Origin of the sequence: Flavobacterium luteum, from assembly GCF_008806775.1 — a bacterium.
Classification (GTDB): domain Bacteria; phylum Bacteroidota; class Bacteroidia; order Flavobacteriales; family Flavobacteriaceae; genus Flavobacterium; species Flavobacterium luteum.
The window spans coordinates 57,672-102,979 of record NZ_WAEM01000008.1 but is presented as its reverse complement, the minus strand read 5'-3'; the positions used below and the strand labels follow the sequence as shown (position 1 = coordinate 102,979).

The following is a 45,308-nucleotide window of genomic DNA, read 5'->3' as shown; positions in this document are numbered from 1 at the left end:
GACTTTGTCAGGACACACAGGAACAATTAGCAAATGGCAATCAGCAGTAAGTCCGTTTTCAACATGGACTGATATAGCCAATACCGCTACTACCTATACCTCTGGAGCTTTAACAGCAACCACCCAATTTAGAGCAGTAGTTCAAAGTGGAAGTTGTGCAGCAGCAAATAGTGCAACGGTAACAATGACAGTAAATCCAAATTTACCGGGAAGTGTAAGTGTTGGAGCAAGTGCAACGACCATCTGTTCAGGATCAAGTGTAACGTTTACCGCTACACCGACCAATGGTGGAACTTTACCAACCTACCAATGGAAAGTGAATGGAACGAATGTTTCCGGACAAACGGCATCCACATTTACATCCACAACATTAGCCAATGGAAATACAGTTACCGTTGTAATGACTTCAAATGCTACTCCTTGTTTGACAAGCTCACCAGCAACATCAAATACGGTAACAATGACAGTAAATCCAAATTTACCAGCGAGTGTAAGTATTGTCTCTAACGATGCTGATAATATAATCTGTCCAGGAACAAATGTAACGTTTACCGCCACACCAACTAATGGTGGAGCAGCACCTTCTTATCAGTGGAAATTGAATGGAACGAATGTTGGAACCAACAGTGCTACTTATACATCTACAACATTAGGCAATGGTGATTCAGTTACAGTTACAATGACTTCAAACGCTAGTCCTTGTTTGACCAATTCACCAGTTGGTTCGAATACGATAACCATCTTGCATGGAGGAAGTACCACTTGGAACGGAACCTCTTGGAGTAATGGAACCCCAACAAGTGTAAATGCAGCGATTATCTCAGGTAATTACAGCGTAGCAGCTAATATTAATGCTTGTTCGTTAACGGTAAACAACAATGCTATTGTGATCATTCCATCAGGTTATAATGTTAATTTGAATAATGCATTGACTGTAGCCAATGGCAGTAGTTTTACATTACAGAACAATGCTAATTTACTTCAGCAAGGAACAACTAATACTAACACTGGAGCTATCGTTGTGAATCGAAATAGTTCGTTTTTGATGCGTTTGGATTATACGCTATGGTCATCACCAGTGGCAAATCAAAATGTGTTGTCTTTTTCTCCAAATACACTTACTAATCGATTTTATCAGTATGTTTCTTCAACGGATTTTTATGAACCAATCGTGCCGTCTACTAGTGAGTTTAGTGCAGCCAAAGGATTGTTGATACGAGTTCCTAACACGCATCCTATAACTCCAACAATTTGGACAGGAAAGTTTACTGGCGTGCCTAATAATGGAGACTATAATTATACGATGTTCTATAATCAGGTACCAAATGCAGACCCTACCTTAACAAAAACGTATGGTTTTAATTTAGTAGGAAATCCTTATCCATCTCCAATTAGTATGACAGAATTTGTCAATGATAATCGTGATGTCATTAATGGAGCACTCTATTTTTGGAGAGAAACTAATGGCGATTTGGTAAACAATTCCTATTGTGTTTGGGCTGGAGGAACATTCATTTCTAATGTGGAAGCAAATGTTTCAACACCAAAACCAGATCCTAATGGTATTATTCAAACAGGTCAAGGTTTTATAGTGGAGTCTAAATCTGCATCGGTTCTTAAGTTTAAAAATTCTCAAAGAATTGCTAACAATGCAAATCAATTTTTCAGAACTTCTCAAGGCGACGAACGAAATACAATTTGGCTAAATGTTACAAGTAGTAAGGGAGCTTTTTCTCAAACAGCTATTAGTTATGTTAATGGAGCAACGCAGGGCGTTGATGTTTATGATGCAAAAGTATTTGGTACTGGTGTAGTAGAATTAAGTTCAATTGTAGAGCAAGCAAACTTTGCTATTCAAGGACGTGCATTGCCGTTTGATGATAATGATACCGTTCCTCTTGGATTCAAAGCAAAAACAGCTGGAGAATATTCGATTGCAATCGATCATACAATAGGTCTATTTGCGGATGCTCAAGACATATTCCTAAAAGATAATTTGACGAATAGTGTTCATAACTTGAAACTTTCACCATATACTTTTACTACAGAAATTGGAAGCTTCAATAGTCGTTTTACTTTAGTTTATAAAAATGAAAATACGCCATCTTTATCAGTAAATAATTTTGATTTAGACAAGACTATCTCTATAACGTTTACGAATATTGACAATATGATAAGTATTAAAAACAGTTCGTTACATACAATAGTTGAATCCGTTACGTTATATAACTTATTAGGTCAGTCAATTAGTACTTGGAACGTTACAAATGAAAATCAAAGTGCTCTCATAAAAGTCTTGGTAAGAGATTTAGGTACGGGAACCTATGTAGTAAGAGTAAAAACATCTGAAGGAGTTCTAAGTAAGAAGATTATCATTAAAAATGTGAAAGTAACGTCAAAGACCAAAGACAAGAAAGATATTTATATTGAGAAAAGTATGCTTGCTGATGAAGACTAATAATCAATTCACTTTTCGATAATTACTAAAAAAATAGTATTGTAATATTAAAGCCTGGCGATAGACTGAATCCAAAATTTTGAAAAAATTATAATTAATTTTGATAATGATGAGCTCGATATTTTGTCGGGCTCATTTTGTTTAATTTTAACTTATTTCTCTCATTTTTACAGCATTTAATATATTTCCTCTATTTCGATTTTTGATTGATTCATTGATGTGTATTTTTTTAGTTAAAAACAATTCTGCTTTTAATATCCCGACGAAATTTTCAATAATTGTATTATCAAGACAATTCCCTTTTCGAGATATACTTTGTATAATCTCTTTTTTTTCAACTGGTTTTGATCTCTTTTCATTTGACATTGCCAGCCTTAATCAGAATGTAGAATTCGATTAGTGTTATTTAGTATTTTCTTGTAAGTTTTATTTAAGATCATTACGACTTGATTAAAAATGGGTAGCTCGTTGAATGGGTAACTTATGATTTATGGATTAAATAAGTCTATTATTGGACTTAAATACAATTTATGAGCAGAGACAATTAATTCAGTTATCTCTGTTGCTTTTTTGTTTTAATGCGGTTGGTTTAAATTTTATTTCTAATAGGTTAGTCCAATTTTAGCCTAATCTTCTTTGTGTGATTTGAATTTTTAGATTCTAATGAGACTCTTTAACCCTAATAATTTTATCAATTTTATAATGGTTTTATGATTGATAACTATGTCTTTTTTTGAGTTGATTTGTTATTCTTTAGTATTCATAACGAATTTATGTTGGTAATAAATGAATTTTATTAATTGCTTTTAAAACTTTCCATTTAAACGTACACCAAATAACTTTGGTTTGTCCTTGTTTATAAAGCAACAATGTCAAACTGCCTGTAAAAATCCAATCCATTTTACGAATATTAGATTCATTTGACCTCTTTTGATTTGGAACATAATCACATGAATGAAGTTTTTCTAATACTAATTTATACACTCAAGTCTAAGTACAAAATCCTACTTGACTTTTCTTTCCAAAAAAACACCCCATCATACAGTATCTAACTTTTTGAGGGCAGTCTACGATTACGAAAGGGTTTTTTATGGAAAAAGTAAAGAATTGAGCTGTTTTTCATCGAGAAAGTTGTTAAATATGGTCGTTGAAAGGCATTTTTTTTAGCCATACGGATTCAAATTTGTCTTTTTTGTAGCTTAAACGAGTTTTACAGTACTTCAACGAAAATAATTGTTGTGGGTATGTGGCTGCTCTATCTTTGACATGTATTAGAAACACAACCTCTAACACCTCATAAAGATGAAAGCAACTACTCAAAATACAAACACTCAAAATACTTTTTCAAGAACAGGATTAGTTGTGGTATTTGTTTTGTTTTTATTATCAAGTGTTGGAATGTTTGGTCAAAATATTCAACCAACTGCTACTTCAACTATTACAATAGAAGTTTCAATAGCTTCTTCAGGCGAAACAGTTGCTAGCACACATGCTACAACAACTACTAATACTACAATGAATTTTGTTTCTTGGTTTATGGGAACAAAACAATCTCCTTCTACCAACCAATCAAATGATTTTTCAACTGGTACTAAAAAACAAATGATTAATTCAGGAATTGCTCCAAATCGTTTGTTAATCAAAACTCTATTGAAAAAAGCAACTAATTACAACAGTACAATCGCTTAATTATTATATTATTAGTTTAGGTTAAAATCAAAAAGCCGTCCAGTGGGACGGCTTTTTGATTTTATAGCTTCTTTGTACTTTTTAATCGTTTTCTAGAATATATTATGTAAGATATTATTTATATAAAAATGCATAAATAGCACTTCGTCGATATAAATATGCATTTTGTCGTATTTTTTTTGATTTATTTCAAAATAAAATTTTATGTTTGTCGTATTAAATAAAATAGAAGATACTCATCGACTATTTTTTTTAAAACAGATTACTAATTAAATCATACAATATGAAAAATTTATTGCATAATTCAAAAAAAGAGTTTATAACATTTTTATTCCTCATTTTTCTAAATATATTGTTTGGACAAACTAAAACATTTGTCGGATCAAGCTCAGGGGATTGGAATACCTCATCAAATTGGAGTCCAAGCGGCATCCCAACAGCTATAAATAATGTTGTAATACCTTCAAGCAGAACGGTTACTATTTCTTCAAATTCATTTGTAAAAAGCATAAGTATCTCTGGAACTCTAAATATCAATAACGGGATACAGTTAACTGATTATAATGATTTCACCGTTAATTCCGAGGGAAGCTTTATCATGCCGGGAGGGTCTTCGCTTGCAACATTAGTTGTTTATGGCAATTATACTAATAATGGTTTTACTGATTTTTGGAAAAGTAATGTTGTAATTGCAGGAAATTTATTAAGCCCTGCCACATCTACGTTACAAAAACAAGGTAATGTTGTGGTAGGAGGAGATATTATTGGTGATTTTGATACAACTGGAGGTAATGGGACTGGACAAATATTTGCCGTAAATCCGAATGCAACGGTTGCAATTACCCCTACTTCTATTGATGCTAATGTTGTTCCGGGAGTACAAGTAACTAATCCGGAAAGTCAAGTTTTAATTGATTTAGTGAATTCTGTTATTTATGGTTCATCCTGTTCTTTTTCAAGTAGTGCCAATAATGTCTCTGCATGTTCTGGAACTAATTCTATATTTTCAGTCACTACGACTGCAAGTTCACCATCCTATCAATGGCAAGTCAATATGAATGATGGAACGGGATGGAATAATTTAACCAATAATGCAACTTATTCGGGAGTAACACTTATAAATCTTACTATAGCTACTGTAAGTGTTGCTATGAATAATTATAAATATAGAGCTAGGGTAACATCAGGAGGTTGTTCTGAGTTTGGTAATTATGGGGTATTAACTGTATCAGCAACAACAACTTCGGTGATTGGTTCAGTAACAGGAGGTTCTACAATTTGTTCGGGGTCTACTAGTGCTTTATTGACATTATCTGGTTCTACGGGAACAATAGTGCGTTGGGAAAGTTCAGTAAGTCCTTTTAGTTCATGGACAACAATTGCCAATACTTCGGCTACTTACACCTCAGCAGCTTTGAATCAAACCACACAATTTAGAGCGGTTTTTCAAAATGGAACCTGCTCCACGGCTACTTCAGCAGCTACTACAGTTACTATTGCAGCTTCAAATACTGTAGGAGTAGCATCAACGACTCCATCATTGTGTGTGAACACCTTATTAACGGCTATTACCCATTCCACATCTGGTGCAACAGGCATTGGAACAGCATCAGGTTTACCAACTGGTATTACAGCATCTTTGGCTACTAATGTTCTTACTATAAGCGGAACGACAACAACATCTGGAACCTTCAACTATAGCATTCCATTAACAGGAGGTTGTGGAACTGTTACAGCTATTGGAACGATGACAGTAAATCCAAATTTACCAGCGAGTGTAAGTATTGGAGCAAGTGCAACGACAATCTGTTCTGGAGCGAGTGTAACGTTTACCGCTACGCCAACCAACGGCGGAGCAACACCAACCTACCAATGGAAAGTGAATGGAACGAATGTTTCCGGACAAACGGCATCCACATTTACATCAACAACATTAGCCAATGGAAATGCAGTTACCGTTGTAATGACTTCAAATGCTACTCCTTGTTTAACAAGCTCACCAGCAACATCAAATACGGTAACGATGACAGTAAATCCAAATTTACCAGCGAGTGTAAGTATTGGAGCAAGTGCAACGACAATCTGTTCCGGAGCGAGTGTAACTTTTACTGCTACGCCAACCAACGGCGGAGCAACACCAACCTACCAATGGAAAGTGAATGGAACGAATGTTTCCGGACAAACGGCATCCACATTTACATCAACAACTTTAGCCAATGGAAATGCAGTTACCGTTGTAATGACTTCAAATGCTACCCCTTGCTTGACAAGCTCACCAGCAACATCAAATACGGTAACGATGACAGTAAATCCAAATTTACCAGCGAGTGTAAGTATTGGAGCAAGTGCAACGACAATCTGTTCTGGATCGAGTGTAACGTTTACTGCTACGCCAACCAACGGCGGAGCAACACCAACCTACCAATGGAAAGTGAATGGAACGAATGTTTCCGGACAAACGGCATCCACATTTACATCAACAACTTTAGCCAATGGAAATGCAGTTACCGTTGTAATGACTTCAAATGCTACCCCTTGCTTGACAAGCTCACCAGCAACATCAAATACGGTAACGATGACAGTAAATCCAAATTTACCAGCGAGTGTAAGTATTGGAGCAAGTGCAACGACAATCTGTTCTGGATCGAGTGTAACGTTTACTGCTACGCCAACCAACGGCGGAGCAACACCAACCTACCAATGGAAAGTGAATGGAACGAATGTTTCCGGACAAACGGCACCCGAATTTATATCGACAACATTAGCCAATAACGATGTGGTTACCGTTGTAATGACTTCAAATACTACCTCATGCTTGACAAGCTCACCATCAACATCAAATACGGTAACGATGACAGTAAATCCAAATTTACCAGCGAGTGTAAGTATTGGAGCAAGTGCAACGACAATCTGTTCTGGATCGAGTGTAACGTTTACTGCTACGCCAACCAACGGCGGAGCAACACCAACCTACCAATGGAAAGTGAATGGAACGAATGTTTCCGGACAAACGGCACCCGAATTTATATCGACAACATTAGCCAATAATGATGCGGTTACCGTTGTAATGACTTCAAATACTACCTCATGCTTGACAAACTCACCCGCTACTTCGAATACTGTAACCATCACAATGGGAGGAAGTACCACATGGAACGGTACGTCATGGAGTAATGGAGCTCCAACAAGTGTAAGCGCAGCGATTATCTCAGGTAATTACAGCATGGCAGCCAATATTAATGCTTGTTCATTAACGGTAAACAACAATGCAATTGTGATCATTCCATCAGGTTATAATGTTAATTTGAATAACGCATTAACTGTAGCCAATGGCAGTAGTTTTACATTAGCGAACAATGCTAATTTACTTCAGCAAGGAACAACTAATACTAACTCTGGAGCTATCGTTGTGAATCGAAACAGTTCGTTGTTGAAGCGTTTGGACTATACGCTATGGTCATCACCAGTGGCAAATCAAAATGTGTTGTCTTTTTCACCAAATACAGTCGCTAATAGATTCTATACTTATGATTCTTCAACTAATTTATATAACTCTTTAGTACCTTCAGCTAATACATTTTCTCCTGCTAAAGGATTATTGATAAGAGTTGCTAACACGCATCCTACAACGCCAACAATTTGGACAGGAAAGTTTACTGGCGTGCCTAATAATGGAGACTATAATTATAGTTTGTTCTACAATCAGGTGCCAAATGTAGACCCTACCTTAACAAAAGTTTATAATTTTAATTTAGTAGGAAACCCTTATCCATCTCCAATTAGTATGACAGAATTTGTCAATGATAATCGTGACGTCATTAATGGAGCACTCTATTTTTGGAGAGAAACTAATGGCGATGTTGCAAACAATTCCTATTGTGTTTGGGCTGGAGGAACATTCATTTCTAATGTAGAGGCAAATATTTCAACACCAAAACCAGATCCTAATGGTATTATTCAAACAGGTCAAGGTTTTATAGTTGAGTCTAAATCTGCATCGGTACTTAAGTTTAAAAATTCTCAAAGAATTGCCAACAATGCGAATCAATTTTTCAGAATGTCTCAAGGAGAAGAACGAAATACAATTTGGTTAAATGCTACAAGTAGTAAAGGAGCTTTTTCTCAAACAGCAATTAGTTATGTTGCTGGAGCAACTCAGGGCGTTGATGTTTTTGATGCAAAAGTATTTGGAAATGGGGGAATAGAATTAAGTTCTATTGTAGAGCAAGCGAACTATGTTATTCAAGGACGTGCATTGCCGTTTGATGAAAATGATACAGTTCTTCTTGGATTTAAAGCAAAAACAGCTGGAGAATATTCGATTGCAATTGATCGTTTAATAGGTATATTTTCAGATGTTCAAGACATATTCCTAAAAGATAATTTGACGAATAGTGTTCATAACTTGAAACTTTCACCATATACTTTTACAGCAGAAATCGGAAGTTTCAACAGTCGTTTTGCTTTAGTTTATAAAAATGAAACTGCGCCATCTTTATCAGTAAATAATTTTGATTTGGAACGGACTATAGCAATAACTTTTACGAATAATGACAATATGATACGTGTTAAAAACAGTTCGTTACATACAGTAGTTGAATCTGTAACGTTATATAATTTATTAGGTCAGTCTATAAGTACTTGGGATGTTTCAAATGAAAATCAAAGTGTTCTTATTCAAGTCCTAGTAAGGGATTTAAATACAGGAACCTATGTAGTAAGAATAAAAACTTCTGAAGGAGTTCTAAGTAAGAAGATTATCGTTAAAAATGTGAAGTTAACTTCAAAGACCAAAGAAAAGAGAGATATTTATATTGAGAAAAGTATGCTTGCCGATGAAGACTAATAATCAATTCACTTTTCGATAATTACTAAAAAAAATAGTATTGTAATAGAAAAAGCCTAGCCATAGCCAGGCTTTTTATTATATATCAAAGTTTACCAAGTAATACCATTTATACTTGTAAAATAATCCAATCTTTACTGCCTCTCCTTTTTAGAGGGCTGGGGCGAATATAAACAAATAACCATATTGTATTTCTAAATGGTATTAATTGGTATAACATGCTATATTGATTTAAAATTTAGGATTAAAATTTAATCAAAAAAAAGAGGGAATTTAGCAATTAATTATGCTAAATTCCCTCTAAATTGTTTAAAATGAATTGACTATCCTAAAATTCCAATAATTTGAGATGCTAGTTCAGTACCAATCCTATCTTGTGCTTCATCAGTTGCAGCACCTATGTGAGGTGTTAACGAAATTTTTGGATGCATCAAAATTCTCATTTCTGGTTTAGGTTCGCTTTCAAAAACGTCTAAACCTGCAAAGGCTACTTTCCCGCTATCTAAAGCATCAATCAGAGCAATTTCGTCAATAACACCGCCACGAGCACAGTTTACAATGCCAACACCGTTTTTCATGGTTACTAATTCATCTGCACCAATAATATAACCGTCTTGAGCAGGAACGTGTAAAGTAATGAAATCAGCTTCTTGAAATAATGATTCTAATGGTTGTGATACAATAGTTGTTGTAATAGATTGACCATCAAAAAATTCCACTGTTACATCAACTTGCGGAATAAACATATCGGCAGCAATCACTTTCATTCCTAAACCAAGAGCCATTTTTGCCGTAGCTTGACCAATACGCCCAATTCCTACGATACCAAGTGTCTTTCCTCTTAATTCTGTTCCATTAGCATATGCTTTTTTCAAACCATCAAAATTAGAATCTCCTTCTAAAGGCATGTTTCTATTGGAATCGTGTAAGAAACGCACACCAGAAAATAAGTGAGCAAATACCAATTCAGCAACACTTTCTGATGACGATGCTGGAGTATTTATAACATGAATTCCTTTACTTTTAGCGTAATCAACATCAATATTGTCCATTCCAACGCCACCACGGCCAATAATTTTTAGTCCAGGACAGGCGTCAATAATATCTTTACGTACTTTTGTGGCACTACGAACCAAAATGACACTTACATTATTTTGGTTTACGTAATTGGCTACTTGTTCTTGCGCTACTTTAGTAGTAATTACTTCATATCCACCTTTTTCTAAAGCAAGAATTCCGCTTTTAGAAATTCCATCATTTGCTAATACTTTCATTTTTTTTTATTTAAAAATTGAATTATTTAAAAACTTAAAGATTCAATTTGGATTATTTTAACGCAAATATTGAGTGATGAAATTGATTTTTTTCAAATCTTTCAATCATACAATTTTTGAATATTTAAATTGATTTCTCTAATTCTTTCATTACATCTACTAATACTTGCACACTTTCTAGCGGAAGCGCGTTGTACATAGATGCTCTATATCCACCTACAGAACGGTGTCCTGGCAAACCAGAAATTCCAGCCGCTTTCCACATGGCATCAAATGTTTGAGCATGTGCTTCGTCATTCAATAAGAATGTTGCATTCATTGTAGAACGGTCTTCAACAACTGCAGCACCTTTAAATAATGGATTTCTATCAATTTCAGCATAAATCAAAGCGGCTTTAGCGTTGTTTATTTTTTCAATTGCAGCAATTCCTCCAAGATTTTTCAGCCATTGCAAAGTTAATAATGAAGCATATACAGGAAAAACAGGAGGAGTATTGTACATACTTTCTGCTTTAATATGTTTTGAATAATCTAAAAAGCTAGGAATTGTTCTTCCGTTCTTTCCTAAAATTTCTTCTTTTATTACTACAAGTGTAGTACCGGCAGGACCCATGTTTTTTTGAGCTCCAGCATAAATCAAGTCAAATTTCGAAAAATCAATGACTCTAGAAAAAATATCAGAACTCATATCACAAACAATTGGCATATTCAAATTTGGAAATTCCTTCATTTGCGTTCCAAAAATAGTATTGTTGCTGGTACAGTGAAAATAGTCTGCATCAGTTGGTACAGAATATCCTTTTGGAACGTGATTGTAATTTTGTTCTTTAGAGGAAGCAACAATTACCGTTTCGCCAAAAAACTTAGCTTCTTTTATAGCCGCACTTGCCCAAGTCCCCGAGTCTAAATAAGCAGCTTTCCCGTTTTCTTTCATTAAGTTGTAAGGAGCCATTAAAAATTCTAAACTAGCGCCTCCAGCTAAAAATAGTGCTTGATAGCCTTTACCAGTTAATCCCAAAAGTTCTAAAGCTAATGCTCTAGCTTCATCCATAACGGCAACAAAATCTTTACTTCTATGTGAGATTTCCAGTATTGATAATCCAGAGTTGTTAAAATTGAGTATGGCTTCTGCCGATTTTTCGAAAACTTCTTGTGGCAAAACACATGGTCCAGCGCTATAATTATGTTTTTTCATGTTGTGAATTTAATGCGAAAATTTAAGGTGCAAATTTCGGAAATAGAACTTAAAATAGGTCTGTTTTAACTTTTTATTATTTGGATGTTATTAACAATAACGTTGTAGTAAATAATCAGATATTCAAATAATCATTATAGTGTTAATAAAAATTCAATAGTGTCTACATTATCTGCGTAATCCCAAAGTTGTGGCTTTTGAGTGGTTCCAAATGGGATGCTTTTTTCTATTAAGTTATTAGACACAATACATTGAATTTGTTCACTTTCAGTTACTATGCGATTTTTAAGGACATTTAAATCATCATAATATTCATAAAAAACACTCGCAATAGGTGAGGCATAGCTTGCATCTTCCTTAATAGTTAAAAATTCATTATCCAATAATTTAAAATTACTCATCAGGAAAACGGCTTTATTGTAATCGTAATTATTAGCATATTTTTCGTATTTTATAATGTCTTGATACGGAAATATTCCATTAAAAAAAAGATCAAAGTTGTATCTTTTTGGTACGAATAATTTAGAGACATTTCTACAACCTAAACCAAAATAGCGAAAAATATCTTCACCTAAAGCAATCATTTGTTCTTTAGATTCTGTCCCGTCTAAAACAGCTACAGAATTCCTGGATTTTCTGATAATACTAGGTTTTTCTTTAAAATAATAATCAAAATAGCGAGATGTATTAGTACTTCCAGTGGCAATTACAGCATCAAAATTTTCGAGTTTACCTTCTACGAAAGTAATTTGGTTTTTTAGTTCAGGTTCAATTGAAATGATGTATTTGGCTAAAAAAGGCAACAAATGTTGGTCGCTTGAGGATGTTTTTACCAAAGCTTTGTGTCCTGAAAGTATGACACAAACAAAATCGTGAAAGCCGACTAAGGGTATATTACCTGCAAGAATTAACCCAATTGTTTTGGGTTGTATGTTACTAAAATTATAGGCTGAAATCCAACAGTTTAAGTTTTCTTCAGTCAAAGCTTCGGCCCAAGAGTGTATAGCAAATAAAACATTTTCTTTAGTGTACCAACCATTATGAGATTGCGATAGTTCAATTAAATCCATAAAATCTTTAAAAAATAATTCATTGTTTAGTACTGAAATTTTTTTAAGACTTTTGACAGTTGAAAATTGACTTAAAAATTTTCCTAATTCAATAAAAATATTTTTTTTTTGCTCTAAAGTCAGAATGATTTGCATTTGAAATGTTTTGATTGTAATTTTGCACAAAAGTAATCATAATTACATCGATAGTCAAATGTCATAAAGTCAAAAGTATTTGACACTCGACACTCGACATTTAATTTTTAAGACTAATAAAAATGGCAATTATAATAACAGACGAGTGTATCAATTGTGGTGCTTGTGAGCCCGAATGTCCAAACACTGCAATATATGAAGGTGCTGACGATTGGAGATACAAAGATGGAACAAAAATAAGAGGAAAAGTAATTTTGCCATCTGGTGAAGAAGTTGATGCCGATGAAGCACAAACTCCAATTTCTGATGAAGTTTACTATATAGTACCTGGAAAATGTACGGAGTGTAAAGGATTTCATGACGAGCCACAATGCGCAGCAGTTTGTCCGGTAGATTGTTGTATTCCTGATGACAATCATGTAGAAAGTGAGGAAACCTTGCTAAATAGACAAGCTTTTCTTCATAACGAGTAGCAATAACCTGAGTGAAAGCTCAGGTTTTTTTATCTTTTTAATGTACTAAGTCATTAAATTGTAGGTTGCTTTTATGAATTGTTTAATTTTGAAGCAACTTTTTATTAGATTTGTTTCAAGTTAAATTGTTTATGTTGAGAAATATACTTCTTTTATTTTCTTTTCTATTATCATTCACACTTTCATCACAAAATGTCGAAAAAACAATTTTGTTGAAGGACAAAGAAACCAATCTCCCAATAGAAGACGCTACAATTTTAATTTTAAAGACAAAACAAAATTTGTTAAGTAATTCTGAAGGCAAAGTTAGTTTTGTATTAAAAGGCACTTCAAATATCGAAATAACTCATACTTCGTATACTGCAATTACTATTAGATCAACCTCTTTAAAAGAAAATGAAACCATTTTATATTTGAATAATAATGTAAATGGTCTTGATGAAATAATTATAACCAAGCGGCATCCACAAAAAATTCTTTCTTCATTAATTGCAAATTCAAAAAAGAAACTTACGGTACCAGCACGATTAAAAGTGTATTCTCGAGAATTTTTTAAACTCAACGGAGAATATTCTTATTATAATGATGGACTAATTAATTTTCAGATTTATGATAAGGTTCGGAAAGTAAATTCTAATATATTAGTAGAACAAAATCGATCTATTGGGTTACTAGACAATGTAAATACATCAGATTTATTGGGGTATAACCTAAATGACATCATGGAAAATTATTATAATTTTAAGTATTTAAATCCACTTTTAGAGTCTGTTGCCAAAAAGGAGTTTGACTTTTTAATTAAAGTTTATTCTAAAAATAAAGAATATAATATTATTACCGCATTTCCTAACGAAAATTCAAAAGGATTGGCAGATGATTTTTCAATAATTTATGATCCTAAAGAAAAATTAATAATTGAAGTTAGTTCTGTTATTTCACCAAATATATTTGCTAATATTAAAGAGAAAAAGGCAATTGGCAGCAAGAATATTTATAAATCATTATTTAAAACAATTTATAAACTTGATAACGCAAATTATTATTTTGTAAGCTCTAAAGAAGAAATTGGTTTTGAAAAAATAGAAAAAAGCGGAACTAAGAATATTGAAGTTCGCAATTATTTTTTAACAACAAACTTTAGTACTAAAAACTACAGTTTTAAAGATAGTGAAGTTTTCAAAGACAAAACACTCTACAATAAAAAAAATGTCATTTTATCTGATTATTGGAATGTCTCTGGTTTAACCGCTACCGAAGAAGAACAACAAATTATTAATTTTATAGATAGTAGAGATTAAAGATTATTAAAGTGAACAACACCTTTTCTTATGCTTTTGAAACTTACATTTATTACTCTATATTTGCACACTCTTAAAATAGAACCCTAATGAAAGCAGGAATTGTAGGATTACCCAATGTCGGAAAATCAACTTTATTTAATTGTTTGTCTAATGCCAAAGCCCAAAGCGCCAATTTTCCGTTTTGTACCATTGAACCTAATATTGGTGTTGTAAATGTTCCTGACCCAAGAATTAATAAATTAGAGGAATTGGTTAAGCCTGAGCGCGTTCAAATGGCAACTGTAGATATTGTTGACATTGCAGGATTGGTAAAAGGAGCCAGTAAAGGAGAAGGTTTAGGCAATCAATTTTTAGGAAATATTAGAGAATGTAACGCTATAATTCATGTTTTACGTTGTTTTGATAACGATAATATTATTCACGTAGATGGTAATGTAAACCCAATACGGGATAAAGAAACTATTGATATCGAATTGCAATTAAAAGATTTAGAAACGGTTGAAAAACGGTTGGAAAAAGTAAAACGTGCGGCGAAAACAGGAAATAAAGAAGCGCAAGTTGAAGAAGGATTGCTTAACCGAATTAGAGAATCTTTGCTACAAGCCAAATCAGCAAGAACTCTTACACCAAAAGGATATGAAGAGGAAGAATTGTTTGAAAGTTTTCAATTGATAACCTCAAAACCAGTATTATATGTTTGTAATGTCGATGAAGATTCTGCAGCGACTGGTAATACATATGTAGACCAAGTGAGGGAATTGGTAAAAGATGAAAATGCCGAAGTTATAGTATTAGCAGTAGGAACCGAAGCCGATATAACCGAATTAGAAACCTATGAAGAGCGTAAAATGTTTCTAGAAGATATGGGTTTACAAGAGCCAGGCGCTTCTGTTTTAATTCGTGCAGCCTATAAATTACTAAAACAACAAACCTATTTTACCGCTGGCGTTAAAGAAGTTCGTGCCTGGACAATAAATATAGGTGCAACTGCACCTCAAGCAGCAGGGGTAATCCATACTGATTTCGAAAAAGGATTTATTAGAGCCGAAGTAATTTCTTACGAAGATTATATACATTACGGAACAGAAGCAAAAGCAAAAGAAGCTGGAAAATTTAAAGTAGAAGGCAAGGAATATATTGTAAAAGATGGTGATGTCATGCATTTTAGATTTAATGTTTAACAGTTGTTTCGAAATAATATTTAAGAATTTTAAAATATAGAAAACCTGTAAAATTTATTTTCAGGTTTTTTTGTTTTTGTAAATTCATTTTAGTTCCTTTATAAATCTTTAAAAATCTAAATTAAACATGAAACTACAGCAAATCATAATTGATGCGAAAAAGGAAGAAAAATTATTATTCTCAACGGACCAGTTTAATTCCCAAAAAGCCAATTTAGTTCTTGCTTTTGGTGAAAGAACATTTTTAGAGAAAGCAAAACCTTTCCAGAAATTAAAGATGTTATATCCTAACGCTAATATTGTAATTTGTTCTACGTCTGGACAAATTTCTAATACCAATTTAGTAGAAAACAATTTAGTTGCCACTGCAATAGCTTTAGAAAAAACGACAATTAAAGTTTCAGAGATAGATATCCTTTTAAATTCAGATATTCAGGTTTTAGGAAACAAAATTAAAGAAGATTTACTTACTGATGATTTAAAATCAATTTTGATTATTTCCGAAGGAAGCTTTATTAATGGCACGGAACTCATTAATGAATTAATTCTACAAACAAAAGAATTGATACCAATATTCGGAGGATTAGCAGGTGATGAATATAATTTTGAAAAAACTATTGTTGGATTAAATAGTGATGCTTCACCTGGAAAAATTGTTGCCATTGGTTTCTATGGTGATGCCATACATTTTGGTTTTGGATCTGAAGGTGGTTGGAGCGATTTTGGACCAGAACGTGAAGTTACTCATTCCGAAAAAAATGTTTTGTATAAAATTGGTGATCGATTTGCCTTGGATTTGTATAAGGAATATCTCGGAAAATATGCTGATGAGTTACCAGGTTCGTCACTGTATTTCCCTCTTTCAATGAAAGAAAATGAAAATTCTGAACCAGTTGTTAGAACCATTTTAGCTATAGATGAAGAAAATAAATCGATGACTTTTGCAGGAAACATTCCAATTGGATCTTTGGTTCGGTTAATGAAAGGCAATTTTGATAAACTTATAGATGCTTCCTACAATGCAGCTGCTCTTATTCATAAAAAACAAGAAAGCGAACCTGAATTGGCACTATTAGTAAGTTGTGTCGGTAGAAAAATAGTTCTTGGTAATAGAATAGAAGAAGAAATTGAAGTGGTTAAGGAGGTTTTTGGAGATAAAATGTTGGTTTGCGGATTCTACTCTTATGGCGAAATTTCTCCAACACTAAATAAAGTTGCCTGCGAGTTGCACAATCAAACCATGACAATAACAACGATGTACGAATCGTAATAAATAATGGATAACAAAAATATTCATAGACAACTTAAACGACAAATAAGCAAATTTTTGTCAGATGATTTCATTGCTAATAATGAAGCCGTTTCAAAGTTTATTGAAGTTGTGAATTTGTCCTATTTGAGTTATGAGCGTGATGCTGAATTGTTTGAGCAATCTTCTCGTTTAAATGATGTAGAATATTTTCAAATAAATTTAAAATTAAAAGAACAATTAGGAAATAAAGATGCTGTTCAGGACAAATTAATTTATGCAATAAAACAATTAAATGATAATGAACTAAAGATAGGAAATGAAGACAATGTAATTGATTTGTTGAATATTTTAAACAAGGAAATTGATTTTAAAAAAGAGTTCCAAGAACAATTGTTTACGGCTAAACTGAATGCTGAAAAAGCAAATGAAGCCAAGTCTGATTTTCTTTCTATAATGAGCCATGAAATCCGAACGCCTTTAAACGCTATTATAGGATTGATATACATCATGGAAAAAGAGAATTCTTTAAATAGTTTTCAGGAAAACATTGAAGTTTTAAAGCATTCTGCTCAGAATTTATATTTACTCATAAATGACATTCTCGATTTCAATAAGATAGAGGCTGGAAAAATTGACATTGAAAATATTCCATTCGATTTAAAGGAGTTAATTACTCAAATAGGAAAATCATTAGAAGTAAAAGCTAAAGAAAATTCTAATACAATAGAGATTATATTTGACCCTAATTTTACACCAAATATTATTAGTGATCCACTACGTATTGGTCAGATTATAACAAATTTAGTTTCTAATGCTATTAAGTTTACTAAAAACGGTAAAATCACAATAAAAGTTGATCAAATAGAAACCAATCAAAACAAATCTAAATTTAAAGTTCAAGTTATTGATACAGGAATTGGAATTGAATTAGATAACTTTAAACAAATTTTTCAAAAGTTCGAACAAGCGGAGAAAGCGACAACAAGAGAATTTGGAGGTACAGGATTAGGATTAGTAATATCTAAAAAACTACTTCAATTGTTAGATTCTGATATAGAATTGCAAAGTGAGTTAGGCAAAGGCTCTAACTTTAATTTTATTTTAAATATGCCTTTTTTTAAAGAAAGCTCTGATTTAAAAAGCGATGTTTTATATCATGATTACAAAGAAGAAAATCTTGAAGGTTTAAGAGTGCTACTTGTAGAAGATAATGTAATAAATGTAAAAGTTGCCGAAAAAATCCTTTCACAGTGGAATATACATGTAGATGTGGCGCTAAATGGGTTGATTGCCACTCAAATGTATGAAAAAGGAAAATACGATATTATTTTAATGGATTTGTCGATGCCTGTAATGGATGGTTATGAAGCCACAATTAACATTAGGTTTAGAGATCCCATAATTCCAATAATTGCCTTAACTGCATCAGCATCTTACGGTTATCTTGAAAAAGCAATGCTTTTAGGAATTAATGAATATATAATTAAGCCCTTTAATCCAAAGGAATTAAATCTAAAATTAAGGAAGCATTACAAGAATACTTAAAATTAATTTTTTCAGTCTGCAATCTTAAATCAAAGGTTAATATCATATTAATAACTTTTGATGTTTTCCTCTTTTAAACTTTATCAAATTACACTACATTAGCACATTCGACGTTGGCTTTCTAAGCAAAGACTGAGCACAACGTAGATAAATTCGAAAAAACAAAAATGTCAGAACAAAATCAATATACCGAAGATAATATTCGTTCCTTAGATTGGAAAGAGCACATCCGTATGCGTCCCGGAATGTACATCGGGAAACTCGGTGATGGTTCTTCGCCAGACGATGGTATATACATTCTTCTTAAAGAAGTAATGGACAACTGTATTGATGAGTTTGTGATGGGCGCAGGAAAAAATATCGAAGTGACCATCAAAGATAAAACGGTTACGGTTCGTGATTATGGTCGTGGAATTCCTTTAGGAAAAGTGATTGACGTGGTTTCCAAAATGAATACTGGTGGAAAATACGATTCTTTAGCTTTTAAAAAATCCGTTGGATTAAATGGTGTTGGAACAAAAGCTGTAAACGCGTTATCCAATTATTTCCGTGTAGAATCCGTTCGAGATGACAAACAAAAAGCCGCAGAATTTTCAGCTGGAAATTTAGTCCTTGATGAAGAGGTTATTGAAACCACTAAACGCAAAGGAACCAAAGTTACGTTTACTCCAGATGAAGCCATTTTCAAAAATTACAAATTCCGTTTCGAGTATGTCATCAAAATGCTCAAAAACTATTGTTACCTCAATAACGGTCTGACGATTTTATTCAATGGTGAAAAATACTTTTCTGAAAATGGTCTAAAAGATTTACTAGAAGAAACTATCAATGCTGATGATCTAGAATATCCAATCATCCATTTGAAAGGCGATGATATAGAAATTGCATTAACACACAGTAAAACACAATATTCCGAAGAATACCACTCGTTTGTAAACGGACAAAACACAACACAAGGAGGAACACATTTGGCAGCTTATCGAGAAGCCATTGTAAAAACCATTCGTGAATATTACAACAAACCTTTTGAAGCTTCCGATATTCGAAAATCAGTAGTAACTGCGATTAGCATCAAAGTTATGGAGCCTGTTTTTGAATCGCAAACCAAAACTAAATTGGGTTCTACCGATATGGGTTCAGAACCTGGAATGCCTTCCGTTAGAACATTTGTAAACGATTTTGTAAAAAATAAATTAGATAATTATCTTCATAAAAACCCGCAAACTGCCGATGCCTTATTGCGTAAAATTTTGCAGGCCGAACGCGAACGAAAAGAATTATCTGGCATTCGAAAATTAGCTACCGATAGGGCTAAAAAAGCCAATTTGCACAATAAAAAATTAAGAGATTGTCGTGCGCATTTACCTGACACTAAAAATCCAAGAAATTTAGAAAGCACTCTTTTTATTACCGAAGGAGATTCTGCTTCAGGATCGATTACCAAATCCCGAGATGTCAACACACAAGCCGTATTTAGTTTGCGTGGTAAGCCTTTGAATTCTTATGGAATGAGCAAAAAAATTGTATATGAAAATGAAGAATTCAATTTATTACAAGCCGCTCTTGATATTGAAGATGGATTAGAGAAGTTGCGTTACAATAATATCGTTATTGCTACCGATGCCGATGTTGACGGAATGCACATTCGGTTATTATTGATTACCTTTTTCTTGCAGTTTTTTCCAGAGTTAATTAAAGAAGGTCATTTGTATATTTTGCAAACACCACTTTTTAGAGTTCGAAATAAGAAAGAAACCATCTATTGCTATTCCGATGAGGAACGTAAAGTCGCTATCGAAAAATTAAAGCCAAAACCTGAGATAACTCGATTTAAAGGATTGGGAGAAATATCGCCTGACGAATTCAAAAATTTTATTGGAGAAACCATTCGATTAGATCCAATAATGATGGATAAAAATACCTCAGTAGAACAATTATTATCGTTCTATATGGGTAAAAACACACCGGATAGACAAGTATTTATCATCAATAATTTGAAAGTCGAATTGGATGCGATTGAAGTTAGTTAGTACAAAATTTAAGATTCTTATAATTAAATGAACGAAGACGAAGATAACATTCCAGAAGACGAAACAAACGACGACTTAAACGATTCAACTACAGAAGAAGGTTTTGATGACATTGTTTCTTCAGGTGGAAATCATTTCTACGAGAATGATGAAAATGCCGAAGATACCATTACCAAAGTTACAGGAATGTACAAAGATTGGTTTTTGGATTATGCCTCGTATGTAATTCTAGAACGCGCCGTTCCTGCTATTGAAGACGGTTTCAAACCCGTACAACGACGAATTATGCACTCGTTGAAAGAGTTGGATGATGGTCGGTACAATAAAGTAGCCAATGTTGTAGGTCACACCATGCAGTATCATCCTCACGGAGATGCCAGTATTGGCGATGCCATGGTGCAAATAGGTCAAAAAGAATTGTTGATTGATTGCCAAGGAAACTGGGGAAACATCCTAACTGGTGATAGTGCTGCGGCTTCCCGATACATTGAAGCGCGTTTGTCGAAGTTTGCTTTAGAGGTTTTGTATTCGCCAAAAATTACCGATTGGGGCGTTTCTTATGATGGTCGTCGTGCTGAACCGAATAATCTTCCTGTAAAGTTTCCGTTGCTCCTAGCACAAGGTGCCGAGGGAATTGCAGTAGGTCTTTCAACTAAAGTATTACCACACAATTTTAACGAACTCATAGATGCTTCGATAAAAATATTAAAAGGAAAACCTTTCACCCTTTTTCCTGATTTTCAAACGGCAGGAATTGCAGATGTTTCCAATTACAATGATGGTTTGCGTGGCGGAAGAGTTCGAGTGCGTGCTAAAATTGCACAATTGGATAAGAATACTTTAGTCATTACCCAAATTCCATTTTCAACCAATACTACCACTTTAATTGACAGTATTTTGAAAGCCAATGAAAAAGGCAAAATCAAAATCAAAAAAATAGAGGATAATACTGCCGCTGAAGTGGAAATATTAATCCATCTTTTTCCTGGCGTTTCTCCTGATAAAACTATTGATGCTTTGTTTGCTTTTACAGCTTGCGAAACTTCGGTAGCACCTTTAGGATGTGTCATTGAAGACAATAAGCCACTTTTTGTGGGTGTGTCACACATGTTGAAAATCTCCACAGATAGAACGGTACAACTCCTAAAAAGCGAACTCGAAATTCAGTTGCGTGAATTGGAAGAGCAATGGCATTTTCTTTCGCTGGAACGTATATTTATAGAGAATAAAATCTACCGTGACATTGAAGACAAAACCACTCGCGAAGAGGTTATAAAAGCAGTAGATGATGGATTAAAACCGTTTACTAAAACCTTAAAACGAGCTGTTACCGAAGACGACATTCTTCGTTTGTTGGACATTCGAATTATGCGAATTTCGAAATTCGACAGCAATAAAGCACAAGATAAAATAGAAGCTCTGGAAGGCGATATTGAGCAAGTAAAACACGATTTAGAACATCTAATCGATTTTGCGATTGCTTATTTTACCAAATTAAAAGAAAAATACGGAAAAGGTCGGGAACGTCAAACTGAGCTACGAAGTTTCGATAATATCGAAGCTACAAAAGTGGCGCTACGAAATACCAAATTGTACGTCAATAGGGAAGAAGGTTTCGTAGGAACAGGTTTGAAAAAAGATGAATATGTTACTGATTGTTCCGATATTGATGATGTGATTGTTTTTCTTCGAGACGGAAATATGATGATTTGTAAAGTGGACGATAAAAAGTTTGTTGGTAAAGACATTATCCATGTAGCTATTTTTGACAAAAGTGATAAACGCACCATTTACAACATGATTTATCGCGATGGAAAATCAGGACCAGCCTATATTAAACGTTTCAATGTTTCAGGAGTCACTCGTGATAAATTATACGATTTAACCAATGAAAGCAAAGGCTCACAGGTTTTGTATTTCACCCATAATCCAAATGGGGAAGCAGAAGTAATTACTATTTTATTACGTCAAATAGGAAGTATCAAAAAGTTAAAATGGGATGTAGATTTTGCCAGTATCGCTATAAAAGGTAGGGCATCAAAAGGAAATATAGTTTCAAAATATCCAATAAAGAAAATAGAAATAAAAGAAAAAGGAATATCTACTTTACTACCAAGAAAAGTATGGTTTGATGACACTGTACAGCGATTAAACGTTGACGCTAGAGGTGAATTATTGGGTGAATTTAGACCAAGCGATAAAATCCTTGTAATATCACAAACTGGAAAACTAAAAGTTATTACCCCAGAATTGTCTACCCATTTTGATGAAGATATGGTAGTTTTGGAAAAATGGATTCCTAATAAACCAATTTCTGCGATTTACTATGATGGCGAAAAGGAACGCTATTATGTGAAGCGTTTTTTGGTGGAAACCGAAGGTAAGGAAGAGAGTTTTATTACCGAACATCCGAATTCACAACTGGAAATTGTAGCTACAGATTATCGTCCCGTAGCCGAATTGGTTTTCAATAAAGTAAAAGGGGTTCAGAAAGAAAATTTAATTGTTGATATTGAAAGTTTTATCGCTGTTAAAGGTTTCAAAGCATTAGGAAACCAGTTAACCACAGACAAAGTAAAACAAATCAATTTATTAGAGCCATTGCCTTATGAAGCACCTGAGGAAATTGTTCCACAAAAAATAGAAATAGAAAGTCAAGTCATTGATGACGAGGATATTCAATTAGATGATGATGGACAGATAACGTTGTTTTAATCGGTATTCTGAAATCTGTTTTAATTTTTTTCTTTCTTATTTTTAGAAACTTTCATATTCAACACTTCTACCAATAACGAAAATGAAATGGCAAAATACAAATAGCCTTTTGGCACAACATCTACATGGTTTCCAAAGAAGGAAGCATTGGACAAATGTGCACTTTCGGTAACCAACATAAATCCTATTAATATTAAAAAAGACAATCCTAAAATTTGAATTGAAGGATGTTTGTTAACAAAATTTCCTACCGGAACTGCAAATTGCATCATAATTAAAACTGATATTACTACGGCAGTTATCATAATATACAAAGCACCTTCAACACCATTTGTCATACCAACTGCAGTTAGAATACTGTCAAATGAGAAGACTAAATCGATTAGTATAATTTGAAAAATGACACTGCCAAATGATTTGGCTGCCGATTTTTTTAATTCTTTTTCTTCTTCTCCTTTTTCGTCTACTTTTTCATGAATTTCTTTCGTGCTTTTATAAATTAAAAAAATACCCCCTAGAAATAATATGATGCTTTGCCCTGATATCTGAGCACTTAACCAACTGTAATCAAGTTTAAACCAAGGCTCTTTCATTGCAATAAGCACAGAGATTCCTAATAGGAGCACAATTCTCATAAACATCGCTAGAAACATCCCGATTTTTGTTGCTTTTTTAAGTTTCTCTTCTGGTAATTTTCCTGTTGCAATAGATATAAAAATGATGTTGTCTATTCCTAATACAATTTCTAAAAATGTTAATGTTAATAGTGCTATCCACGCATTCGGATTCAAAAATACTTCCATCTAATTGGTTTTAATTTATTCTAGTTGCTGTTCCTTTTTGTTTTTTATTATTTCCTACCACTCCAAATTCAAAGGTATACGAATTTTTTGTAGTACTCAAAATTTTAATGTCAATTGCTTTTTTTTCAGACATATTCTTTGGATTCAATTTTTGTAAAACATATTCACAATCGCTAATCCATCTAACGGATGCCGTATCCGTTTTGCCCTCATAGGTTTCAATTACTATCGAATCGGTTCGTGTTGAGGTTGTCTCTTTTTTTACACCATCAATTGTAATTTCCGATTTAAATGTTCCTGTTTTAAAATCCTTGCAGTTGTTTTCTAAATTATAGCAGGACATCAGTAATAGTAGTAGAGAAAATACAATAATTCTGTTCATAGTTTATTAATGTTTTTATTCAATTTTTATATCGTATTTTTCTAAAAGCCCTAAAATTCCTTCATTTGAAAACTTTGCTTTTTTCATCGGATTGAATTCGGGATCAATTTTATAATTATAGGCAGATGTAAAATCAACAGCCGCCAATTGTGTATCATTAAAAATGGCATTATCCAAATTACAATTTTCAAAAACAGCATTAGAAAGATTAGTGCCAATGAATGAAACTTCTTTTAAGGAACAGGAGTTGAAATTTGTTTTTGGCATTTTTTTATTAGCAAACGACGAATAATCGAGTACGCATTCTTGAAATGCAACACCAAATAAAAAATCATCACAAGCATGAAATGGTATGCCTAATAATTTACAGTTTTTAAAAACTACCGTTTTTAAGCTGGTTCCAACTAATTGAATCATAGAAAGATTACAATCTATAAATTCGCAATCCATGAAGGTATTGTAATTAAAATCGCTATTCGAGAAATCACAGTTCTTAAAAATACATCCGTCAAATTCACGATTGTTAATTTTTGAATGGATATAAACTTCTTTTTCAAAAGTTGTATGAATGTGTAGTAAGTTTTCCATTAATTATCAAATAAACCGTCTACAATAATTTTTAATCCTTTAAAAATAAAGTAAACCGCAGCAATACAAACTAAAATTCCGATTGCCAACACCAAATAATGCCACACATTATTTTTATTCATGAATGCGTTGTATATTACTGAAGGTCCAATAAATAGCAGCGGTAATGCTATTGTTAGAAATTTAATTCCTTTTGCAAATACTTTTTGGTTTGTTGGCATTTTTTGAAATTTTCGAATTATAAAATATAGCAAAAATGAAATTGGCTATGGTATGAAATAGCAATATAAAGATAAACAAAAATACAATTTTTAATCCCAGTTGGTCTTCTTTAAAAAATTTAAAATTAGAAAAGAGTGTGAGATACAAATAGGTGAGGAGCACAATAAAATTTATACTAAAATAGCGAAACACTTTATTCCATTTTCGTAATAAATAGATACTAACTATCCACAAAATAGGAATTAATGCTACTAAGGCAAATACTATAAATGTTCTCATTTAGTTTCATAACCATCAACTGCTTTCCTCACACTTCCATATTCTTTTAATAAAGAAGAAGCTTTTTCATAAGAAACAGGTATTTCGCTCATTATCATTTTAACGCCTCGATCGACCAATTTGTTGTTGCTCAGTTGCATATCGACCATCCTATTTCCTTTTACTTTACCAAGTTGAATCATTGCCGTTGTCGAAATCATATTCAAAACTAATTTCTGAGCCGTTCCCGCTTTCATTCTAGAACTTCCCGTTACAAATTCTGGACCAACCACCACTTCAATTGGGAACTTTGCTGTTACTGCAAGTGGGCTTCCTACATTACAAGTAATGCAGCCTGTACTAATATTTTTTTCATTACAAACTTCTAAACCACCAATCACATAAGGGGTGGTACCCGAAGCAGCAATACCAATTACCACGTCATTTTCGTTTATAGTATGTTCTTCTAAATCTTTCCAAGCTTGTGTGGCGTTGTCTTCGGCATTTTCTACGGCTCTACGAATGGCTTTGTCTCCACCAGCAATAATTCCGTTTACCAAATCGAATGGGACACCAAATGTAGGCGGACATTCCGAAGCATCTACAATTCCTAATCGTCCCGAAGTGCCTGCTCCTATATAAAATAGTCTTCCACCTAGTTTCATTTTAGTTACAATTTCAGTTACTAAAGTTTCAATTTGTGGTATCGCTTTTTCTACGGCAAGCGGAACCGTTTTGTCTTCTTGATTGATATTGGATAACAATTCCTGAACCGACATTTTTTCTAAATGTTCGTATTTTGAGGATTGTTCGGTAGTTTTGGTGAAGTTCATTTTGTTAGGGTTCCTAGTTGGAAAGTTTCAAAGTTACAAAGTTTTTTTATTACAACATATTGCTTTCAGGATAAGGTTTTACAAAAAATACGCCAACCCAATTCCCAAAATAATCATCGAAACTTTTGCGATATTAAATTTATGACCTTCGCTACTTTCAAAAATAATGGTGGACGAAATGTGAAATAATATTCCAATTACGATGGCTGTAATTTCAGTATAGTAGTCATTTAAAAACGGAATGTAATCAGACAAAACAGTTCCTAACGGAGTCATAATGGCAAAAGTTAACATAAAAAACAGAATAGCTTTTTTATTCAAATTGGCTTTAACAAAAAAAGTAGTTAGTATGATGGCAATTGGCAAATGATGCACCGCAATTCCAACGGCAAGGCCTTTATGATGGCTTACCGGTAGTCCTTCTAATAAAGCATGAATGCATAAACTAATAAAGAGCAACCATGGTATTTGATTCATCACTTCATGACCATGTACATGACCGTGTTCAGCACCTTTTGAGAAAAATTCTAATATGATTTGGAACAAAATACCAATCATAATAAATATCCCAATAGAATGATTCTCAGTTTTATAAATTTCTGGTAATAAATGTACTACGGTAAGTGATAATAAAAAAGAACCACTAAATGCCAATAATAGTTTGAGATTGGTTTTGTTTTTTGGTTTTAAAAACAACGCAATCCCATAGCCTAAAAGTACTGAAAGTAAAGGTAAAAGATAGTTCATTATTTAAAAAATAGAATTAATCGTTCACTATCTGTTTTATGGAATTTTTTTAATTTATAATCACCAAACACTTCTAGAAGATAAATACCTGCTTGTTCCATCAATTCGGTAAAATCTTGCAAAGTTAAGGCACGAACTTTTTCTACATAATGGAAGTCATTGCCATTATCTTTAAAATCAATTTCTTTATAAATGTGATCGTCTATATAATAGCGTTTGATGTGAAAATCTATTCCATCAACTGTTTTTAGTTCTTCTGGAATTAAATTGGCAATAACTTGATTTACATTCATAAAATCAATAACACCAAAACCATATTCCGAAAGGCTTTCTTTCATGGCGATTAATGTTTTCAGGTTGTCATCGTCATTTTCGAAATAACCAAAACTGGTAAATAAATTAAAGATAGCATCAAATTTATCATCAAACGGAAGTCGCATATCATGCACCTGAAAATGCAAAGTATCATTACTGTTCTTACTCGCAATCGCAATACTGTTTTCTGATAGATCGGCTCCAGTTACCTCAAAACCCAACTGATTGAGATAAATAGCGTGTCTGCCTTTTCCACAAGCTAAGTCTAGCACTTTTGCTTTTTCTGGAAGATTAAGATAATGCGTCAAATTATCCATAAAAATTTGAGCTTCTCTGTAATTTCTCTCTTTGTAAAGGATGTGATAATAAGGAGTGTCAAACCATGAAGCAAACCAATTTTCTGATTTGAGATTTGGGATTTGGGATTTAAGATTTTTATTTTCTGACATTAATTCATTTACATTAATTCTGAGCGTGCAAATTTAATGTATTTTTGCCATGTATTTTAATTTTAGAATTTGAAATACAAATTAAATTAATTTTAGATTACACAATATTGTGTTGTCGTTACTGTAGAGAATGGAAAATTATAAAATGATTGCCAAAACCTTTTTTGGTTTTGAAGAAATTTTGGCTAAAGAACTGCAACTACTTGGTGCTCAAGAGGTAGAACAAGGAGTGCGAATGGTTAGTTTTAAAGGCGATAAAGGATTTATGTATAAAGCCAACTTATCGTTGCGCACCGCTTTAAAAATATTAAAACCCATTTATTTCTTCAAAGCTACAAATGAACAGGCCTTGTATAAAGGCGTTTCAGGAGTTAATTGGTCTAAATTAATCAATGCCAATCAGACATTTGTGATAGATGCAACGGTGCATTCGGAGTATTTTAACCACTCTGAATTTGTTTCCCAAAAATGTAAAGATGCGATTGTCGATCAGTTTAGAGAGCGAACAGGGCAACGGCCTAGCATAGATAAAGTGTATCCCGATTTAAGAATTAATATTCATATCGATAAAGATCAGGTTTCAGTAGCACTAGATACTTCTGGGAACTCATTGCATCAGCGTGGCTATAGAACGGCCACCAATATTGCACCTATAAACGAAGTTTTAGCAGCTGGAATTTTAATGCTTTCCGGTTGGGAGGGGCAGGGTCATTTTTTAGATCCTATGTGTGGTTCGGGAACTTTTTTAGCCGAAGCAGCTATGATTGCCTGCAATATTCCTGTAAATATTAATCGTAAAGAATTTGCTTTCGAAAAATGGAACGATTGGGATAATGAACTTTTTGAGAGTATTAACGATAGTTTGCTCAAAAAAGTAAGAGAGTTTCATTACACCATAAAAGGGTATGATAAAGCGCCGAGTGCTGTGCAAAAAGCGAAAGCCAATATCAAGAATGCCAATTTGGAAGACTACATTACTATTACAGAAGAAAACTTCTTTGATACTGAAAAAACCTCACAAGGCAAATTACACATGGTTTTTAATCCGCCTTATGATGAGCGTTTAGATATTCATATGGAAGAATTTTATAAAAATATTGGTGATACGCTTAAGAAAAATTATCCAGGAACCGATGCTTGGTTTATTACTGCCAATCTTGAAGCTTTGAAATTTGTTGGATTGAAACCTTCTCGAAAAATTAAATTATTCAATGCCAGTTTAGAAGCGCGATTGGTAAAATATGAAATGTATGAAGGGAGCAAGAGAACGAAGTTTGCTGTTAAATACAATCAGGAGAATCCTTCTGAAACACATAATTCATAAATTATAAAGGTATAACAATGACAAAATTACAACTTAGAGCCTTTCTCTATCAGCTCACATCCTTTGCCGTATTGTTTATTGGTTTCCGATTTTTGATAGCACATTATACCGCTATTACTGGATTTTGGATTCCATTAACAGCTTTTGTAGTTGGGACAATTTTAGCACCAAAATTCCAAGCCGTAAAAACCAAAGACGGCGAAAAACTTTTTATGAAATGGTTGTTTGTTAAAGGTATAAAAGAGGTAAAATAATTACTTCTTTTTATTGGTTTTTTCAGGAACTTTTAGTCCCACTTTCTTCTTGTAAATAGGAATAAAATAGGAAATGGTATAATTAAAACCCGCACCAAAATTACCGTTATACGTTCTGTTAAAACCCGGAATATAAAGGTTGTCAAAAGTATCTGGTTTTTTGTTTGAAATTAGATTATTCATTCTAAAACTAAAACCCATATAAAAATTATTAAAGACTTTGGCATTTACACCCACTACAACTTCTAGCCATTGCGCCGTTAGCCCACTAAAAGTTTCATTCGGGAAATAAGTAGGAGTATCTTCAAAATAAGGATTGGCATTGTACAGTTTGTAACTATTTAATCGTTGGCTAAAAGTACTCACTCCGTATCGCATTCCGATGTAGATCTTGTTTTCCATGTCTAACCAATTTTCATAAAAGTTATAATCAAATCCTACTCTAAAATAGGTTCCCTTTGTGGTAAAATTAAGTTGGTCATCATCAACGGTTTTATTTTCGTTTCCTAATTCTCCAGCTAGGTAGTATTTTTTAGAGATTCTATAATCGCCAACAACTTCTAATCCTTGGTATTTATCTTCATAAAAAGAACGTGAAAGTTTGAATAAATCAATTCCTACTCGTAAACCGTACCTATTCGTTTTTACGGGTATACTGTCTGTTTTTTTAGCTTGTGCCTGAATCATAAATGATGACAGCACCATGCAAATACTAAAAATATATTTTGATGTGTGTTTCATTTTCTGTTTCTAAATTAAATTTTTCAACCACAATATCTTTAATCCATTTGCCATTGGTTACAGCAGGGTCGTCATTTAATACAAAGGGATTGGGCAAAGCGCTGTCGTTATTAAGGTCAAAAAGTATTTTATACCCACAAGCTCGGGAGACATAAACGGTTTTTGTTGAATAATTAAATTGAAGAATGTCTTTAAAAATTAAAGCTGGGTTGGGATTCGTAGCATTTAATGTAAAACTATATGTAGTGCTTGTAGTTGTTAATTGTAATGGAACCTGAATTTTACTTCCGGTTGTAAATAAAATGTCTGTAGTTAATCCATCACCTAATATCGATAAATTAGTTATGTTTTTTTTATTTACTCGATTATCGTTATCGTAAAATTCAATAATAAGTCGTGGAGTAGTGGGCGTATTGGCATCGCAAATATCATCCTTTTCACAACTTGAAAAAGAGTAAGATATAAGGATAATAAGTAGAAGTAATTTTTTCATAAATCTTTATTCTCAATGACAATAACAATAGCAAAAATCAATTTTAATGACTGAAATCAAAAATCTGCACCCGAGCCTAAAAGGCGAACTGGCGAAGCAATCTAAAATTTTCTCTCCAAAAGTACAACATTTTCTACGTGATGCGTTTGCGGAAACATATCTACCGGTCGCACTCGAGTTACTTTGTATTTCTCGTCCATTAAAGCTAAATCACGAGCTTGTGTTGCCGAGTTACAACTTACATATACAATCTTATCTGGAGCAATTTTCATAATTTGTTCCACCACCTCTTTGTGCATGCCGTCTCGAGGAGGGTCAGTAATAATTACATCAGGTTTGCCATGTTGGGCAATAAAACTTTCGTTAAATACTACTTTCATATCGCCTACAAAAAATTCGCAATTCGTTATTTCGTTTCTTTTGGCATTGGCTTTTGCATCTACAATGGCTTCGGGAACACTTTCTACTCCAATCACTTTCTTCGCATTTTTAGATACAAATTGAGCAATAGTTCCTGTTCCGGTGTACAAATCATACACAATTTCATTGCCGGTTAAACCAGCAAATTCCCTAGTAATTTTATACAATTCATACGCTTGGGCGGAATTGGTTTGGTAAAAAGATTTGGCATTGATGCTGAATTTCAACCCTTCCATTTCTTCCAAAATATACTCGCGACCTTTGAATAATTTTACGTCTTGGTCGTAAATGGTGTCATTTGGTTTTCCGTTGATGACGTATTGAAGGGAAGTGATTTCAGGAAAACGATGGGCAAGAAAATGCAATAGCAATTCCCTTTTGGTTTTATCTTCTTCAAAAAACTGAATCAAAACCATAATTTCACCCGTTGATGCGGTTCGAATCATTAAAGTTCTCAAAAAGCCTTCGTGCGCTCTTGGATTAAAAAACGATAAATCATTTTCATTGGCAAAAGCTCTAATTTCATTACGAATCGCATTAGAAGGGTCTTCCTGCAAATGGCATTTGGTAATATCCAGAATTTTGTCCCACATTTTCGGAATATGAAAACCCAAAGCATTTCGGTTTCCTAAATCTTCAGTGCTTTCTATTTCTTTTTCGGTAAGCCAACGCGCATTGGAGAACCCAAATTCCATTTTGTTTCGGTAAAAGAATTGTTTTTCAGAACCTAAAATGGGTTCCAATTCAGGAAGCTCAATTTTTCCGATGCGTTGCAAATGGTTTTTTACTTCATTTTGTTTGTAATACAATTGCTGGCTGTACTTCATGTTTTGCCATTTACAACCGCCACAAACCCCAAAATGTTCGCAAATGGGTTCAATTCGATGTTCTGAAAATTCGTGAAAACGAACCGCTTTTCCTTCGTAATAGGCTTTACGCTTTTTGAAGGTTTGCACATCTACCACATCGCCGGGAACGACATTGGGAATGAAGATTACTTTTCCGTCTGGAGCTTTTGCTACCGAAACGCCTTTTGCACCAGCATCAAGGACTTTTATATGATCAAAAACGATTTTGTCTGTATTTTTCTTTGCCATGGCGCAAAAATAAGGGATTGGTTGGTTTTATGAATTCAAATGAGTAATTAGTTTTGAAAATATATTTTATTTACAATTCTTTGCAATATTCTCCAGGCTTTACTTTCTTAAATCCAAGTTTCTTTAAATACCTGAAATAACTCACATTATTTCCTTTGGCAACGACTTTGGAATAGCCTAAATCTATAAATTTTTGTTTAAGACTGAAATATACATATTTGCCGTTTTTAAAATCTTTGTATTCGGGCAATACATAATCTAAACCAACGTGAAGTTCATTGGTGTTTTCTCGATGGGCTAAGAACAAACCGGCTACCGACATGTTTCTTAAAATATAAAAGCTCACGGTATTTCTATCAGGATTATAGGAAAAGCCTGGAAGTATTTTTTGAATGCTTTCATCATGAAAACTTAAAAACCGCTTTAGATATTCGCTTTTAGCATTAATTTCGAGTATTTCAAAAGTTTCTTTTTTAGAATATATTTGAACTAAATAGTAAATGTCTACCAGTAGAATAATACCATTAAGAACACCAACAGGATAGGCATGTATTAAGAATCCGTATGTTGAAAATAACAAAGCTCCTACACAATTAATCCATCTGAATTTGATAATAGAACTCATCATCATAGAAACCATGATGATTACTGAGGCTACATAGCCCATCCACTGTAAATAATCAATTTGCATAAAGTTGTTTTTAATCAAATAAATCGGATGACAAATAGCGATCGCCTCGGTCACAAATAATAGCAACCACAACACCTGATTCTAACTGATTGGCTATTTTTAGTGCTGTAGCAACCGAACCGCCGCTGCTCATTCCGGCAAAAACACCTTCTTCTTTTGCCAATCTTTTGGTCATTTCACGTGCTTCTTGTTCGCTTACTTCAATAATAGTATCTACTTTTGAAGCATCAAAAATTTTGGGTAAATATTCTTGGGGCCATTTCCGGATTCCAGGAATTTGAGAGCCATCACTAGGCTGTGCACCAATGATTTGTATGTTTGGATTTTTTTCTTTCAAATAAGTCGATGTTCCTATAATAGTTCCTGTTGTTCCCATAGCAGCAATAAAATGAGTTACGGTTCCGTCGGTATCATTCCAAATTTCTGGACCAGTAGTTTTGTAATGCGCTTTCCAGTTATCGTCATTTGCAAATTGGTTTAACATAAAGTAGCCTCCTTCAGCCATTTTTTTGTCGGCATAATCACGTGAACCAATAATACCCTCGCTAGCAGGTGTTAAAATTACGTTTGCACCATAAGCAAGCATGGTTTGTGTACGCTCTATAGTTGAATTTTCTGGGAGAATTAGTTCTATTTCTAAATTAAATAGTTGTGCAATCATGGCCAATGCAATTCCAGTGTTTCCACTGGTAGCTTCAATGAGTTTATCTCCTTTTTTTATGTCGCCTCTTTCTATTGCTGATGCTATCATATTGTATGCGGCTCGGTCTTTTACACTGCCGCCGGGATTATTACCTTCGAGCTTTAAAAGCAGTTTTACATTTTTATTTTTTACTAATGAAGTCGATTCCATCAATGGAGTATTTCCAATTAGGTCTAATAACTTTTGAGGCTTCATACTATTTTAATTCTTTTATTTTTACTTCTGTAGTGGTAGTATTGGTAACAATTGATTTTTCGGGAATCGATTTTGTAATCCAAGTGTTTCCGCCAATAATACTGTTTTTACCAATAATAGTATCGCCTCCTAAAATGGTAGCATTGGCATAAATACAAACATTTTTTTCAACAGTGGGATGTCTTTTAGCGTTTTTCATGGTTTTGCTCACACTCAAAGCTCCTAAAGTAACTCCTTGATATATCTTTACATGTTTTTCGATAACAGTAGTTTCTCCAATTACAATTCCAGTAGCATGGTCTATAAAAAATGGAGTTGCAATAGTTGCACCAGCATGAATATCAGTTCCTGTAATGCGATGTGCATATTCGCTCATTAATCTAGAAAATAATAATAAATCTAGTAAGTATAACTCATGACTTAGTCTGTATATTGCTATGGCATAAAAGCCGGGATAGGCGAGATATACTTCTTCAATACTATTAGAGGCTGGATCATTTTCTAGAATATAAGCTGCATCTTCGTTCAGTCTTTCTAAAACAACTGGCAATTTTGCTAGAAACTTATCCCAGTTTTCATCGCAAAGTTCACTGGTTTTTTTGCAGGCAATACTCGAAATTTCTTTAAACTGTTTTTCTAATTCATCAATGCTTTCCTCTAAATGTGCTTTTGAATCAAATAAAGTGTAAAACAGTTTTTCGGTAAAAGCTTCTGTTTTGGTTTTAATTCCATAATTGATAGAAGTGTGTAACTTCAAGGAATCTATATTTTGAATGATACTATTTTTTGTCACCATTAAAAAAGTTAATGTTATCTATGGTATAAAAGTAATATGTTTTTTAGGAACTCAAACCAATTTTATAAAAAATACAAATTTTGTTTGAAAAACGTAACAATTTAACCATAGTTACTCAAATAAAAAAAGTTATTCTAAAGTTAATTTGATAATTTTAAATACACATTTGACTATTATTGATGCAATCAATAAACAGAAAATGTTTGTCTTTTAAATATTTTCGATTAATTAATATTAAATTTGATGCAAATTAGATGATTTCTCTCTAAAAGAAGGAATGGTAAAGGCAAGTATTTAAAAAATTTTTAAAATGTCAGTTGTTGAAAAAACAAAATCGGAAGCAATAATCGCTTTAGAAAATAAATATGGAGCACACAATTATCATCCGTTACCAGTAGTTTTAAGTAGGGGAGAAGGCGTGTATGTATGGGATGTAGATGGAAAAAAGTATTATGATTTCTTATCGGCCTATTCAGCTGTAAATCAAGGTCATTGTCATCCTAAAATTGTAAATGCTTTGATACAACAGTCCCAAAAGTTAACATTGACATCTCGTGCTTTTTATAACGATCAATTGGGTCCTTATGAAGAGTTTTTGACAAAATATTTTGGTTTCGATAAGGTTTTGCCAATGAATACTGGTGCAGAAGCTGTAGAAACCGCCATAAAATTAGCAAGAAAATGGTCCTATGAAGTAAAAGGGATTCCAGAAAATGAAGCGCAGATTATTGTTTGTGATGGTAATTTTCATGGGAGAACTACAACTATAATTTCATTTTCAAATGATGCAAATGCTCGTAAGAACTTTGGTCCGTATACAAATGGATTTATTTCGATTCCTTATGATGATATTGAAGCTTTAGAAAATGTTTTAAAATCTTCAAAAAATTGTGCTGGTTTTCTTGTTGAACCTATTCAGGGTGAAGCAGGCGTTTATACTCCAGCCAGTGATTATATGATGCGCGCTAAAGCACTATGCAACAAGTATAATGTTTTATTTATTGCCGATGAAATTCAGACCGGTATTGCTAGAACAGGATCGCTTTTAGCCGTTTGTGGAGATTGCAATTGCGAAAATCATTGCGAAAGGCAAGCTACTTACGCTACACCAGATATTTTAATTTTAGGAAAAGCCATCTCAGGGGGAGCTTATCCAGTTTCTGCGGTTTTGGCTAATGATACTATAATGAATGTAATAAAACCTGGGCAACACGGTTCTACTTTTGGTGGAAATCCTATAGCTGCAGCCGTTGCAAAAGCAGCCTTAGAAGTTGTAGCAGATGAGAATTTAGCTCAAAATGCCAGAGTTTTAGGTAAATTATTCCGAAGTAAATTAAACGAATATATCAAAACAAGTTCAATTGCAACCTTAGTTAGAGGAAGAGGGTTGTTGAATGCTGTGGTTATAAACGACACTGAAGAAAGTGATACGGCTTGGAATATCTGTCTTGTTTTACGCGATAATGGTCTTTTAGCAAAACCTACTCATGGCAATATCATTCGATTTGCACCACCATTAGTTATGAATGAAGAGCAGCTACTGGATTGTGTTGCAATTATTATAAAAACATTGCAACAGTTTGAGAAATAGTATAAATAAAATATCCTCCAATTGGAGGATATTTTATTTATTGTTCTTGTTGCTGTTTCATTTTTTCTATTAGATTTTGTTGAAAATCTTTAATTCCATCTTCTCCAACAACTGTATAAAGATAAATAACAAAAATTAAATAAATAGAACCTAAAATAATACCAATAATAGATAAAATCTTACCTGTATTTAAATTAGCGTAGCCACTATATATTTCAGGATTTTCATTATAAGCTGCTATATCTTTTTTAGCCAAGAAAAGAGCAACAATCCCCAAAACAATCCCAATTCCATAACAACAACACGTTAGTATTGATGCAATTCCTAGAATGATTACAGAAGTTGCATTGGGTAATTTTTGTTTTTCCATTTTAATATTATATTTTTAAAGGTGAATAATCATTTTGTAAATGTATGAAACAATCATAATGATGGCATTAATTATTGCTAGAAAAATAATTGATTTATGATAGTTTCTACTTTTATCAATAAAATGTAAACCGAGAACTCCTAAAAACAATACAGTTGTATAGATGGCAGGAAACATATCGTAAGCTCCAGCAAAATCTCCTTTAAGAAGTAGCATAAATGCTCTTTGAGTTCCACAACCCAAACATTCTACTCCGAAAAGCTTTTTGTTAATACAAGGAATCATATATTTTTCTACGTCCAAAATCTAAAATTATTTATGTTACAATTTTACAAAAAAATATTCACAACAGAATAGTAAGTTTGTTACTTTTGAAATCTGATACCATTCAAATGAAAAAAATAGTATTTCCTCTGATGATTATAGCCATTACTATTGCTCTATATGAGCAAAGTAAGGAAGATAAAAATGTATATTTAATAGTTGTTGCTATTGTACTATTTATGTATGGAATGATTCGGTTAAGCGCCAAAACGCCAAGTAAAAATAAAGATAACAATAACGCCGATGTTTGATATAGGAGATAAAGTTTCGGTGTTAGATGAGGCTATTAATGGTGTTGTTTTATCTGTTCAAAACAATGAAATTTCTATTGAAACAGAAGATGGGTTTATTATGAATTTCCTCTCTAAAGAACTAGTTAAAGTAAACGATACCAGTGATTTAAATTTTAAAATAGGAAGTTTTAATTTAAATCAAATTAAAATAGAAAAAGAAATTCCAAAACCAAGAAGTTTTGTAAAGGAAAAGAAAACTAAAGGCGAAATTCCTCCACCAGAATTTGATTTGCATATCGAAAAATTAGTGCCTAATTTTAGAGGAATGAGCAACTATGATATTCTTACTTTACAATCAGAAACTGCAAAACGACATATCGAATTTGCCATTAGGAATAGGGTTCCCAAAATTGTTTTTATTCATGGTGTTGGTGAAGGTATTCTTAAAGCCGAACTGGATTTTTTATTAGGTCGTTATGAAAATATTGCTTTTCAAGAAGCGAATTATCAAAAATATGGATTGGGTGCGACTGAAGTGTATATTAAACAAAATGCAAAATAATTACTCAGGAAGTAAAAGCTCTCCAAACAGCATATCATCACCATAATAAAAAGAGCTATTGCCTCTTTTAAAGATTACCTTCTTTAATCGTATCGTATGTAAATAACCTCCTGAAGTAGTTGTAATTACTTCAATTGTACCTTCTGTAGCTACCCATTCTTCTGAAATAACAGGACTTAAGGGGGTTGTGTCTCCGCAAAAGTATTCAGGTAGTAAAGTTGATGTTGGTAAAGAACTTTTGTATAATCTATAAACGAGTCTGTTAGTTGTAGCTGAGATAGGCTGAGGAAGAGAGCCTGTTTTTTGAATTAAACTAGGGTCTACATTTTCTATAACTAAGCTTTCGGTTCCATTATTTCTAGCATTAAAGATTTTAGTTGTTGAAGAACATTGCTCAACAAGTTTTGGGTCAAAAGAAAACGGTAATGTTGTTGCTGTAGTTTGATAATTTCCAAATGTGAATGTGTCATACTTTTGTTCAGTACCATCACTTTTAGAAAAAACAATATTTTTATAAACAACAGCATGATTGTATCCTGAAATTTTTTTCTGCCCCGTTTCAGTATTTGTAGTAGCATAATTTGCTTTGGTAATAATTTGGATAGTTCCTGATTTTGCTATCCATTCACCAGTAGCGACTGGGGTTATTGGTCCAGCAACAACACAAATATTGTCTGAAGCTACTTTTCCATTATAAAATCTATATCTTACAGTAACTTCACCTCCAATAGGTATTTCTCGTGGCTTATCTAAAAGAGTTTCATCATTTAGAAATGCATTTTTTTCCGCTGGAATTTTCATAAATAAAGCTTCAGAATCCTTTAATTTATAAATTATTTCTCCGCACGAACTTGCAGTAACATCTTCAAAATTAATAGTATCAACAGTCAATTTGCCGTCATCGCAACCATTTAGAATTACAATTAAAACCAACAACCTCAATAATCTTTTCATGTTTATACAATTTACTACAAAAATAGTATTTTAAATTACAATCCCCAATCAATTTGTATTCCATTAATTAATTCAAGTTGCTAGTTAATCGTTTTGTTTAATTAGAGTCCAAACACAAATAAAGTTAGTTTTATCAGAAAGCTATCTAAGGTTACTGCATATGTTGTTATTGGGAACATTTTTTTGATGTTACTTATTGCTGTTTCTACTCTTTTTCACATTTTTAGCTTTTCATGTTTTGTTCCAATGTATCTATTTTCTTAGCGATTGACTTGCGTTGAATCTTTAATAAGATTCATTTTCTCTACAAAGAAATATCTTTTAACCCATAATCTGAATAGGCACTATTAGCATATAATGAGGATTACGCAGGTAAATTAGTGATCATTTTTCCTAATGCTTTTGTATCCTACGTTTTACCTGGTGAAAATGAAAAACTATTGAAATTTCATCTTTTGTGTTAAATAATTGTACTTTAAATCCGTAAAAACTTGTTAAAGAAACTATTGTCATTAAGATAATTTCGCTATCGCTGAGTTGTATTCCTAAATCTTATACGTGAATAATTCCTTGTTAAATATTATTATTAAACAAAAAATAAATATAATTTTGTCTTTACAAAGTATTGGTTCCGTTTATTGGTTTGTAAAACAAATTCACTTAAACTTTGATTTTTTTTTTTATTGGATAGTACCACTAGCAACTTGAATCGATTAATAGTAATATGGTGCGTTTTTTATTTTTTTTACTACTAATTTTACTACAGATAATAAATTATTAAAAAATATAACAACAATGAAAGCAAATAATATTTTAGAAACCATTGGTAATACTCCAGTTGTTCGAATAAATAAGTTATTCGAAGGTTCAAAAAAGAAAGTCTGGATTAAATTAGAAAAAACGAATCCAGGAAGTAGTATAAAAGATAGAATAGCTTTGGCAATGATAGAAGATGCAGAGCGAAAAGGTTTATTGAATGTTGATAGTGTAATTATTGAACCCACATCTGGAAATACTGGAATAGGCTTGGCTTTAGTTGCCGCTGTTAAAGGATATAAAGTTATTCTGGTAATGCCTGAATCTATGAGTGTAGAACGCAGAAAATTAATGGAAATTTATGGTGCAGAATTTGTGTTAACTCCAAGAGAAAAAGGGATGAAAGGAGCTATCGAAAAAGCAGCTGAATTAGTTTCAGTAACTCCAAATGCTTGGTCACCAAAACAATTTGACAATCCAGCAAATGTTGAAGTTCACGAAAGAACAACAGCGCTAGAAATACTTGCCGATTTTCCTGATGGACTAGATTATATTATTACCGGAGTGGGTACAGGAGGACATATAGTAGGCGTTGCAAAAGTATTGAAAGCAAAATATCCTAATTTAAAAGTATTTGCGGTAGAACCTGAATTGTCTCCAGTATTGAGTGGTGGAAGTCCAAGTCCGCATCCTTTACAAGGAATAGGAGCTGGGTTTATTCCTTCAATTTATCAAAGTGATTTAATTGATGAAGTAATCCAAGTGAGTAAAGAAGATTCTTTTAAATATGCCAAAAGTATAGCAAATCAAGAAGGAATTCTGGTGGGGATTTCTACCGGAGCTTCACTTGCAGCCGTTGCAAAAAAATTAGAATCTATTCCTGATGGCTCTGTTGTTTTGACTTTTAATTACGATACTGGAGAGCGTTACTTGTCTATTGAAGGATTGTTTTAAAATTTTAAATCTATATTTAAGTCAAATTCGTCATAAATGGTCCAATCTCCAATATCATCAAAAAAGTTTCCGGAACCATATTGAATTCCATATTTTGTTCTATCAACTTTTAATTTGGCAGTCGCTCCTTGCTTGTTTATTATTAAATCAAACTTAATGGGATTTGTCACTCCTTTTATAGTTAAATCGGCAATCACTTTGTATAGGTTCTTTCCTTTATCAGTAATTGATTTGAAAACTAATTGTGATGTTTTGAAATCCGTAATATTAAAAAAATCAAAAGATTTTATATGTCCCTCTAGCTTTAATTTGTCATTACCCGTTTGGTCTGTATTGTTAATGGTTGTCATATCAACAATAAAATCGCCTCCAACGATTTTCTCATTTTCATATACCAAGAAGCCTTCTTTAAAGTTAATAGTACCTTTGTGTTCACCTGTTACTTTTTTCCCATTCCAAGTAATAATACTTTCTTGTATGTTAATACCTATAATTTGAGAAGAAAGAGAAGAATTGGCAAACAAAACCAATATCATAAGTACAATTTTTTTCATTTTAATAATTTTTTTAACGACAATTATTAAATATAAATTAATAAAATAACGTTAGTATTCGTGTATATTAATAATTAATTAGGCTAGGCTAACAAAGTTAATAAAAACTACATACTATTTACATGATTGGAGATAAAAAATTTAATAAATTTTGCAATGAAATTTATTAAATTATAAGATTTGTTTTCAATTAATTCTTTTTTTAGAATTGTAAAGCTACAATAAAATAGAAATCATCAATAATTGCAAGATTTGGTTTGTATTCAATCTTTTTAATTTGGATTTAATTGCAATATTAATGTTTAGTTGCAGAAGTTGTAAAACTATAAGAAGCTAATATGTAATTACATATCAATGATATCATTCTATAAAATGGCAATCATAGAAATTTCAACATTTACATTTTTCGGCAAGCAAGAAACTTGAACGGTTTCTCGAGCTGGAGCTGTTTTTTCGTCAAAAAAGGTTCCGTAAACAGAATTAATTGCTGTAAAATCACTCATGTCCATAATGAAAATAGTCGATTTTACAACGTTCTCAAAAGTCATTCCTGAAGCTTCTAGAATTGCTTTTAAGTTATTCATTACTTGAGTAGTCTCAAGTTCTATGGTATCTAGAACTAATTCCATTGTTAAAGGATTTAGTGCAATTTGTCCAGAAATATATAATGTATTACTTTTTAAAACAGCTTGATTGTAGGGGCCAATCGGAGCTGGTGCATTATCGGTTGTAATTATTTTTTTACTCATTATTATTATTATTATTATTATTATTATTGTGAAAGATAAATTAAAAATATAAATTTAATGAATTAAAGATATCAATTTTATAACTAAAAATTAAACTTATTTATCTCAATAATCGATCTGGAATAGTACGTTTGTCCCATTTAATATCGCTTAAAACGCCCGATTTAATTCCGATAAAGAAACCCCAAAAGGCATTATCTCCAAAAGGTGTCCAATTAAAATCCATTCTCCAACTTAATAAGTCTCGTTCAAATCGTAATTGAGTAAAGGTTACTCCTTTTTGCACAAAATCATAACCAGTTGAGGCTCCTACTTTCCATTTTGGCGTAAGGTCTGTATTGGCTGAAACCATTAGTGAATTACCACTAATAGCATTTTCTCTGTTTACATTAGAGTAGGTTAGTTGATACGCTAATGTGATGTCCCAAGGCAAATCGGCTTTATAAAACCCCTTAAAGGAATCTTCTTCACTATCATTGCCAAATTGACTTTCTCTTCTATCACTAAAATCGGTATTGGTTCCAAACAAATCGTCATCACGACCCCCATTTCTCTCTCCTTGTTTATTCTCTTTTTTCTTATCTTTATCTCCATCACGACTGCTTAAGGAATAGTTTAGTGTCATATTAGCACTTGTCATCCTAAATAAACTCCCTCCATTATCAATATTAAAAGTATTGATTTCTCGTCCAGATTTGTTAATTGCGTATGGGTTTAAGGTCATGCCAAAATTGGCATTCATTTTATTTTTAAAAAATTGTGTACCAGCGCTAACTCTTAGTGGAGCCCAACGTAATGAATCTGCTGCAATGTCATAACTCGTCGAAAGATTTAAATTGTTTAAAAGCATCACTTTTTTAGGCTCTGTTTTAGTAGAATCTTTATCGGTTACCTTGGCTTCAAAAGTGTTACTTAAACTAATTCCAACGTTATTAGATCTGTTTTTTCCTGGTGCTCCAAAAATCCCTCCTTCAAAACGAGTATATTCTTTTATCATAGTCCCACTAGCATCTGCAGCATACGTATCATAATATTTAGAAAAACTTGGGGTTTGACTATATGAAACCGCTGGTCTCATAACATGTCGAATGGCTTTTATATTCTTTGTTTCCCCTAAATTAAAAGTACCATATATAGTTGTACCAATACTTGAAGAAAAAGAATAGGTTCTGAACGCATCAAAACCATTTATATCTTTAATTACTTCTTTACTTAAATCGGAATCAAAAGATTTGTTTATGGTTTTTATATACCAAACTTCTTGATAGTTTATTGAGGTTGAAGCACTAAAATACTTAAAAACTTTAAAGTTGGTGCTTAAAGGAATACTATGCTGAAATCCTGCTTTGGCATCTCTAAACATTTGTGGTTTAAAAAATAATGAATCTGTGGTTTTAATCTGATTTTCTCCTCTTAAGTTGTATTGAAAATTGATGTTTTTAAAGAATCCTTTTTTTAATCCTTCACCAGATGCAAATGGAAAAATACGATCTACACTCATTTGAAGTGTAGGTAAAGTCATATTAATTTCTTCTGTTCTTGTGTTTTGTGAATGAGAGGCTGTTAGCGATAAATTTACTTGTGGTACAGAATTAAATGTTTTAGAATATGAAATAGAAGAATTTAATGTATTGTTAAGATTAGACCCTGCATTTAATTGATTTATTGATTGTTGAAAGTATCTACTACTTCCTAAATTTACCGATGCAGAGAAACGCGAATTTGGACTTGATTTTGAGTCTTGTGAGTGCGACCATTGAATGTTATATATATTTGTTTTAGAATAATCAGGAAAACCTCTTTCGCTCTGAATTAAATTTTCATATCTAATATTTACATTTCCTCTAAACTTATACCGTTTAGCATAGCTCGATTCAAATCGTAGCGCATAACTTCCGTTGGTATAATAATCGCCAAGAACAGCCAAATCATAGTTTTTACTCAAAGCAAAATAATAACCGCCATTTTGTAAGGAATAGCCTCTTTGTCTGGTGTCGTTAAAAGTAGGAATAATTATACCCGATTGACTTTCTTCGGTCATAGGAAAAAAAGCAAAAGGAAGTGCAAGAGGGGTAGGGACATTCGCAATTACCATATTTGTAAGGCCAGTAACTACTTTTTTACCTGGCACATATTTTACTTTACTAGTCTTAAAATAATATTCGGGGTCGTCAATATCGGTAGATGTTGTAAAGCGAGCACCTTTCATGAAATAAACAGAATCATTAACTCTTTTTGATATTTCTGCTTTAACTCTAAATTCGCTTTGCTCAGTTCTGGAGTTCCATATAAGAGCTTTTTTTGTTTTATAATTAAATCGAATGGAATCGGGTTCAACCACATTACTACCTTGTTTGAAATTAGGTAATTGTGTATACACTCCAGACGAATCTTTTATTCTACCAGCATAAACCTCATTTTTTTCATAATTAAAAACAATAATTCCTGATTTTAACTCAATATCTTGATAGTACAACTCTGCTTTATCATACAGCGTAATCAATTTTTTCTTTTGGTCTATTTTTGCATATTTTTCTGCTTTGTATTTTATTTTACCTTCAAGAATTGGTTTTTTTTTGATACTATCTACTTTAATACTATCAGAAATAATAGGAATGTCTGTAGTTACAATTTTTAAGCTATCAGCCTGTTTATTAACAGGTATAGCAGTCGATTTCTTGTTTATATCTTGCGAATAAATATTAGCACTTCCTATTGTTAGGAAAAAGGCTAATAAAACGATATTAAATAAGTTTGTACGCAAAGGTTTAAATGCTATTTTTGTAAAAATATGGCTTAGTTTTTAGAAGAGCCAAACTTAAACATAATTTTTGGTCAAAAGTAAACAATTATAAAAATTAAAGACAAAACGTTTTTATTTAAATTAACTTTTAAAACACAATGAATATTATATCTAAATTTAAATTGCTTTCTACCTTTTTTTTCATATCAATTGCTTTAGTGTCTTATGGACAATCAAACGCTAAATTCAAAGTTGCCTTAGATGCAGGACATGGAGGACATGACTTTGGGGCAGTTTACAACGGTCATATAGAAAAAAATATTACATTGGCCATTGTTCTTAAAGTAGGAAAAATTCTTGAAGAAAATCCTAATATCGATATTGTGTATTCAAGAAAAACAGATGTCTTTATTGAACTTGTTGAACGCTCAAGTATTGCTAATAGAGCGGATGCTAATATTTTTGTTTCTATACATTGCAATGCTAATAAAAATCCTGCTGCTCAAGGAACAGAAACTTATGTTATGGGTTTGAACAAAAATGCCTCAAATCTTGCTGTAGCAAAAAGTGAGAATGCGGTAATTACTTTAGAAAAAGATTACAAACAAAAATACGAAGGTTTTGACCCCAACAATCCAAGTACAATGATAGGCATGACTTTGATGCAAGAGGAATATTTAGAAAACAGTATTTCATTAGCCAGTAAAATAGAAGATCAATTTATTGGTAATTTTGATAGAAAAAGCAGGGGAGTAAAACAAGCTCCATTTATGGTACTGCACAAAGCCTACATGCCAAGAGTATTAATAGAAACAGGTTTTATTTCTAACTTAAAAGATGGGCAATTATTAGATTCTGAAGAAGGACAAGACCAAGTAGCTCAAACAATTGCGGATGCTATATTAAGTTACAAAAAAGAATATTTTGGTAATGGCAGTAATGAAATTTATGAGAAGCCTTCAAAACGATTTGTAGAAAAGCTATTGGATACTACAACTATAAAAAAAGCAGAAAAAATAGCACAAAAAACAACCGTCGAAAAG

General features: G+C 32.7%; 39 protein-coding genes and 1 pseudogene (1 of these 40 only partly in view). 17 read left to right on the top strand and 23 right to left on the bottom strand.

What is annotated here, in order from left to right; genetic code table 11:
* From F6464_RS12985 to F6464_RS12975, 3 genes are all read left to right on the top strand, one after another.
* Positions 1 to 2,458: T9SS type A sorting domain-containing protein (locus F6464_RS12985; RefSeq protein ID WP_151108380.1), on the top strand; the 2,458-nt coding region annotated here is incomplete at its 5' end.
* 1,302 nt (positions 2,459 to 3,760) lie between these two features.
* Complete coding sequence (locus F6464_RS12980) at positions 3,761 to 4,147, top strand: hypothetical protein (protein WP_151108379.1); 387 nt, start codon at positions 3,761 to 3,763, stop codon at positions 4,145 to 4,147.
* A 283-nt stretch (positions 4,148 to 4,430) separates the two neighbouring features.
* The gene (locus F6464_RS12975) at positions 4,431 to 8,993 is read left to right on the top strand and encodes a beta strand repeat-containing protein (RefSeq protein WP_151108378.1); all 4,563 of its coding nucleotides are present in this window, start codon (positions 4,431 to 4,433) and stop codon (positions 8,991 to 8,993) included.
* Positions 8,994 to 9,316: 323 nt separating this feature from the next.
* Here the strand turns inward: F6464_RS12975 and F6464_RS12970 are convergent, their stop codons facing one another.
* From F6464_RS12970 to F6464_RS12960, 3 genes are all read right to left on the bottom strand, one after another.
* On the bottom strand, positions 9,317 to 10,267 hold the full coding sequence (locus F6464_RS12970) for a D-2-hydroxyacid dehydrogenase (RefSeq protein WP_151108377.1): 951 nt from the start codon (positions 10,265 to 10,267) through the stop codon (positions 9,317 to 9,319).
* 124 nt (positions 10,268 to 10,391) lie between these two features.
* On the bottom strand, positions 10,392 to 11,462 hold the full coding sequence (serC, locus tag F6464_RS12965) for a 3-phosphoserine/phosphohydroxythreonine transaminase (RefSeq protein WP_151108376.1): 1,071 nt from the start codon (positions 11,460 to 11,462) through the stop codon (positions 10,392 to 10,394).
* Positions 11,463 to 11,596: 134 nt separating this feature from the next.
* On the bottom strand, positions 11,597 to 12,667 hold the full coding sequence (locus F6464_RS12960; protein WP_151108375.1) for an acyl-CoA reductase: 1,071 nt from the start codon (positions 12,665 to 12,667) through the stop codon (positions 11,597 to 11,599).
* 122 nt (positions 12,668 to 12,789) lie between these two features.
* On the opposite strand from F6464_RS12960, the gene F6464_RS12955 reads away from it, so the two are divergent.
* The 7 genes from F6464_RS12955 to F6464_RS12925 all read left to right on the top strand — a co-directional run bounded on the left by F6464_RS12955 (position 12,790) and on the right by F6464_RS12925 (position 23,164).
* Entirely contained in the window at positions 12,790 to 13,140 is a 351-nt protein-coding gene (locus F6464_RS12955) for a 4Fe-4S dicluster domain-containing protein (RefSeq protein ID WP_151108374.1), read from the top strand.
* Positions 13,141 to 13,352: 212 nt separating this feature from the next.
* Entirely contained in the window at positions 13,353 to 14,438 is a 1,086-nt protein-coding gene (locus tag F6464_RS12950) for a hypothetical protein (protein ID WP_225318086.1), read from the top strand.
* Between the two features lie 89 nt (positions 14,439 to 14,527).
* A complete protein-coding gene (ychF, locus tag F6464_RS12945) occupies positions 14,528 to 15,622 on the top strand; it encodes a redox-regulated ATPase YchF (protein ID WP_151108372.1) in 1,095 nt (364 codons plus the stop codon).
* 127 nt (positions 15,623 to 15,749) lie between these two features.
* Positions 15,750 to 16,892, top strand: coding sequence for an FIST signal transduction protein (locus F6464_RS12940; protein ID WP_151108371.1), 1,143 nt, complete (start codon positions 15,750 to 15,752; stop codon positions 16,890 to 16,892).
* Positions 16,893 to 16,949: 57 nt separating this feature from the next.
* Positions 16,950 to 18,419: an ATP-binding protein gene (locus F6464_RS12935; RefSeq protein ID WP_225318085.1), complete on the top strand. Its 1,470-nt coding sequence runs from the start codon at positions 16,950 to 16,952 to the stop codon at positions 18,417 to 18,419.
* Positions 18,420 to 18,586: 167 nt separating this feature from the next.
* On the top strand, positions 18,587 to 20,449 hold the full coding sequence (locus tag F6464_RS12930) for a DNA topoisomerase IV subunit B (protein ID WP_151108369.1): 1,863 nt from the start codon (positions 18,587 to 18,589) through the stop codon (positions 20,447 to 20,449).
* A gap of 27 nt (positions 20,450 to 20,476) precedes the next feature.
* Entirely contained in the window at positions 20,477 to 23,164 is a 2,688-nt protein-coding gene (locus F6464_RS12925; protein WP_151108368.1) for a DNA gyrase/topoisomerase IV subunit A, read from the top strand.
* 20 nt (positions 23,165 to 23,184) lie between these two features.
* Here the strand turns inward: F6464_RS12925 and F6464_RS12920 are convergent, their stop codons facing one another.
* From F6464_RS12920 to F6464_RS12890, 7 genes are all read right to left on the bottom strand, one after another.
* Positions 23,185 to 23,967, bottom strand: a complete 783-nt coding sequence (locus F6464_RS12920) for a TerC family protein (RefSeq protein WP_151108367.1) — start codon at positions 23,965 to 23,967, stop codon at positions 23,185 to 23,187.
* Positions 23,968 to 23,977: 10 nt separating this feature from the next.
* Complete coding sequence (locus F6464_RS12915; RefSeq protein WP_151108366.1) at positions 23,978 to 24,349, bottom strand: DNA topoisomerase IV; 372 nt, start codon at positions 24,347 to 24,349, stop codon at positions 23,978 to 23,980.
* Between the two features lie 15 nt (positions 24,350 to 24,364).
* Positions 24,365 to 24,937: a pentapeptide repeat-containing protein gene (locus F6464_RS12910; RefSeq protein WP_151108365.1), complete on the bottom strand. Its 573-nt coding sequence runs from the start codon at positions 24,935 to 24,937 to the stop codon at positions 24,365 to 24,367.
* A complete protein-coding gene (locus F6464_RS12905) occupies positions 24,937 to 25,158 on the bottom strand; it encodes a DUF6095 family protein (RefSeq protein WP_151108364.1) in 222 nt (73 codons plus the stop codon). The genes F6464_RS12910 and F6464_RS12905 overlap by 1 nt, the downstream gene beginning before the upstream one ends.
* A gap of 276 nt (positions 25,159 to 25,434) precedes the next feature.
* Positions 25,435 to 26,250 (bottom strand): N-acetylmuramic acid 6-phosphate etherase, encoded by an 816-nt coding sequence (murQ, locus tag F6464_RS12900; RefSeq protein WP_151108363.1) that lies wholly within the window; start codon positions 26,248 to 26,250, stop codon positions 25,435 to 25,437.
* Between the two features lie 78 nt (positions 26,251 to 26,328).
* Positions 26,329 to 26,997, bottom strand: a complete 669-nt coding sequence (locus F6464_RS12895; protein ID WP_151108362.1) for a ZIP family metal transporter — start codon at positions 26,995 to 26,997, stop codon at positions 26,329 to 26,331.
* Positions 26,997 to 27,761 (bottom strand): class I SAM-dependent methyltransferase, encoded by a 765-nt coding sequence (locus F6464_RS12890; protein WP_151108361.1) that lies wholly within the window; start codon positions 27,759 to 27,761, stop codon positions 26,997 to 26,999. Before F6464_RS12890 ends, F6464_RS12895 begins: the two co-directional genes overlap by 1 nt.
* 130 nt (positions 27,762 to 27,891) lie before the next feature.
* On the opposite strand from F6464_RS12890, the gene F6464_RS12885 reads away from it, so the two are divergent.
* Complete coding sequence (locus tag F6464_RS12885; protein WP_151108360.1) at positions 27,892 to 29,085, top strand: THUMP domain-containing class I SAM-dependent RNA methyltransferase; 1,194 nt, start codon at positions 27,892 to 27,894, stop codon at positions 29,083 to 29,085.
* A gap of 17 nt (positions 29,086 to 29,102) precedes the next feature.
* Positions 29,103 to 29,339: a hypothetical protein gene (locus F6464_RS12880; protein WP_151108359.1), complete on the top strand. Its 237-nt coding sequence runs from the start codon at positions 29,103 to 29,105 to the stop codon at positions 29,337 to 29,339.
* Here F6464_RS12880 and F6464_RS12875 read toward each other — a convergent pair whose 3' ends face one another.
* From F6464_RS12875 to epsC, 6 genes are all read right to left on the bottom strand, one after another.
* Complete coding sequence (locus F6464_RS12875) at positions 29,340 to 30,080, bottom strand: DUF6048 family protein (RefSeq protein WP_151108358.1); 741 nt, start codon at positions 30,078 to 30,080, stop codon at positions 29,340 to 29,342.
* Positions 30,052 to 30,573 carry a DUF6452 family protein gene (locus F6464_RS12870; RefSeq protein ID WP_151108357.1) on the bottom strand — a complete coding sequence of 174 codons (522 nt, stop codon included), beginning with the start codon at positions 30,571 to 30,573 and terminating at the stop codon, positions 30,052 to 30,054. The genes F6464_RS12875 and F6464_RS12870 overlap by 29 nt, the downstream gene beginning before the upstream one ends.
* 101 nt (positions 30,574 to 30,674) lie before the next feature.
* The gene (gene rlmD, locus F6464_RS12865; protein ID WP_151108356.1) at positions 30,675 to 32,090 is read right to left on the bottom strand and encodes a 23S rRNA (uracil(1939)-C(5))-methyltransferase RlmD; all 1,416 of its coding nucleotides are present in this window, start codon (positions 32,088 to 32,090) and stop codon (positions 30,675 to 30,677) included.
* A gap of 70 nt (positions 32,091 to 32,160) precedes the next feature.
* Positions 32,161 to 32,781, bottom strand: a complete 621-nt coding sequence (locus tag F6464_RS12860) for a hypothetical protein (RefSeq protein WP_151108355.1) — start codon at positions 32,779 to 32,781, stop codon at positions 32,161 to 32,163.
* A gap of 10 nt (positions 32,782 to 32,791) precedes the next feature.
* Positions 32,792 to 33,679, bottom strand: a complete 888-nt coding sequence (cysM, locus tag F6464_RS12855; protein WP_151108354.1) for a cysteine synthase CysM — start codon at positions 33,677 to 33,679, stop codon at positions 32,792 to 32,794.
* A gap of 1 nt (position 33,680) precedes the next feature.
* On the bottom strand, positions 33,681 to 34,472 hold the full coding sequence (gene epsC / locus F6464_RS12850; RefSeq protein WP_151108383.1) for a serine O-acetyltransferase EpsC: 792 nt from the start codon (positions 34,470 to 34,472) through the stop codon (positions 33,681 to 33,683).
* Between the two features lie 313 nt (positions 34,473 to 34,785).
* On the opposite strand from epsC, the gene rocD reads away from it, so the two are divergent.
* Complete coding sequence (gene rocD, locus F6464_RS12845; RefSeq protein ID WP_151108353.1) at positions 34,786 to 36,066, top strand: ornithine--oxo-acid transaminase; 1,281 nt, start codon at positions 34,786 to 34,788, stop codon at positions 36,064 to 36,066.
* Positions 36,067 to 36,103: 37 nt separating this feature from the next.
* Here rocD and F6464_RS12840 read toward each other — a convergent pair whose 3' ends face one another.
* Entirely contained in the window at positions 36,104 to 36,436 is a 333-nt protein-coding gene (locus F6464_RS12840; protein WP_151108352.1) for a CCC motif membrane protein, read from the bottom strand.
* Positions 36,437 to 36,451: 15 nt separating this feature from the next.
* Positions 36,452 to 36,739, bottom strand: coding sequence for a DUF2752 domain-containing protein (locus F6464_RS12835; RefSeq protein ID WP_151108351.1), 288 nt, complete (start codon positions 36,737 to 36,739; stop codon positions 36,452 to 36,454).
* Between the two features lie 68 nt (positions 36,740 to 36,807).
* Between F6464_RS12835 and F6464_RS12830 the strand changes: the two genes are divergently transcribed.
* Both F6464_RS12830 and F6464_RS12825 read left to right on the top strand, forming a co-directional pair.
* Positions 36,808 to 37,011, top strand: a complete 204-nt coding sequence (locus tag F6464_RS12830) for a hypothetical protein (protein ID WP_225318084.1) — start codon at positions 36,808 to 36,810, stop codon at positions 37,009 to 37,011.
* A complete protein-coding gene (locus tag F6464_RS12825; RefSeq protein WP_151108349.1) occupies positions 37,004 to 37,555 on the top strand; it encodes a Smr/MutS family protein in 552 nt (183 codons plus the stop codon). The genes F6464_RS12830 and F6464_RS12825 overlap by 8 nt, the downstream gene beginning before the upstream one ends.
* Here F6464_RS12825 and F6464_RS12820 read toward each other — a convergent pair whose 3' ends face one another.
* The gene (locus F6464_RS12820) at positions 37,556 to 38,509 is read right to left on the bottom strand and encodes a hypothetical protein (RefSeq protein ID WP_151108348.1); all 954 of its coding nucleotides are present in this window, start codon (positions 38,507 to 38,509) and stop codon (positions 37,556 to 37,558) included. It lies immediately after the preceding gene.
* 101 nt (positions 38,510 to 38,610) lie between these two features.
* A pseudogene (locus F6464_RS14785) lies at positions 38,611 to 38,998 on the bottom strand (IS982 family transposase); the annotation flags it as partial.
* A 306-nt stretch (positions 38,999 to 39,304) separates the two neighbouring features.
* Between F6464_RS14785 and cysK the strand changes: the two are divergent.
* Positions 39,305 to 40,219, top strand: coding sequence for a cysteine synthase A (gene cysK / locus F6464_RS12815; protein WP_151108347.1), 915 nt, complete (start codon positions 39,305 to 39,307; stop codon positions 40,217 to 40,219).
* On the opposite strand, the gene F6464_RS12810 is transcribed toward cysK, so the two are convergent.
* From F6464_RS12810 to F6464_RS12800, 3 genes are all read right to left on the bottom strand, one after another.
* The gene (locus F6464_RS12810) at positions 40,216 to 40,773 is read right to left on the bottom strand and encodes a YceI family protein (protein ID WP_151108346.1); all 558 of its coding nucleotides are present in this window, start codon (positions 40,771 to 40,773) and stop codon (positions 40,216 to 40,218) included. The two genes, cysK and F6464_RS12810, sit on opposite strands and share 4 nt — an antisense overlap.
* Positions 40,774 to 41,138: 365 nt before the next feature.
* On the bottom strand, positions 41,139 to 41,522 hold the full coding sequence (locus F6464_RS12805; protein ID WP_151108345.1) for a RidA family protein: 384 nt from the start codon (positions 41,520 to 41,522) through the stop codon (positions 41,139 to 41,141).
* Between the two features lie 100 nt (positions 41,523 to 41,622).
* Positions 41,623 to 44,286 carry a putative LPS assembly protein LptD gene (locus F6464_RS12800; protein ID WP_225318083.1) on the bottom strand — a complete coding sequence of 888 codons (2,664 nt, stop codon included), beginning with the start codon at positions 44,284 to 44,286 and terminating at the stop codon, positions 41,623 to 41,625.
* A 137-nt stretch (positions 44,287 to 44,423) separates the two neighbouring features.
* Here F6464_RS12800 and F6464_RS12795 point away from each other — a divergent pair, with 137 nt between their 5' ends.
* A protein-coding gene (locus tag F6464_RS12795; RefSeq protein WP_151108343.1) for an N-acetylmuramoyl-L-alanine amidase family protein crosses the window boundary here: on the top strand, positions 44,424 to 45,308 show its 5' portion. The gene runs 285 nt beyond the window's last position; only the first 885 of its 1,170 coding nucleotides appear in the window; the start codon lies at positions 44,424 to 44,426; its stop codon lies beyond the right edge, outside the window.

What these genes read in the sequence shown, in the direction of transcription:
- F6464_RS12925 (WP_151108368.1), top strand. Translation starts at nt 20,477, where the DNA reads ATGAACGAAGACGAAGATAACATTCCAGAAGACGAAACAAACGACGAC.
- F6464_RS12810 (WP_151108346.1), bottom strand. Translation starts at nt 40,773, where the DNA reads ATGAAAAAAATTGTACTTATGATATTGGTTTTGTTTGCCAATTCTTCT.
- F6464_RS12960 (WP_151108375.1), bottom strand. Translation starts at nt 12,667, where the DNA reads ATGCAAATCATTCTGACTTTAGAGCAAAAAAAAAATATTTTTATTGAA.
- F6464_RS12915 (WP_151108366.1), bottom strand. Translation starts at nt 24,349, where the DNA reads ATGAACAGAATTATTGTATTTTCTCTACTACTATTACTGATGTCCTGC.
- F6464_RS12860 (WP_151108355.1), bottom strand. Translation starts at nt 32,781, where the DNA reads ATGCAAATTGATTATTTACAGTGGATGGGCTATGTAGCCTCAGTAATC.
- F6464_RS12905 (WP_151108364.1), bottom strand. Translation starts at nt 25,158, where the DNA reads ATGCCAACAAACCAAAAAGTATTTGCAAAAGGAATTAAATTTCTAACA.
- rocD (WP_151108353.1), top strand. Translation starts at nt 34,786, where the DNA reads ATGTCAGTTGTTGAAAAAACAAAATCGGAAGCAATAATCGCTTTAGAA.
- F6464_RS12875 (WP_151108358.1), bottom strand. Translation starts at nt 30,080, where the DNA reads ATGAAACACACATCAAAATATATTTTTAGTATTTGCATGGTGCTGTCA.
- cysK (WP_151108347.1), top strand. Translation starts at nt 39,305, where the DNA reads ATGAAAGCAAATAATATTTTAGAAACCATTGGTAATACTCCAGTTGTT.
- F6464_RS12820 (WP_151108348.1), bottom strand. Translation starts at nt 38,509, where the DNA reads ATGAAAAGATTATTGAGGTTGTTGGTTTTAATTGTAATTCTAAATGGT.
- F6464_RS12890 (WP_151108361.1), bottom strand. Translation starts at nt 27,761, where the DNA reads ATGTCAGAAAATAAAAATCTTAAATCCCAAATCCCAAATCTCAAATCA.
- F6464_RS12885 (WP_151108360.1), top strand. Translation starts at nt 27,892, where the DNA reads ATGGAAAATTATAAAATGATTGCCAAAACCTTTTTTGGTTTTGAAGAA.
- serC (WP_151108376.1), bottom strand. Translation starts at nt 11,462, where the DNA reads ATGAAAAAACATAATTATAGCGCTGGACCATGTGTTTTGCCACAAGAA.
- F6464_RS12895 (WP_151108362.1), bottom strand. Translation starts at nt 26,997, where the DNA reads ATGAACTATCTTTTACCTTTACTTTCAGTACTTTTAGGCTATGGGATT.
- F6464_RS12955 (WP_151108374.1), top strand. Translation starts at nt 12,790, where the DNA reads ATGGCAATTATAATAACAGACGAGTGTATCAATTGTGGTGCTTGTGAG.
- F6464_RS12840 (WP_151108352.1), bottom strand. Translation starts at nt 36,436, where the DNA reads ATGGAAAAACAAAAATTACCCAATGCAACTTCTGTAATCATTCTAGGA.
- F6464_RS12975 (WP_151108378.1), top strand. Translation starts at nt 4,431, where the DNA reads ATGAAAAATTTATTGCATAATTCAAAAAAAGAGTTTATAACATTTTTA.
- F6464_RS12970 (WP_151108377.1), bottom strand. Translation starts at nt 10,267, where the DNA reads ATGAAAGTATTAGCAAATGATGGAATTTCTAAAAGCGGAATTCTTGCT.
- rlmD (WP_151108356.1), bottom strand. Translation starts at nt 32,090, where the DNA reads ATGGCAAAGAAAAATACAGACAAAATCGTTTTTGATCATATAAAAGTC.
- F6464_RS12980 (WP_151108379.1), top strand. Translation starts at nt 3,761, where the DNA reads ATGAAAGCAACTACTCAAAATACAAACACTCAAAATACTTTTTCAAGA.
- F6464_RS12940 (WP_151108371.1), top strand. Translation starts at nt 15,750, where the DNA reads ATGAAACTACAGCAAATCATAATTGATGCGAAAAAGGAAGAAAAATTA.
- F6464_RS12825 (WP_151108349.1), top strand. Translation starts at nt 37,004, where the DNA reads ATGTTTGATATAGGAGATAAAGTTTCGGTGTTAGATGAGGCTATTAAT.
- murQ (WP_151108363.1), bottom strand. Translation starts at nt 26,250, where the DNA reads ATGAACTTCACCAAAACTACCGAACAATCCTCAAAATACGAACATTTA.
- F6464_RS12920 (WP_151108367.1), bottom strand. Translation starts at nt 23,967, where the DNA reads ATGGAAGTATTTTTGAATCCGAATGCGTGGATAGCACTATTAACATTA.
- F6464_RS12930 (WP_151108369.1), top strand. Translation starts at nt 18,587, where the DNA reads ATGTCAGAACAAAATCAATATACCGAAGATAATATTCGTTCCTTAGAT.
- cysM (WP_151108354.1), bottom strand. Translation starts at nt 33,679, where the DNA reads ATGAAGCCTCAAAAGTTATTAGACCTAATTGGAAATACTCCATTGATG.
- F6464_RS12805 (WP_151108345.1), bottom strand. Translation starts at nt 41,522, where the DNA reads ATGAGTAAAAAAATAATTACAACCGATAATGCACCAGCTCCGATTGGC.
- F6464_RS12870 (WP_151108357.1), bottom strand. Translation starts at nt 30,573, where the DNA reads ATGAAAAAATTACTTCTACTTATTATCCTTATATCTTACTCTTTTTCA.
- F6464_RS12880 (WP_151108359.1), top strand. Translation starts at nt 29,103, where the DNA reads ATGACAAAATTACAACTTAGAGCCTTTCTCTATCAGCTCACATCCTTT.
- ychF (WP_151108372.1), top strand. Translation starts at nt 14,528, where the DNA reads ATGAAAGCAGGAATTGTAGGATTACCCAATGTCGGAAAATCAACTTTA.
- F6464_RS12910 (WP_151108365.1), bottom strand. Translation starts at nt 24,937, where the DNA reads ATGGAAAACTTACTACACATTCATACAACTTTTGAAAAAGAAGTTTAT.